This is a genomic window from Streptomyces sp. NPDC087422, from assembly GCF_044744145.1.
Classification (GTDB): Bacteria; Actinomycetota; Actinomycetes; order Streptomycetales; family Streptomycetaceae; genus Actinacidiphila.
On sequence record NZ_JBIUXT010000011.1, the window covers coordinates 57672 to 113819 of the forward strand.

The following is a 56148-nucleotide window of genomic DNA, read 5'->3' on the forward strand; positions in this document are numbered from 1 at the left end:
GACCGGCGGTGTTCGCCGGGCGGGGCGTTACGTCAGCAGTCCCTGAACTCCGGTGACTGGTTGAGCACTTGGGACCTGACGGAAGTGAACTTGCCGTAGCTCTCGGCGATCCCGGGGTCCACCGTGTCCAGTGGGAAGACCGCCACGCGGTGGCAGTTCTGGAAGGCGAGCCGCACCCCGAAGTGCCGCTGTAGGGCCCCTCGTATCGCGTCGCTGGCCAGTGCACGGAGCAACTGGCCGCGTTCCTTCTCGCTCGGCGGCGGCACCTGGTTGTCGGCGAAGGCTCCGCCGTCGACCTTGAGCTGTGCCACCAACGAGCTGATCATCTCCCACGCGTAAGGGAGGGACGTCCTGACGCAGTCGACGAATTCCTGTTCGTCGACCTCGCCTCGCTCGGCCTGTTCGAGGAGGGCCGGTGAGACGTCGAGCGACATGGGTACTCCTCTCGTGACCCCGTGATCACACGGAGCCAGACGGACGGGTTGCCAGCGGCCGGACCAGCGTTCCCGCACGTCCGGCCTCCGCTTCAACCGTAGGGTCGTTGGTCCGACCGCACCAGGAGGTAGCACACTTAACCGGCCAAGTTTCCGCAGTCGTCCGGAGTCGTACGCACAGGGGCGGACGGGACGTGCGGGGGCGAAAGGTGCGGCGGTGAATCACACGGGGCCGAATCGCGTACGGGGCGGCGCGTCCAGTAGCGTTGCGCACCATGCGTCTCGTCATCGCCCGCTGCTCCGTCGACTACGCGGGCCGGCTCTCCGCCCACCTGCCCTCCGCCACCCGGCTGCTGCTCATCAAGGCGGACGGCAGTCTGTCGGTGCACGCCGACGACCGGGCCTACAAGCCGCTCAACTGGATGTCCCCGCCCTGCACGCTCAAAGAGGGCGACGACGGCGTCTGGACGGTCGTCAACAAGGCCGGTGAGCAGCTCATCATCACCATCGAGGAGGTCCTGCACGACTCCTCGCACGAACTCGGTGTCGACCCCGGCCTGATCAAGGACGGTGTCGAGGCGCACCTCCAGGAGCTGCTGGCCGACCGGATGGAAGTCCTCGGCGAGGGCTGGACCCTGATCCGCCGCGAATACCCCACCGCCATCGGCCCGGTGGACATCCTGTGCCGCGACGCCTCGGGCGCCACCGTCGCCGTCGAGCTGAAGCGGCGCGGCGACATCGACGGTGTCGAGCAGCTCACCCGCTACCTCGAACTCCTCAACCGCGACCCCCATCTCGCCCCGGTCCGCGGGGTGTTCGCCGCCCAGGAGATCAAGCCTCAGGCCCGGGTGCTGGCCACGGACCGCGGCATCGGCTGTGTCGTCCTGGACTACGACGGCATGCGCGGCATCTCCGACGACAAGCTGCGGCTGTTCTAGCCCGCCCCTTTGCCTCACCGCTTTGGCCCGCGGCGCTGGTCCGCGGCTTCGAGGGAGTCGAGCCGGCGCGGGAGGCGGGCGCCGGCCCGGGCGGGGGTCAGTCGAGGCAGAATTCGTTGCCCTCCGGGTCGGTCATCACGATGTGGCCCGGACTGAGGAGGGCGGGCTCGTGGCGGGCGAGGCGGGTGGCGCCGAGGGCGACGAGGCGGTCGGCCTCCTTCTCGTGGGCCGCCATCCGCTCGTCGCCCTCCAGGCCGGGGGCGGCGCGGACGTCGAGGTGGACGCGGTTCTTGGCCTGCTTCCCCTCGGGGACGCGCTGGAAGAAGAGCCGGGGCCTGACGCCCGAGGGGTCGACGGCGGCGGAGCGTTCGTTGCGCAGCTCGGGCGGTACACCCATCGACTCCAGGGCCTCGTCCCAGGACGAGAAGCCCTCGGGCGGGTCCTGGAGCCGGTAGCCGAGGGCCTCGGCCCAGAAGACGGCCAGCGCGTTCGGGTCGGCGCAGTCGAAGGTGATCTGGATGTCGCGGACTTCCTGGTGCTCGTTCATGATCCCAGCGTGGCGCATATAGCGGACAGATACGTTCCGTGATGGCCGGGCGGTGTGGAACGATCACCCGATGACCGTAGAAGCGACGACCGAACGGGTGCTGCGGCTGCTGTCGCTCCTCCAGCACCGCTCGTCCTGGACGGCCGGTGAACTCGCCGCCGAGCTGGGCGTCACCGACCGCTCGGTGCGCCGCGACGTGGAGCGGCTGCGCGCGGTCGGCTACCCCGTGCACGCGGTCCCGGGCGTCGGCGGCGGCTACCGGCTCGGCGCGGGCACCCGGCTGCCGCCGCTGCTGCTGGACGACGACGAGGCCATCGCGACGGCGGTCTCGCTGCGGCTGGCGTCGGGCGGCACGGTCGCGGGCGCGAGCGAGGCGGCGCTGCGGGCCCTCGCCAAGCTCGACCAGGTGATGCCGCCCCGGCTGCGCGCCGAGGTGCGGGCCGTCCAGGGCGCCACCGACACCCTGGTGGGCCCCACCGACGAAGTCGACCCGGACCTGCTGATGACCTTCGCGCGGGCCTGCCGGGACACCGTACGCGTACGGTTCGCGTACAGCGGCCGGGACGGCGGCACGGCGCGCGAGCGTACGGTCGAGCCGGTGCGGATGGTCACCACGGGACGCCGCTGGTACCTGATGGCCTGGGACGTGGACCGCGACGACTGGCGCACCTTCCGGCTCGACCGGATGCGCGACGCGCAGACGACCACCTGGCGCTTCCGGCCCCGCGAGCACCCCGACCCGGTCGCCTACGTGCGGCGCTCCGTGACCGAGTCCCCGTACGCGCACCTGGCCCGCGTCCGGCTGCGCGCCCGGACGGAGCTCGTGAGCGACATGGTGCCGCCGCAGGTCGGACGCGTCGAGGACGACGAGCGCGACGGCTGGTGCGTCCTCGTCATCGGCGCGGATTCCCTGGAGGTGACCGCCGCCCGCGTGGCCGCGCTGGGCTTCGAGGCCGAGGTGCTCGAACCGCCGGAACTGCGCGAGGCCGCCGCCCGCCTGGCCCGCCGCCTCGCCGCCATGGCCGAGGGCGGCTGACCTCAGCCGGTCGGCGCGACGGTGTCCGTGGGTGCGGGGCCGGTGGTTCCGGGGCCGGTGGCTCCGGCTTCCGTCGTCGGCGGAGTGAAGGTGCCGGTCCTGGTGGGGGCGGCGCCGGATGGGGTGAGGTTCGGCGGAGAGGAGACGTCGGCCGAGGTGGGGTCGATGGGCGGAGTCGTCGTGTCCGTCGGCGCTGGAGTCGTCGTAGGCGGCGGCGTCGTCGGAGTTGTCGGCGGCGTCGAGGGTGTCGTCGGCTTTGTCGTACGCGTCGGCGGCCTCGACGTCTGCGTGGTGCGCGGCGGCGTCGGCGTATCGCCCGGTGCCGACGTCAGACCGCCGTCAGGGGGCGTGAACGGGGCTCCGGGGGCCGTTGTCGGGCCGCCCGTCGTCCCGGCCGGTGTCGACGGCGTCGGGGACGTGGCGGAGGCGGACGGCGAGGCGGCCGTGGGGCCGTCCGTCGAGGGATCGTCCGTCGGGGCGTCGGTCGAGGGGTCGTCCTGCTGGGCGGACTCGACCGGCTGGACCTGGTTGGGCTTGGGGCCGTCGCCCGAGGTGGCGCCCATGGTGACGATGGTGGCGAGAGCCGCCGCGAGCGCGACGCCGGTGCCGACCACCACCAGATTGCGGCGTCGGCGGTGCGTGGCGGGGCGCCCGGCCTCGCCCTGCGGTGCCGGGGCGCCGCTCTTGTTGATCACCGTCAGCGGCGTCGTGGCCGCCGTGATCGCGAGCGGCGCCGTACCGCCGGAGCCGCCCGGCGGGAGTTCGAGCAGCGCGGGCAGGTTCGGGAGGCCGCCGCCGTCACGGTCGTTGACCAGCGCGAGCGTACGGCGGCCGACGACGGTGCCCTGCCGGTCGGCGAGGGCCCCGCGCAGGGCGATGGACGCCTCCAGTTCGGCGCGGGCGCGGTCGGTGTTGCCGGTGCACAGCGCGAGGACGCCCAGCTCGTGGTGGAAGTACGCCTCTTCGGCGACCTCGCCCGACAGCCGTGCGGCCTCCTGGCCGATCCGCAGTGCCCGCTCCCAGGCGCCCCAGTGCAGCGCGGCGGCGAAGGCGGGCGCGACGGTGCGGGCGAGCAGGACGGCCGCGCTGGGGTTGCCGCCGTCGCGGCAGGCGGACATCGCGGCGAGGATCGCCTCGGACTCGGCGGCGGCGCGCTCGGGGCCGACCGAGGGGTGCCCGGTCCACCAGGCGTAGTGCAGGGCCGCGGTGTGCGACTGGACCGCGCTCAGCTCGCCGTCGGCGGTGAGCCGCGGCGCGAGCTGCTGGACGACTCCGGCGGCGAGGCGGAAGTGCGCGGAGACCGGTACGGCCAGGCCGACCGCGGTGAGTTCGCCGAGGGCCGCGTCCCCGTGGGTGTCACCGACGAGGGCGGGCAGGTGCGAGGGGTGCGGGCACTCGCCGTCGAGTGCCACGGCGAAGGCGAGGGCTTCGCTGGCCGATTCGCTCAGCCTGCTGGCGAGCAGTTCTGCGGGTGCCGCGCTCTCGGCGAGCGACGGCAGCGGCAGGTCGACGGGCGGGCCGGTGTATCCGGCGGGGCCGGGCTTGGCGGCGGACCCCGGTATCTCCGGTGTCGCGGGAGTCGCCGCGGTGTCCGGGCCGGTGGAAAGCGCGTCCTCGGGGTCCTCGGCGCCGTGCCCGGTGGGTGCGTCGGGACCCTGGAGTATGTCGAAGCCGGTGAGGTCGGGTATCGGCGGCGTTCCAGCGCCCTGCGGGCCGGTCGGCGAGCCGTTCTCCCACACCGAGTCGTCCCAGTCGGGCTCGGGCGGCTGGCGCAGCGCGTCCCGCTGCCGCAGCAGCGCGCCTGCCTGCACGAAGCGCAGCGGCAGGCCCTCGGACTCGAACCACAGGTCGGCCGCCCACGCGGTCTCGTCCTCGCCGAGGGGCCGCCCGGTGACGAATTGCAGCAGGTCGACGCAGGCGACGCGGGTCAGGCCCGACAGGAAGACCTCTTCGATCATCGAGTCGGCGGACGGTGTGGTGACGTCGGGTGTCGCGGACATCAGGAAGGCGCACTCGGGGGCCGCGGAGAGCAGTTCCTCCAGCCCCGCGCCGCCGAATTCCAGGTCGTCGATGACGACGACGGCGCCGGTGTCGCGCAGCAGGCCCGGCAGGTCCGCGCGGTCGGGGCGGTGGCCGTCGGTGGCGTAGACGGTGGCGAAGAGTTCCTGGAGCACGTCGGCGGGGGTGCGGCGGTAGCCGGACAGCCAGAGCACGCCGTCGGGGGCGAGGTCGGCGCAGGCGTTGGCGACGGATTCCAGCAGCGCGGTGCGGCCCGCGCCGGACGGTCCGGTGACCCGTACGGAACGGCCTCTGGCCAGCAGCCGGATCAGCCGCTCGCGCTCCTCGTCGCGCTCCAGCAGCGGCAGTTCGGGGGCGGGCGGTCCCGGCGGCGGCGACGGGCGGCCCGCGGCCAGGTGCGCGACGCGCTCCTCGGGGGTGCGGCGCAGCGGCAGCGGGCGCTCGGCGGGCGGGCAGAGGGTGACCTCGGTGCCGTCGATCGGGTTGACGGTCAGCAGGTAGTCGGAGGTGGTGACGCGCAGCACGCGGGCGTTGCCGCCGCTGGAGGCGCCGCCGAGTTCCGGGGTGAGCGGGTCGCGGGAGGCGCGGGGGCCGCGCAGCGCCAGGGTGCTGTCCGTGAGGGCGGGCAGGGACCCGGTGGCGGGGCCATTGCCGTTGCCGTGGCCGTGGCCGTGGTCGGCGGGGGCATTGAAATCGGAGCCGGAGCCCGCGGCGAAGTCGGAGCCGAAGCCGGTTCCCGGGCCGGGCGTGGGGGCCGGGCCGAAGTCGGCGGCGAAGTCCGCGCCGTGCCCGAATTCGACGCCCTGGCCGAAGTCGGGGCCGGTGGCGGGGCGCGCGTCGGCGTCGGCGACCGTCAGGTCGTCGACGTCCGGTATCGGGCGTTCGCCCGACTCGCCGGTGCGGTGGTCCATCTCGTACGCCCCCCAGGTGCGTGACGTGCGGGGGCCCGATCGGGCCGCCCTGTGTCCGCTGCCGGACCCGGCCCGATTCCCCTTTTCTGGCGTACGGGGTGGCACGCCTGCTGGCAATCTGCGGCAAACTCTAAAGGCTGCCACAGTATTCATGAAGTGCCGGGGCCACGGTGCCGCCCTTACGTCACCTTTCGGCCTCGATCGCGAGGATTCGGTGCAGCCGGGTGGCGACCAGCAGGCGCTGCATTCGCGGCGGGACCCCGCGCAGCACGAGCCTCCGGTTGGCGCGGCCCGCTCTGCGGTGGGCGCCCATGATCACGCCGAGACCGGTGGCGTCCCACGAGTCCAGCTCCGTGAGATCGAGCACCAGGTCCCCGCGGCCGGAGTCGACGGCGGTGTGCAGGGCCGAACGGGCGTCCGCCGCGCTCCGGACGTCGAGGCGGCCCCCGACGACCAGCTCGGCGTGGTCGCCCTTGATGTGCATAGTCGCTCCCCGAGGAGTGCCGGCTCGTGGGCCCGGCTCATGGCATGGCCGCCGCGGGACGGCGACGGCACGGATCATCCGTATGTCTTCACACAACTGACGGTCCGTCGTATGGAGAAGTTGCCGTCTGTGAGCGAACCGATACCGAATTCACTCCTGGGGGTGACGTTGTTTAGTACGCGTGCCCAGGATGCGCGTTCCGTACGGTGCCCCGGTGCGGGTGGAAACTCAGTACGAGTAGAAGCCCTTGCCGCTCTTGCGGCCGAGGTCGCCCGCGTCGACCATGCGGCGCATGATCTCCGGCGGCGCGAACTTCTCGTCCTGCGACTCGGTGTAGATGTTGTCCGCGGCGTGCAGCAGGATGTCCACGCCGGTGAGGTCGGCGGTGGTGAGCGGGCCCATCGCGTGGCCGAAGCCGAGCTTGCAGGCGATGTCGATGTCCTCGGCGGAGGCGACGCCCGACTCGTAGAGCTTGACGGCCTCGACGACCAGGGCCGAGATCAGCCGGGTGGTGACGAAGCCCGCCACGTCGCGGTTGACGACGACGCAGGTCTTGCCGATCTCCTCGGCGAAGGCGCGGGCGCGCTCCAGCGTGGCGTCGCTGGTCTTGTAGCCGCGGACAAGCTCGCAGAGCTGCATCAGCGGGACCGGCGAGAAGAAGTGGGTGCCGACGACGCGTTCGGGGTTGCGGGTGACGGCGGCGATCTTGGTGATCGGGATCGCGGAGGTGTTGGAGGCGAGGACCGCGTCGTCGCGCACGATCGTGTCGAGGGCGCGGAAGATCTCCTGCTTGACCTCGATCCGCTCGAAGACGGCCTCCACGACGATGTCCGCGTCCGCGGCGGCGTCGAGGTCGGTGGTCGCGGTGATCCTGGCCAGCGCCGCCTCGGCGTCCGCCGCGTCCAGCTTGCCCTTGGAGACGAACTTCTCGTACGAGGCGCGGATGCCGTCGGTGCCGCGCTTGAGCGCCGCGTCGGTGACGTCCCGCAGGACCACGTCGTACCCCGCCTGGGCCGACACCTGCGCGATACCGGAGCCCATCAGTCCCGCTCCGACGACGGCGAGCTTCTTCGCCACGGCACACACCTCTCCATTGGGGCCGAGCCATTGCGGCCGACTGGCCGAATTCGCTGATCTCGCCGGACCTTAACGCCCGTTCACCTCCGCGCGCAGCAGGAAGTAAGCGGTGTCACCGTGTGTCCTTCGTCGCACTGGGCGTCAACCGGCCGTCGGACGGGGGCGGGAGACGGCCCGTCGGGCGGGCACGCTCTACGCTCGACCGTATGGTCAACCTCACCCGCATCTACACCCGTACCGGCGACGACGGCACCACGGCGCTCGGCGACATGAGCCGGACCGCGAAGACCGACAGCCGGATCGCCGCCTACGCCGACGCCAACGAGGCCAACGCCGCGCTCGGTGTGGCGCTCGCGCTCGGCGCGCTGCCCGAGGAGGTCGCCACCGTCCTGGTGCGCGTGCAGAACGACCTCTTCGACGTCGGCGCCGACCTCGCCACTCCGGTGGTCCCCGACCCGGAGTACCCGCCGCTGCGGGTCGAGCAGACCTATGTCGACCGGCTGGAGGAGGAGTGCGACCGCTTCCTCGCCGATCTGGAGAAGCTCCGCAGCTTCATCCTCCCCGGCGGCACGCCCGGCGCCGCCCTGCTCCACCAGGCGTGCACCATCGTCCGCCGCGCCGAACGCTCCACCTGGGCCGCTCTGGAGGACCACGCGGACACGATGAACCCGCTCACCGCGACCTACCTGAACCGGCTCTCCGACCTGCTGTTCATCCTCGCCCGCACCGCCAACAAGTCCCGCGGGGACGTCCTGTGGATCCCCGGCGAGAACCGCTGACACCAGGGGCCCGACATGGTCCAGACCTCTTGACCGGTGGTCCAGACCTTTCTAGGCTCCGGCTGACCCATACGGCCGGGGGTCGACACCGCCGCCCGTCGGCCTCCGGTCCTCACCGGGCGCGCCCGGGAATCCGCCCGCGAATCCGCCCGGCCGAAACCCGCGCCGAGCGACGCACCGGCCCCTGAAACGCGCGAAGCCGCGCCTCCCAGAGGCACGGCAAGGAACAGGTGCTACGCCACGTTGACCCGCTGGCCGGGCGGCGCCGCTTCGAGCCAGGCGAGGAAACCCGTCAGGGCGTCGTCGCTCATCGCCAGCTCCAGCCGCGTGCCCTGATGCTCGCAGGAGAGCACCACCGCGTCCGACAGCAGGGCCAGCTCCTCCGAGCCCTGCGGGTCCCGGCGCCCCAGTACCTCGATCGCCGGACGCAGCAGCACCCGCCGCGGGCGGGGAGCGTACGAGAAGACCCGGAACCACTCCACCCGGTCACCGCTGTAGCGCGCGACTCCGTACACCCAGCCCTTGCCGCCACCGCCGGCCGGCTCCGCGTCCTGCTCGGGAGCGGGGCGCAGGCTGCAGTCGAAAGTGCCGCCTGGCCGTTGGATCAGCCGGCGGCGCAGTCCGAAGACGAAGAGTCCGAGCAGCGCGGCGGCGATCACCGCGCCACCCACCTCAAAGGAGAGGATCACGTCCACCGACCTCCTCGCCTAGAAATGGGTTACTGCCCTTGCTGTACCGGAGCCGCGGACCGCCCCAGGAGGGCAGTCCGCGGCACCGTGGTCGTTCGGTCACGCCTGGTACGTCTGCTGATGCGGTTGTGGTGGTGCGGTTGCCCCGGTCAGCCGGTCGCGCCGACCCGCGGACCGTCCTGCGGACCGGTCAGTGCGCTCCCGCGGCGGCGGCCAGCCGGACCTCGGCACGGCGCTCGGCCGCGGCGTCGGTCTCCGACTTCGACCGCTCAAGAGCACGCTCGGCGCGCGCCACATCGATCTCGTCCGCCAGCTCCGCGATCTCCGCGAGAATCGAGAGCTTGTCGTCGGAGAAGGAGATGAAGCCACCGTGCACGGCGGCCACGACAGTGCCGCCGTCAGAGGTGCGCACCGTCACCGGGCCGGACTGGAGCACCCCGAGGAGCGGCTCGTGTCCCGGCATGATGCCGATGTCACCCGACGTGGTACGGGCGATGACCATGGTGGCCTCGCCGGACCAGACACTACGGTCCGCGGCGACCAGCTCGACGTGAAGATCGGCCAAGACGGCTCCTCGGGTTGGCACCCACCGTCCTCAGTGGATGCGTAAGACACAGAATAAGGGGTGCGAGAGGGGGCGGGCGCCCCGGGGCTTCGCCACGGGACTCGCCGCCCCCCTTTTACGCTGTCGCGCGCGCTCCTACCGACGCGGACGCGCGGCCTGCGCGAGGCTCCCGCGTCAGTTGACGCCGAGCTTCGCCGCGTTGGCCTTGAGGTCGTCCAGGCCACCGCACATGAAGAACGCCTGCTCCGGGAAGTGGTCGTACTCACCGTCGGCGATGGCGTTGAACGCGGAGATCGACTCGTCCAGCGACACGTCGGAGCCGTCGACACCGGTGAACTGCTTCGCCGCGTGGGTGTTCTGCGACAGGAAGCGCTCGATCCGGCGGGCGCGGAAGACGGTGAGCTTGTCCTCTTCGCCCAGCTCGTCGATGCCGAGGATGGAGATGATGTCCTGGAGGTCCTTGTACTTCTGCAGGATTCCCTTGACGCGCATGGCGCAGTCGTAGTGGTCCTGCGCGATGTAGCGCGGGTCCAGGATGCGGGACGTGGAGTCCAGCGGGTCCACCGCGGGGTAGATGCCCTTCTCCGAGATCGGCCGCGAAAGCACGGTCGTCGCGTCGAGGTGGGCGAAGGTGGTCGCCGGGGCCGGGTCGGTCAGGTCGTCCGCGGGGACGTAGATCGCCTGCATCGAGGTGATCGAGTGACCACGCGTCGAGGTGATCCGCTCCTGGAGCTGACCCATCTCGTCGGCCAGGTTCGGCTGGTAACCCACCGCGGACGGCATACGGCCGAGCAGCGTGGAGACCTCGGAACCGGCCTGCGTGAAGCGGAAGATGTTGTCGATGAAGAACAGCACGTCCTGCTTGGCCACGTCACGGAAGTACTCCGCCATGGTCAGACCGGCCAGCGCCACGCGCAGACGGGTGCCCGGGGGCTCGTCCATCTGACCGAAGACCAGCGCGGTCTGCGGCAGCACGCCCGACTCGGCCATTTCCGCGATGAGGTCGTTGCCCTCACGGGTGCGCTCGCCGACACCGGCGAACACCGAGACGCCCTCGTGCAGCTTGGCCACACGCATGATCATTTCCTGGATGAGCACGGTCTTGCCGACACCGGCGCCGCCGAACAGACCGATCTTGCCGCCCTTGACGTACGGGGTCAGCAGGTCGACGACCTTCAGGCCGGTCTCGAACATCTCGGTCTTCGACTCGAGGTCGTCGAACTTCGGCGCCTTGCGGTGGATCGCCCAGCGGTCGGTGACCTCGGACTCGGCCTCCGGCTCGTTCAGGATCTGGCCCAGGGTGTTGAACACCCGGCCCTTGGTGACGTCGCCGACGGGCACCGTGATGCCGTCGCCGGTGTCGGTCACCGGGGCCTGGCGGACCAGGCCGTCGGTGGGCTGCATCGAGATGGCGCGGACCAGGCCGTCGCCGAGGTGCTGCGCCACCTCCAGCGTCAGCGTCTTCGTGCCGGACTCGGCGCCCGTGTCGGCCACGTCGACGTGCAGCGCGTTGTAGATCTCCGGCATCGCGTCGACGGGGAACTCCACGTCGACGACCGGGCCGATGACCCGCGCGACGCGGCCGGTGGCCGTAGCGGTTTCAACAGTGGTGGTCATAGTGGTTAGTCACTCCCCGCGTTCGCGTCGGCCAGCGCACTGGAGCCGCCGACGATCTCGCTGATTTCCTGGGTGATGTCGGCCTGTCGGGCCGCATTGGCAAGCCGCGTGAGCGACTTGATGAGGTCTTCCGCGTTGTCGGTCGCGGACTTCATCGCACGGCGGCGGGCCGCGTGCTCCGAAGCCGCCGCCTGGAGCAGCGCGTTGAAGATGCGGCTCTCGACGTAGCGAGGCAGCAGCGCGTCCAGCACACCCTCGGCGGAAGGCTCGAACTCGTAGAGCGGCAGGATCTCGCCCTTGGCGGCCCGCTCCTCGGCACCGGCGGCGGCCGTCTCGTCCAGCGAGAGCGGCAGCAGCCTGGCGTCGACCGGGGACTGCGTCATCATCGACACGAACTCCGTGAAGACGATGTGCAGTTCGTCCACGCCACCGTCGGCCGTGTCCTTGAGCACCGACTCGATCAGCGGCGCCGCGACCTTCTTGGCGTCGCCGTAGCCGGGGCTGTCGGAGAAGCCGGTCCAGGACTCGGCGACCGTCCGCTCGCGGAAGCTGTAGTACGCCACGGCCTTGCGGCCGATGAGGTACGAGTCGACTTCCTTGCCCTCCGCGCGCAGCCGCTCGATCAGCCGGTCGGCCGCCTTGATCGCGTTGGACGAGTAACCGCCCGCCAGACCGCGGTCGCTCGTGACGAGCAGGACCGCGGCGCGGGTCGGGTTCTCGGCCTCGGTGGTCAGCGGGTGCTTGGTGTTGGAGCCGGTCGCCACCGCCGTGACCGCACGGGTCAGTTCATCGGCGTACGGGGACGAGGCCGCCACCTGGCGCTGCGCCTTGACGATGCGCGAGGCGGCGATCATCTCCATCGCCTTGGTGATCTTCTTCGTGGCGGTGACGGACTTGATCCGGCGCTTGTAAACCCGAATCTGTGCGCCCATGCGATCAGCCCTCGACCAGCAGCGCGCCCGAGGACGTCTCGAACTGCTTCTTGAAGGCGGCGACCGCGTCGGTGAGCACCTCGACGGTCTCGTCCGGCAGCTTGCCGGTCTCGACGATCGCGGTGAGCAGCGACTTGTGCTCGCGGTGCAGGTAGTCGAGCAGCTCGCGCTCGAAGCGGCGGACGTCCTCGACCGGTACGTCGTCCAGCTTGCCGGTGGTGCCGGCCCAGATGGAGACGACCTGGTCCTCGATCGCGTACGGCGCGTACTGGCCCTGCTTGAGCAGCTCGACCATCCGCTGGCCGCGCTCGAGCTGGGCCTTGGACGCCGCGTCCAGGTCGGAACCGAAGGCGGCGAACGCCTCCAGCTCGCGGAACTGGGCCAGGTCCACGCGCAGCCGTCCGGCCACGCCCTTCATGGCCTTGATCTGCGCGGAGCCGCCGACGCGGGAGACCGAGATACCGACGTTCAGCGCGGGGCGCTGACCGGCGTTGAACAGGTCCGACTCCAGGAAGCACTGGCCGTCGGTGATGGAGATGACGTTGGTCGGGATGAACGCCGACACGTCGTTCGCCTTGGTCTCGACGATCGGCAGACCGGTCATCGAACCGGCGCCCAGGTCGTCGGAGAGCTTGGCGCAGCGCTCCAGCAGGCGGGAGTGCAGGTAGAAGACGTCGCCCGGGTAGGCCTCGCGGCCCGGCGGACGGCGCAGCAGCAGGGAGACCGCGCGGTAGGCGTCGGCCTGCTTGCTCAGGTCGTCGAAGACGATCAGTACGTGCTTGCCCTGGTACATCCAGTGCTGGCCGATGGCAGAACCGGTGTACGGGGCGAGGTACTTGAAGCCGGCCGGGTCGGACGCCGGGGCGGCGACGATCGTCGTGTACTCCAGGGCGCCGGCCTCCTCCAGCGAGGCGCGCACGCCCGCGATGGTGGAGCCCTTCTGGCCGATGGCGACGTAGATGCAGCGGACCTGCTTCTTCGGGTCGCCGGAACGCCAGTTGTCGCGCTGGTTGATGATCGTGTCGATCGCCAGGGCGGTCTTGCCGGTCTGCCGGTCGCCGATGATGAGCTGGCGCTGGCCGCGGCCGATCGGGGTCATCGCGTCCACGGCCTTGAGGCCGGTCTGCATCGGCTCGTGCACCGACTTGCGCTGCATGACCGTGGGGGCCTGCAGTTCAAGGGCGCGGCGGCCGTCGGTCTCGATCTCGCCGAGGCCGTCGATCGGGGTGCCGAGCGGGTCCACGACCCGGCCCAGGTAGCCCTCGCCGACCGCGACGGAGAGCACCTCGCCGGTGCGCTGCACCGGCTGGCCCTCCTCGATTCCGTTGAACTCGCCGAGGACGATCGCGCCGATCTCGCGCTCTTCCAGGTTGAGGGCGAGACCGAGGGTGCCGTCCTCGAACTTCAGCAGCTCGTTCGCCATGGCCGAGGGCAGACCCTCGACCTTCGCGATGCCGTCTCCGGCAACGCTGACCGTGCCGACCTCCTCGCGCGAGGCGGCGTCCGGCTTGTACGACTGGACAAAGGTCTCCAGCGCGTCCCGGATCTCCTCCGGCCGGATCGTGAGCTCCGCCATCTGGGTTCCCTGCTCTCCTTGTTGGGCCCGAAAGTCTTCTTGGGGGTTTCTGGGGTCAACCCCCAGAAAGGCTCTGTTAGGCTCCGTCGGCCCAACTCGGGCCGCTCGTACTGCGTCGTCGTGCTTCGTACTGCGTTCTGCGTGGCTGGCGCCGCGCGGTCCTGGTGGAGCGACCGGCTGTCAGCCCGCCATCCGCCGGGCCGCCTCGTCGAGACGGTCGGAGATGGCTCCGTTGATGACCTCGTCACCGACCTGCACCCGGACTCCGCCGAGGACCGTGGGGTCCACGTCCAGGTTCAGATGCACCTGGCGGCCGTAGATCCGGGCCAGCGCGGCGCCGAGGCGCTGCTTCTGCTGGTCACTGAGCGGAGTCGCCGACACCACTTCCGCGACCATCCGGTCACGGCGGGCCGCGGCCAGCTTGGACAGGGATTCGATCCCCGACTCCAGGCTACGTCCCCGCGGCGTGGTGACCAGCCGGACGACCAGCCGTTCGGTGACCGGATTGGCCCGCCCGCCGAGCAGCGTGTGCAGCAGTGCGGCCTTGGCCGGAGCGCCGACGACGCGGTCGGTGAGAGCGGAGCGCAGTTCGGTGCTGCCGGAGACGATCCGGCCGAAGCGGAACAGCTCGTCCTCGACGTCGTCGAGGTGACCGGCCCGCTGGGCGGTGGCGAGGTCGGCGCTCGACGCCAGCTCCTCGACCGAGTCGACCAGGTCGCGCGAGCGCGACCAGCGGGACCTGACCATGCCGGTGAGCAGGTCGAGGCTTTCGCCGCCGATCTGGCCGCCGAGGAGCTGCCGCGCCAGCGACGCCTTGGCCTCGCCGGACTTCGCCGGGTCGGTCAGGGCGCGACGGAGCGTGCCCTCGCGGTCCAGCAGCCCGGTGACGGCGGCCAGGTCCTCGGCGAGCTTGGCCACGTCGACGGACTGGACGTCCGTCAGCGCGTCGAGCCGTTCGCGGGCCGCGCCCAGCGCGTCGCGGCTCGCGCCGTTCATCGCGCCGCCTCGGCCGTCGCGGAACCGGCGGCGGGAGCCGCGTTGTCCAGGCCGTCGAGGAAGCGGTCGATGGTGCGGCTCTGCCGGGCGGAGTCCTCCAGGGACTCACCGACGAGCTTGCCCGCCAGTTCGGTGGCGAGCTTGCCGACGTCCTGGCGCAGCGCGGCGGCGGCGGCCTTGCGGTCGGCCTCGATCTGCGCGTGACCCGCGGCCACGATCTCCTCGCGCTGGCGCTGGCCTTCGGCCCGCATCTCCGCGATCAGCGCGGCGCCCTGCTCCTGCGCCTCCTGGCGCAGTCGCGCGGCCTCGTGCCGGGCCTCGGAGAGCTGCTCGCGGTACTGCTCCAGCGTCTGCTGGGCCTCGGCCTGGGTGGCCTCGGCCTTCTCCATGCCACCTTCGATGGCCTCACGGCGCTCGTCCAGAACCTTGTTGATGTTCGGGAGGAGCTTCTTGGCGAGGAAGAAGAAGACGATGGCGAAGGCGATCAGGCCGATGATGAGCTCGGGGATCGGCGGGATGAGCGGGTTCTCCGCTGTCGCCAGCGGTACCTGGGCGATCACATCAGTGCCTTCCGTCTAGGTTTCTGTTCGTCGGCCGGGATCAGGTGGCCGGGTAGACGAACGGCATGACCAGACCGATGAGGGCGAGCGCCTCACAGAAGGCGAAGCCGAGGATCTGGTTGGCGCGGATCAGACCGGCCGCCTCGGGCTGGCGGGCGAGGGCCTGGGTGCCGTTACCGAAGATGATGCCGATGCCGACGCCGGGGCCGATGGCCGCGAGGCCGTAACCGATCGAGCCGAGGTTGCCCTTGATCTGGGTGGCGGCGAGCGTCGCGTGCGCGAGAGCGGACATGCCGGTTCTTCCTTATCTTTCTCGGACCGGTGGGGGTTGGCCACCGGACATCTATCGGGTCGTGGGGGCGGTGCTCAGTGGTGCTCGGCGAGCGCGCCCTGGACGTAGCTACAGGCCAGGAGCACGAACACGTACGCCTGAACGGCCTGGATGAACAGCTCGAAGGCGGTCATCACGATGGTCATCACGAACGAGACGCCCGCGTAGGCGATGCCGATGCCGTTGAGCATGTACCAGCTCGCGATGGTGAACAGCAGCAGCAGCGTGTGACCGGCGAACATGTTGGCGAAGAGCCGGACCGCGTGGGTGAAGGGCCGCACCAGGACGTTCGAGAAGAACTCGATGGTCATGGAGAGCGGCAGCACGGCGCCGAGTGTCTTGTCGTAGCCGGTGATGTTCTTCAGGCCGCCGACGAAGCCGTGCTTCTTGAACGTCAGGTACATCCACGTGACGTAGACGATCGCGGCCAGCCCGACGGGGAAGGCGATGATCGACGTCACGGGGAACTGGGCGACCGGGATGACCGACCAGATGTTCATGATCCAGACGAAGAAGAACAGCGAGACCATCAGCGGGACGTACTTCTCGCCGACCTTCTTGCCGAGCGTCTCGTAGACGATGCCGCGGCGGACGAAGTCGTAGCCCGCCTCGCCCACCATCTGGACCTTGCCCGGGACCACCTTGGGCTTGTTGAACGCGGCCCAGAAGAATCCGACGACCACGATCGTGCTCAACAGCGCCAGCAGCATCGGCTTGTTGAAGTGGAAGCTGCCGATCGAGAAGATCGGCTCGAAGACGAACGAGTGCAGTCCGGGGGCCGGGAAGCCGCACCCGTCGAAGAGGTGGCAGTTCGTCTCGAAGGCGAGAACCTGGTCAGCACTCACCGCGAGCTCCTTCAGCGTGGCGCATGGGTACGGCAACCTCGATGTGTCGGCGGGCCTGACGGCCACGGAACGGCACTGGACTGGTGGGTCGGATGTGTACGCGGCGAGTCGGCGCTGAACCGAGCGGCAGGGCAGGCTTGAGCGCCGCTCGCGGCAGCTCCGCCGCAGTTGAGTCCGGACGATAGCAAACGAGCGGCAGGGTCTTTACACCGGCCCTACCGAACCCGCGGCTCACGACGGTGTTCCCGCCGACTCGGGCTCGACGTAAAGGATCTTGGTCTTCATGTGCGCGCGTGCCTGCGCGGCGATCCAGACGAGCGCCGCGGCCAGCAGCGAGAAGGCGAACGCGCGGGTGTTGAAGAGCGAGGTGTGCTTGAACACCGCGAGCACGATCGCCAGCAGCAGGATCTGCACGGTGTAGAGCACGAGGCCCATCATCTGGAACAGCGACGGGTACGCCTTGGCGGTGCGCTGGAGCACCACCATCCCGATCGCCATGAAGGCGATCACGACCAACGTGCCGGCGGCGGCGCCGATCGCTCCCTTGCCACCGGCCACCGCTCCGCTCACAGCGGTGGCGATGACACCGGCCGCGGCAGTGGGGACGGTGCAGTTGAGGAGAGTTCGGACGTCGTTGGACTGCATGGTGGCAGCTCCTCCGGCGGGAGTTGGGGAAAGCGGGTGTCGTCGGAGACGAGCGTAATCCGGGTTTGGGGACGTGCCTCACGCCGGAAGACCATCTCACTACGGTCTTTCGGCTTGTTTCCCGGGTTTCGTGAACGGTATCACAAAGTATTTAGCCAGGGCTTTACCATGGAGATGTGCTCACTGTCACACGGGAGAGGTATCGACACGCCGTTCAACTGACGTCCTATTTGCCCACTTCGGGGAAATTGCCGGATATGCCGGACTTAAAGGACTTTATCGATGACGGTCAACTACCGGCCGCCGACGCCGCTCAGAGCCTGCCCGACACCTACCGGCGGCTCTCGACGGGACGCCGGTCCGGCAGCCGCGAACGGTCGCCGATCGCGGTCGATCCGTGCAGCGGCGGACGGTCCTCGGAGCGCATCTCCCGCTCGGCCGCGGCAGCGGCGGCGGCCAGCCGGCGGCGTCGGCGCCGGTAGCGCGGCGGTACGAACGCCTCGGCCCAGCGCGGCGCGCGCGGCCGGAACCGCGGCAGCAGCAGGACCAGCAGACCCAGCGCGCTCAGGCCGACGATCACCATGACGATGCCGAGGCTGGAGGAGTTCACCGAGAACGCCACCGCGGAGAAGGCGAACAGCGCCGACCAGAAGTACATGATCAGCACGGCCCGGCTGTGCGAGTGCCCGATCTCCAGCAGCCGGTGGTGCAGGTGGCCGCGGTCGGCGGCGAACGGCGACTGCCCCTTCCACGTCCTGCGGACCACGGCCAGCACCAGGTCGGCGGCCGGGATCGCGATCATCGTCAGCGGCAGCAGCAGCGGCATGTAGACCGGCACCATGAAGTGCACGGTGCTGCGGCTGGAGCCGGTGAAGTCGGTGATGGCGTCCGGGTCGACCTGCCCGGTGATGGAGATCGCGGACGAGGCGAGCACCAGGCCGATCAGCATCGACCCCGAGTCGCCCATGAAGATCCGCGCCGGGTGGATGTTGTGCGGCAGGAAGCCCACGCACATGCCGATCAGGATCGCGCTGAACAGCGTGGCGGGCGCGGCGGCCTCGACGCCGTAGCCGTACCACATGCGGTACGCGTACATGAAGAACGCGATGGCGGCGATGCAGACGACGCCCGCGGCCAGACCGTCGAGGCCGTCCACGAAGTTGACCGCGTTGATGGTGATGACCACCAGCGCGACCGTCAGCAGCGTCGACTGGATCGGGGTGAGCGCGACCGGGCCGACACCGGGCACCGGCAGCCACAGAATGGTCAGGCCCTGGAAGACCATCAGACCCGCGGCGATCATCTGCACGCCGAGCTTGACCAGCGCGTCGACGCCCCACTTGTCGTCCAGCACACCGAGCAGCCAGATCAGCCCGGCGCCGGACAGCAGCGCGCGCGGCTCGTTGGACTGCGAGAACACGTCCCCGATGTTGCTCAGGTGCGCGGCGACCAGCAGACCGGCGCACAGACCGCCGAACATCGCGATGCCGCCCAGCCGGGGCGTGGGCTCGCGGTGCACGTCACGCGCGCGGATCGGCGGCATGGCGCCCGCCGCGATGGCGAACTTCCGTACCGGGCCGGTCAGCAGATACGTGACGGCGGCGGCGACGCACAGGGTCAGCAGATACTCGCGCACGAGCAGCCTCCGACGACTTCGGGGGCGTAGCAGCGCTGCGCACACGTCCGGGGGATCCTCACAGCGTCACACCCTAGTGGTGGCCGGGCCGAGACGGCGAACATCAATCAAGACTCACAGGGAGGGCTCACGGTTGCACACCGGCTGTACGGGGAATGTGAAGGGGTTGTCCCGGGCGTGCCGTCGCGGGCTCAGACGGCCGCGGGGATGCCCGTCAGGGCGGTGACGACGGGGTCGAGCGCGGTGTGGATCTCGTCGCCGATGCTGCGGAAGTACGAGATGGGAGCGCCGTACGGGTCGTGGACCTCGTCGGCGTCGGGGCTGGGCGCGAGCAGCCAGCCGCGCAGCGCGGCGGCGGCGCCGACCAGGGCGCGGGCGCGGTCGGTGACACTGCCCTCGGGCAGCGTGGTGGGGTCTATGGCCCGCACCAGGCGGGTGAACTCCTTGAGCGTGAAGGTACGCAGACCCGCCGCGTGTCCCATCGAGATCACCTGGGAACGGTGGTCGCGGGTCGCGGTCAGGACGAGGTCGGCGTCGATCACGTGGTCGTCGAGCAGCTCCCGGCCGGTGAAACCGGTCGGGTCGGCGCCGTACTCGGCGAGTACGGCGGCGGCGTGCGCCTCCATCGGCGCGCCTTCGTGGCCCCAGGTGCCCGCGGACTCCACGACGATGCCGGTGGCGCCGTCGCCGAGGCGGCGCGCCAGCCCATGCCGCGTCAGCCGCTCGGCCATCGGCGAGCGGCAGACGTTGCCGGTGCAGACGTGGAGGATGCGGAAGGCGTCACCGCCCTGTCCGGGGAGGGTCCCCGCGCGGGCGGCGAGGCCCGGTATGCCACGCCCGTCGGGCGCAGTCAACTGCGCTCCTCCAGGTCGGGGACCACCTTGCGCAGCTCCTCCGCACTGATCGCCCCGGCCCGCAGCAGTACCGGGACCTTCCCCGTCACGTCCACGATCGAGGAGGCGACGGCGGACGGGGTGGGGCCGCCGTCGAGGTAGACCGCCACGGAGTCGCCGAGCATGCCCTGGGCGGCGTCGCAGTCCTGCGGCGAGGGGTGTCCCGTGAGGTTGGCGCTGGAGACGGCCATCGGCCCGGTGGCGGTCAGCAGCTCGATCGCGACCGGGTGCAGCGGCATCCGGACGGCGACGGTGCCGCGGGCGTCGCCGAGGTCCCAGTTGAGCGACGGCTGGTGCTTGGTGACCAGGGTGAGCGCGCCGGGCCAGAAGGCGTCGACGAGCTCCCACGCCTGCTCGGAGAAGTCGGTGACGATGCCGTGCAGGGTGTTCGGGGAGCCGACCAGGACGGGCGAGGGCATGTTGCGCCCGCGGCCCTTGGCCTCCAGCAGGTCGCCGACCGCCTCGGCGTCGAAGGCGTCCGCGCCGATGCCGTACACGGTGTCGGTGGGCAGGACGACGAGTTCACCGCGCTTGACGGCCGAGGTGGCCTCGCGCAGGCCGGTGGCCCGGTCGGTCGCATCCGAGCAGTCGTATCGCCGTGCCATTAGCTGACCTCCAGAAGATGCTGTGTCCCCGTCATGGTGTCGCCTTACGGGCCGTGGTGAAACGGGGGCGGTTGTTGAGATCGGGGTGGTCGGCCGCGTCCGCCCAGCCCGCGTCCTCCTTGAAGATCCACGGCACTTGGCCGCCCTGGGAGTCGGCGTGCTCGATGACGACGACGCCGCCGGGCCGCAGCAGCCGGTGCGCGGTGCGCTCGATGCCGCGGATGGTGTCCAGGCCGTCCTCGCCGGAGAACAGGGCGAGTTCGGGGTCGTGGTCGCGGGCCTCGGGCGCCACGTACTCCCACTCGGTGAGCGGGATGTAGGGCGGGTTGGAGATCACCAGATCGACGTGGCCGTTGAGTTCGGGGAACGCGGTCAGCGCGTTGCCCTGCCGCAGGTCGACCTTGCTGCCCTCGACGTTCTTGCGGGCCCACTCCAGGGCGTCCTCGGACAGCTCCACGGCGTGCACCCGCGAGCGCGGCACCTCCTGGGCCAGCGCCAGCGCGATGGCGCCGGAGCCGGTGCACAGGTCCACGATCAGCGGTTCCGCGACGTCCATGGCGCGTACGGCGTCTATCGCCCAGCCGACCACCGACTCGGTCTCCGGGCGGGGCACGAACACCCCTGGCCCCACCTGGAGTTCGAGGTAGCGGAAGAAGGCCCGGCCGGTGATGTGCTGGAGCGGTTCGCGTGCCTCGCGGCGCGCCACGGCCTCCCAGTACCGGGCGTCGAACTCGGTGTCGGCGACGCCGTGCAGTTCGCCGCGCTTGACCCCGTGGACGTACGCGGCGAGTTCCTCGGCGTCGAAGCGTGGCGACGGCACGCCCGCGTCGGCCAGTCGCTGGGCGGCCTGCGCCACCTCGGCGAGCAGCAGGTTCACTCTGCCTTCCCCCCTTAGCTGCCGTCGCCAGCGGCGGCCAGTTTGGCCGCCGAATCGGCGTCCACGCAGGCCTGGATCATCGCGTCCAGGTCCCCGTCGAGCACCTGGTCCAAGTTGTACGCCTTGAAGCCGACCCGGTGGTCCGAGATGCGGTTCTCGGGGAAGTTGTACGTACGGATGCGCTCGGAGCGGTCGACGGTACGGACCTGGCTGCGGCGGGCGTCGGAGGCTTCCTTCTCGGCCTCCTCCTGCGCGGCGGCCAGCAGCCGGGAGCGCAGGATGCGCATCGCCGACTCCTTGTTCTGGAGCTGGCTCTTCTCGTTCTGGCAGGAGACGACCAGGCCGCTGGGGAGGTGTGTGATGCGGACCGCGGAGTCGGTGGTGTTGACGGACTGGCCGCCGGGGCCCGACGAGCGGTAGACGTCGATCCGCAGGTCGTTGGGGCCGATCTCGACCTCGACCTCCTCGGCCTCCGGGGTGACCAGCACACCGGCCGCGGAGGTGTGGATACGGCCCTGCGACTCGGTGGCGGGCACCCGCTGGACGCGGTGCACGCCGCCCTCGTACTTCATACGGGCCCAGACGCCCTGGCCGGGCTCGTGGTTGCTCTTGGCCTTGACCACGACCTGGACGTCCTTGTAGCCGCCGAGGTCGGACTCGTTGGCGTCGAGGATCTCGGTCTTCCAGCCGACGCGCTCGGCGTAGCGCAGGTACATCCGCAGCAGGTCGCCGGCGAACAGCGCGGACTCCTCGCCGCCCTCCCCCGCCTTGACCTCCAGGATGACGTCCTTGTCGTCGCTGGGGTCGCGGGGCACCAGCAGCAGCCGCAGCCGCTCGGTCACCTCGTCGCGCTGCTTCTCCAGGTCCTTCACCTCGGCGGCGAAGTCCGGGTCGTCGGCGCCGAGTTCGCGGGCGGTACCGATGTCGTCGCCGAGCTGCCGCCAGGAGCGGTACGTGCTGATGATGGGGGTCAGCTCGGCGTAACGCTTGTTCAGCTTGCGGGCGTTGGCCTGGTCCGCGTGGACCGCGGGGTCGGCAAGCTGCTTTTCGAGGTCGGCGTGCTCGCCGATCAGTTCCTCGACCGCCTCGAACATCTTCGGTTCCCTAGCTGGATGAAGTGGCTGCCTGGCCTGGCTGGCCCGGGACGACAAAGCGCCGGTCCGGTCACCCATGACTGGGCGACCGGGAACCGGCGCTTGCGGGTCGCTACTTCTTGGCGGACCCGGCGGCCTTGCCGAAGCGGGCCTCGAAGCGGGCCACACGGCCGCCGGTGTCGAGGATCTTCTGCTTGCCCGTGTAGAACGGGTGGCACTCGGAGCACACGTCGGCGCGGATCTGGCCGCTCTTCTCGGTGCTGTGAGTGGTGAACGAGGCGCCACAGGTGCAGGTGACCTGGGTCTCGAAGTACTCGGGGTGGATGCCTTGCTTCAAGGGATGCTCCTAGGTTCGGGAGGGCGCCGGGTCGTACCGCGGGTTTGCGTGCACGTGAACCGGAGCCAGCGGTCCAGTCTGCCAGGACTGGCCGTATCTCCCAAAACGAGGGGTGGGCCCGGATAATTCCCAGGCCGAAAGCGCAGGTCGGAGCGGGTGCGGGGCGCGGGCCCCGGAGCGGGCCCGGCTCGGGTCCGGGGCGGGTCCGACCAGGTCAGGGCGTGGTGCTCGGGCTGAGGCCCGGGCTCGGCGAGGTGCCCGGGTCCGCGGTGGCACCGGCCCCGACCACCTTCTTGGCGTTGACCTCGTCGGCGGCCGAGCCCTTGGTGGCGGCGGCCGGGATCGGCCGGTCGGCCCGCAGCGCGGCCCACACCATCGCGGCCTGCGCGGGCATCGGCTCCACCCGGTTGGGATCGCTGACCGCGTACTGGACCGGCAGTGTCACCATGTGGACATTCGTGGAGTCCAGGCCGCGCACGCTCTCCGCGAAACCCATCAGGGAGCCGACCGAGGCGAGGTCGGAGTCGGTGGTGATGGCGCTGGTGGCGGTGTCGGCGACGTCGATCAGCTTGGTGGGGCTGGTCAGCAGGCCGAGCCCGCTCACCCGGTTCATCAGCGCCTTCATGAACGCCTGCTGGAGCTGGATCCGGCCCAGGTCGCTGCCGTCGGCCACGCCGTGCCGGGTGCGGACCAGGCCGAGCGCCTGCTCGCCGTTGAGGGTGTGGGTGCCCGCGGCCAGGTCCAGGTGGCTCTTGGTGTCGTGTATGGCCTCGGTGGTGGTGAGCGGGACGCCGCCCAGCGCGTTGATGAGGTTCTTGAAGCCGGTGAAGTCCACCTCGATGTAGTGGTCCATCCGCAGGCCCGTCATGGCCTCGACGGTCTTGACCGCGCAGGCCGGGCCGCCGACCTCGTAGGCGCTGTTGAACATGACGCTCGGCACGGCCGGTGCGGTGCCCCCGCCGGGCTTGGCGCACACGGGCCGGGGGACGAGGGTGTCGCGCGGGATGCTGACCACGCTGGCGGCCTTGTGGCCCTTGTTCAGGTGCACGATCATCGCGGTGTCCGAGCGGGCGCCGCCGCCCGCGTGGCCGTACTCGCTGTTGGCGCCGGACCGGGAGTCCGAGCCGAGCACGAGGATGTCCATCGCGCCGTTGTCCAGGGCCGCGGGGCGGTCGGTGCCGAGCGCGGAGTCGATGTCGACGCTCTTGATGTTGCCGTTGAGCCGGAAGTAGAGATAGCCCGCGCCCGCGCCGCCGAGCAGCACCAGGCCCGCGGTGCCCCAGGCGACCACGCGCAGCACCCGGCGGCGCCGGGTGCGCTGGTGCCGCCTGCTGCCCTTGCCGTCGCTGACGGCAGTGGCCCCGGTCGGCAGCTGGTCCTCGGACATGGCTCCCTCCGTTTCCTGGGCGTCGTGGGCGTGCACGGTCTTCGTGGGCTTCGCCGGCGTCACGGTCTCCGTGGGCTTCGCGGGCATTCGTCCCGAAGTGTCAGACGCTCCATCCTCCGCCGAGGTTCCCCTTCCCGGCATCCGGGGAGACTGGGAGAAGACGTGCGAGCGCCCGCGTACCCCCAGGTCAGGGGGTGCGCGGGCGCTCTTTTGATCACCCTGCGTGAAACTCAGCCGAACAGGTTGTACGCGTTCCAGCCGGTCCCGATCTTGACCTTGGCCGCGTAGGGGCCGGACGCGGAGCCCGTGCCCTTGTACAGCCACAGCGTGCCCGAGGCGTCCCGGGCGATCAGGTCGGCCTTGCCGTCGCCGGTGATGTCACCGACGGCCGCGAAGGCGTTGTACGCGTTCCAGCCGGTCCCGATCTTCGTACGGGCCGCCCAGGGCCCGGACGCGAGGCCCGTGCCCTTGTAGAGCCACAGGGCGCCCGCGCTGTCCCGCGCGATGATGTCGGGACGGCCGTCGCCGGTCAGATCGCCCTTGCCGTAGATCTGGCCGTTGAAGATGTCCCAGCCGCCGCCGATCTTGGCGCGGGCGCCGAGGGCGCCCTTGCCGTTGCCGGGGTAGAGCCACGAGTTCCCGCTGGTGTCGGTGGCGACCACGTCCGGCAGACCGTCGCCGTTGACGTCACCCGGCGTGATGATCGACTTCATGACGTTCCAGCCCGGACCGATCAGCACATTGTTACCGCTGTATCCGTCCAGCCAGAACAGCCGGCCGTCCGTGGTGCGGACGACCAGGTCCTGGTAGTCGTTCCGGTCCAGGTCGCTCTGACGGACCAGGTTCAGTCCGCTGAAGTCGCCCATCGACGCCTTCGGGGCGAAGGCGCCGCCGGTCGACACGTACTCGTACGCCGATCCGGCCGGTGTCACGGCGACCAGGTCGGCCTTGTCGTCCAGGCTGAGATTCGCGTCGTCGATCCGGGGGTTGACGGCGCCGACGTAGGCGCTGACCCGGCTGAAGACGCTGTACGTGCCCTGCGCGACACAGTCCTTGGTGCCCCACGAGACGACGCCGACCAGCTTCCCGGCGACCACGAGCGGACCGCCCGAGTCACCGTTGCAGGTCGCGGTGGTCCCGGCGTCCGCGCCGGAAGCGGGCGCTCCCGCGCAGACCATGTGGCCCGCGACGAATCTCGACCCGTACACCGTTGTGCACGCGGTGTTCGCGGCGACCGGCAGGGTCGCCTTCCGCAGCGTCTGCGAGGGGTCCGGGCTGCCGGAGCTGGTGCGCCCCCAGCCGTAGACGGTTCCCTGGGTGCCGGTGACGTACGAGGCGCTGTCGGTCGCCGTGGTGATCGGCAGCGGCTTGGCCGTCGTGGGGACGTCGAGCGTCAGTACGGCCACGTCGTTGTCGTACTCGGGGTTGTCGTACGTCGGGTTGCTCCACTGCCGCCACACGCCGGTGGCGGTACCGCCGTGCAGATCCGTGGTGGTGCCGTCGGCGCTGTCGGTGGGGAGCTGGTCGGTGCCGCCGATGACGACACCGTGCAGATTCCAGTTGAGGCCCGCGACGCAGTGGGCGGCGGTCAGGATCTTCGACGGGGACACCACGGTGCCGCCGCAGAAGAAGCTGTCGTCGTCCTTCGTCGAGTCGGTGCCCTTGTCGTCGAAGTACCAGAGCTGGACCATCCACGGCGCGCTGGAGATCGTCGTGGTGGTGCCGCCGATGATCTTCGGGTCGACCGTGTGCGGGCCGGCGGAGAGCTTGGTGCGGGACGGGCCGTCGTCCGCCGCCACCGCGCCCGCGACGCGGGCGCGCAGTTCCGCCTGGGACGGCGCACTGGGGTGCCCGGCCGGGTGGAGAACGGGCGGCTGCGGGTCGCCGGCCTGGGCCGGCGTCGCCAGGAACAGACTCACGGCGCCCGCGGCGACCGTGGCTGCGAGGACCGCTGTACGGCTGCGCCGCCAGCGCCCCCGGCCCTCATGGGCAGAGAACACTCAGAACTCCTGTCGTAGAAATGCGCGACGGCCGCCAACGGGCGGTGGCCGCACGGGAGATGTGCACAGGAGCGAGTAGCTGACCGGACGTCGGCGAAAAGGGGCGCGGGCAGGCTGAAGCACAGCCCTGCGGCCGGGTCGGACGTCCGAAGATGGTTCCCCCCACCTGCGACTGGCAGATCATATGACTGCCAGCTTGGCCCGGACCACCCTCACCGGTAGCCGGGAACACATGTTTGAGCAAAGAAACAGCTCGGCCCGCCGGGAAACCGGCGGGCCGAGCTGTTTTTCGTCTGTCCTGACCGGAAGGTCAGTCGTTGTTGCCCGGCGTCGTCTTCGCGATCTGCATCAGGAACTCCGCGTTGGACTTCGTCTGCTTCATCTTGTCCAGCAGCAGCTCGATCGCCTGCTGGGAGTCGAGAGCGTGCAGAACGCGGCGGAGCTTCCAGACGATCGCCAACTCGTCCCGGTCCAGCAGGATCTCTTCCTTACGGGTACCGGACGGGTCGACGTCCACCGCGGGGAAGATCCGCTTGTCCGCGAGCTTGCGGTCGAGCTTGAGCTCCATGTTGCCGGTGCCCTTGAACTCCTCGAAGATCACCTCGTCCATCCGCGAGCCGGTCTCGACCAGCGCGGTGGCCAGGATGGTCAGCGAGCCGCCGTCCTCGATGTTGCGCGCCGCGCCGAAGAACCGCTTCGGCGGGTAGAGCGCGGTCGAGTCGACACCACCGGACAGGATGCGGCCGGAAGCGGGCGCCGCCAGGTTGTACGCGCGGCCCAGACGGGTGATGGAGTCGAGCAGCACGACCACGTCGTGACCCAGCTCCACGAGCCGCTTGGCCCGCTCGATGGCCAGCTCGGCGACCGTGGTGTGGTCCTCGGCGGGGCGGTCGAAGGTCGAGGAGATGACCTCGCCCTTCACCGACCGCTGCATGTCGGTGACCTCTTCGGGACGCTCGTCGACCAGGACGACCATCAGGTGGCACTCGGGGTTGTTCGTGGTGATCGCGTTGGCGATGGCCTGCATGATCATGGTCTTGCCGGTCTTCGGCGGGGCCACGATCAGACCGCGCTGGCCCTTGCCGATCGGCGACACGAGGTCGATGATCCGGGTGGTCAGCACGCCCGGGTCGGTCTCCAGACGGAGCCGGTCCTGCGGGTACAGCGGCGTGAGCTTGTTGAACTCCGGACGGCCGCGGCCGGAGTCGGCGCCCATCCCGTTCGCGGAGTCCAGCCGGACCAGCGCGTTGAACTTCTCGCGGCGCTCACCGTCCTTGGGCTGCCGTACGGCCCCGGTGACGTGGTCGCCCTTGCGCAGGCCGTTCTTGCGGACCTGGGCGAGCGAGACGTACACGTCATTGGGACCCGGCAGGTAGCCGGAGGTCCGGATGAAGGCGTAGTTGTCGAGGATGTCCAGGATGCCCGCGACGGGGATCAGCACGTCGTCGTCGGAGACCTGGACCTCGCCGCCGCCGAACTCGTCGCGGCGGTTGCCCCGCCCGCGGCGGTCGCGGTAGCGCCCGCGCCGACGGCCGCGACCGTCGCCGAACTCGTCGTCGTCCTGCGCGTTGCCGCCGCCGCCCTGGCCGCCCTGCTGCTGGTTCTGGCCGCCCTGGCCGCCGCCCTGCTGCTGGTTGCCCCGGTCGCCGCGGTCGCGGTTCTGCCGGTTGCCGCCGTCGCGGTTGCCGCCCTCGGCGCCGTCCTCGCCGCGCCCGCGGCGGTCGCGCTGCCGCTCACGGCGGTCGCCGCGCTGGCCGCGCTGCCGGTCCTGGCGCTCGTCGCCGGACCCGGCGGCGCCGCCGCCGTTCTGCTGCTGCTTGCCGTCGCCCTTGGCGTCCTTGGCCTCGGTACGGCTGTCGGTCTTGCCCTCCGCGGTGTCGGCGGCGGCCTCGGCGGCGCGCTCGGCCTTCGCGGCCGACTTGGCCTGCTCACCGGCGGGCTGGCCGGGAATCTCGATCTGCTGGGGCTCCGCGGGCGCGGTGGCGGCGGCCTTGGCGGGGGCGGCCTTGGCCGCACCGTCCGCCTCGGCGGGCGCCTCGGCCAGCCGGGCCCGCGACGTCGCGCGGCGCTTGGGCTTCTCGGCCGCGGGGGCCTCTGCCGCGGGCGCGGCGGCCTGGGCCGTCGCGGCGCCGCCGCCCGCCTGCTTCTCCTTGATGGTCTCGATCAACTGGCTCTTGCGCATCCGCGCGGTGCCCTTGATCCCGAGACCGGAGGCGAGCTGCTGCAACTCGGCCAGGACCATGCCGTCAAGACCGGTCCCGGACCGGCGTCGCCGTGAGGCACTGGCCGTGGCAGCACCGGTAGCAGGCGCGTCGGCATCGGACGCGGCGACAGAGTTCTCTGCGCGCACGCCCATCAGATCGGTGGTGTCGCTCACGAAGGGTCCTTCCCTGGAGCGGACGTCGGCCTGTCTGGCTCGGCGACCGGTCGTGCTGTCCGGATCTGGGCGTTTCCGCTGCTCAGAGCCGGGGCGGTGGTCCGCCTGACGGCGGCAGAAATACATTCGGGGCTCGGCACGACAAGGGTTCTGGTGCCGACTCCGGAGCGTGCTCGACACTGCGCAGGACTGCTGCCTATGCGGTGTGGGAGGCTCCCGGAAGATAAGCGGTCCCACGGAAGGGACACAGTGCATCGCGCCCATTGGGCGTCGAATGCAGGCTTGAGGTTAACACTACCGGATCCAACAAACATTCCCCCTCTCTACGACCGGCAATCGTGTCACTGCCCCCCTGCGAGCGGCAGGACACTGGCTCCGGCCGTGTCGAGCGCCAGACGGTTGGCCGCCCAGCCCTCGCCGGCGAGCCGGGTGACCTTGTCGGCGGCGCCCTCCTCGGTGAGCGCCAGCACCGTGGGTCCCGCACCGGAGATCACGGCCGGTACGCCGTCGGCGCGCAGCCGGTTCACCAGCGCCAGGCTCTCGGGCATGGCGGGCCCGCGGTAGTCCTGGTGCAGGCGGTCCTCGGTGGCGGGCAGCAGCAGCTCGGGGCGCCGGGTGAGCGCCTCCACCAGCAGCGCGGCCCGGCCCGCGTTGGCCGCGGCGTCCACATGCGGGACGGTACGCGGCAGCAGCCCGCGGGCGGTCTCGGTGAGCAGGGGGGTGGCGGGCACGAACACCACGGGGACCAGCGAGCGCGCCGGGTCCAGCCGGATCGCGCGGGCCGCGCCGCCCTCGGTCCACGCCAGGGTGAAGCCGCCCATCAGGCAGGCGGCGACGTTGTCGGGGTGGCCCTCGATCTCGGTGGCCAGCTCCAGCAGCGCGATGTCGTCGAGTACGGCGGGGCCGCCTATCGTCACCGCGCGGGCGGCGATGATGCCCGCGCAGATGGCGGCGGAGGACGAACCCAGGCCGCGGCCGTGCGGAATGCGGTTGGCGCACACCACCTCAAGGCCGCGCGGCTGACCGCCCAGCAGGTCGAAGGCGGTCCGCAACGACCGTACGACCAGGTGCTTCTCGTCCCTGGCCAGGGTGTCGGCGCCCTCGCCCGCGATGTCCACGTGCAGGCCGGAGTCGGCGACGCGGACCACGACGTCGTCGTACAGGCCGAGCGCCAGGCCGAAGGCGTCGAAACCGGGGCCCAGATTGGCGCTGGTCGCGGGGACGCGCACTCGTACTGCGGCGGCGCGGAACGCGGGACCGGCCATCGTTCGACGAATCTCCTCGTGCGGTTCGCCCTGCGGGCGCGGCGTCATCGCCGGGCGGCGGGGCGGGGGAGGCACTGCCCATTGGCAACTGCCGGAGTCGGGCACACTGCGGTGCCGCTGAGGTAAGCCTATCGAAGGAAGGTTCTCCTGCGACATAGGGCGCACGAAGAGCGCGTGATGCGTGTCGCCCCTCCCCTGTGCGCCCCGTGCCTGCGGCACGCTTCCCCATGACGGCGAGCCGATCTTTTCCGGGGCGCCGCACCGCCGAGGACGGCGAGCCGATCTTTTCAGGGGCGCGGGGAACTGCGCGACAAGCCCCCACCGGGCTGTCAGCCCGGAAACAGCCGCAACTGCCCCGCTGGGGCCGGTTGTTAGGCCGCGCCACCGTCGGTGGCTGAGCGCGCAGTTCCTCCCCCAGCCTTCGGCCGGGAGGTACCCCCAGCGCCCCTGAAAACCTGGCCCTGCGTCAGCGCGACACCGCGCACCGGCGCCCCGGAAAAGATCGGCTCACCGCCCGGGGACGGCCCGGCTCAGACCAGCCCGAGCCGCTGCGCAGCAGCATCGGCATCGACCGGCACGATCACCGGCTGCGGAGCACCCTCCACGGCCCACCCGGGGTCCTTGAGCCCGTTCCCGGTGACCGTGCAGACGATCCGCTGACCGGGATCCACCTTGCCCTCCTCGCGGGCCTTGAGCAGCCCGGCGACCGAGGCGGCGGAGGCGGGCTCGACGAAGACGCCCTCCTTCGCGGCCAGCAGCCGGTAGGCGGCCAGGATCTGACGGTCGGTCACGGCCTCGATGAGGCCGCCGGACTCGTCGCGGGCCTGCTCGGCCTGCTGCCAGGACGCGGGGTTGCCGATCCGGATCGCGGTGGCGATCGTCTGCGGCTGACGTACCGGCGCGCCGTTGACGATCGGCGCGGCGCCGTGCGCCTGGAAGCCCCACATCCGCGGCCGCGAGGCGGACACACCGTCCGCCGCGTATTCGCTGTAGCCCTTCCAGTACGCGGTGATGTTGCCCGCGTTGCCGACCGGGAGGAGGTGGATGTCGGGGGCGACACCGAGCGCGTCGACGATCTCGAAGGCGGCGGTCTTCTGCCCCTCGATACGGGCCGGGTTGACCGAATTGACCAGCGCCACCGGGTACTTCTCGCTCAGCCCGCGCGCCAGGTCGAGGCAGTCGTCGAAATTGCCGTCGACCTGGAGGATGCGGCTGCCGTGCACCAGCGCCTGGCCCATCTTGCCGAGCGCGATCTTGCCCTGCGGCACCAGCACCGCGCAGACCATGCCCGCGCGCACCGCGTAGGCGGCGGCCGATGCCGAGGTGTTGCCGGTCGAGGCGCAGATGACGGCCTGCGCGCCCTCTTCCTTGGCCTTGGAGATGGCCATGGTCATGCCCCGGTCCTTGAAGGAGCCGGTGGGGTTGGCGCCCTCGACCTTCAGGAAGACGTCACAGCCGGTCAGCTCGGACAGGAGCTGGGCGGGGACCAGCGGGGTGCCACCCTCCAGCAGCGTGACCACCGGGGCGCCCGGGGCGACCGGCAGCCGGTCCCGGTACTCCTCGATGATGCCGCGCCACTGGTGGGTGCCCGACATTCGGGGCCGGTCGACGGTTCCGTTGTTCATGGTGCTGTTCATAGCGGGCCCTACTCCCCTTCCACACGCATGATGCTGGCGACGCCGCGTACGGTGTCGAGTTTCCGCAGGCTGGCGACCGTCGCCGAGAGGGCGGAGTCGAGCGCGCGGTGAGTGACGACGACGAGGGAGGCCTCGCCGTCCTTACCCTGCTGCCGCACCGTGTCGATGGACACGTCGTGCTCGGCGAAGACCGTCGCGACCTGAGCCAGGACGCCCGGTTTGTCCGCCACGTCGAGGCTGATGTGGTAGCGGGTGACCACATCGCCCATCGGGCTCACCGGCAGTTGCGTGTACGCGGACTCGCCGGCGCCGGTGGTCTCCGCCAGCTTGTTGCGGCAGGCGGCCACCAGGTCGCCGAGGACGGCGGAGGCGGTGGGTGCACCGCCCGCACCAGGACCGTAGAACATCAGCCGCCCGGCCGCCTCCGCCTCGACGAAGACCGCGTTGTACGCCTCGCGCACCGAGGCCAGCGGGTGGCTGAGCGGGATCATCGCGGGGTGGACGCGCGCGGTCACCGAGCGCCCGTCGGGGCGGCGCTCGCAGATGGCGAGCATCTTCACCGTGCAGCCCATCTTCCGCGCGGACGCGATGTCGGCGGCGGTGACCTCGGTGAGGCCCTCGCGGTGCACGTCGTCGATGGTCACGCGGGTGTGGAAGGCGATTCCGGCGAGGATCGCGGCCTTCGCGGCGGCGTCGAAGCCCTCGACGTCGGCGGTCGGGTCGGCCTCGGCGTATCCGAGCGCGGTCGCCTCGTCCAGCGCCTCGCTGTACCCGGCGCCGGTGGAGTCCATCTTGTCGAGGATGAAGTTCGTCGTGCCGTTGACGATGCCCAGCACCCTGTTGACCTTGTCACCCGCGAGCGACTCGCGCAGCGGCCTGATCAGCGGGATCGCCCCGGCGACGGCGGCCTCGTAGTACAGGTCGACACCGTGCTCGGCGGCCTTGGCGTGCAGCTTCGCGCCGTCGGCGGCGAGCAGCGCCTTGTTCGCGGAGACCACGGACGCGCCGTGCTCGAAGGCGGTGGTGATCAGCGTGCGGACCGGCTCGATGCCGCCGATGACCTCGACGACCACGTCGATGTCGCCCCGTTTGACCAGGGCGGTCGCGTCCGTGGTGAGGAGTTCGGCGGGGACGCCCTCGCGGACCCGGTTGGGGCGGCGTACCGCGATCCCGGCCAGTTCGATGGGGGCACCGATCCGCGCGGCGAGGTCGGCGCCCTGCGTCGTGAGGATGCGCGTGACCTCTGAGCCGACCACTCCACAGCCCAGCAGCGCCACCTTCAGCGGACGCGTACGCATCATCCGACCTCGTCTCTCGTACAGCTCCGTGCGGACCCGGGGTCCGTACAGCTCGTGGATGGGAACCAGTCTCACTCACCGGACGGGAGATGCCACGCCCTGTCCGGTGAGTGAGACCGGCCGTTCACCCGGCGATATTTCACGTCACCGAGCGCGTTCGGCCCGTGAGATTACGCGTCAGCGGGCCCTCGTACTGCCGAATCGCCTCAACGTGCTTGCGGGGACGGTGAATTCTTCACCATCGCGGGCGCTTCGCGCTGCCGTCGTCCCGGCGGCGTCTGGCGGCATTTCGGCGGCTCTTCTGCGGCTTTTCCGCGGCCTTTTCGGCACCTTCGGGGTCAGCCGACGTCCAGCCGCAGCAGGTCGTCCTCCGTCTCGCGGCGGACGATCACCCGCGCCCGGCCGTCGGTGACCGCGACCACCGGGGGCCGCAGCGCGTGGTTGTAGTTGCTGGCCATGGCCCGGCAGTACGCGCCGGTGGCCGGTACGGCGAGCAGGTCGCCGGGCGCGAGGTCGGCGGGGAGGAAGGCGTCCTTGACGACGATGTCGCCGCTCTCGCAGTGCTTGCCGACGACCCGGCTGAGCATCGGCTCGGCGTCACTCGTACGGGACACCAGCGAGACGCTGTACTCGGCGTCGTAGAGCGCGGTGCGGATGTTGTCGGACATGCCGCCGTCGACGCTGACGTACGTGCGCAGGCCGTCCAGCGGCTTGATCGTGCCGACCTCGTACAGCGTGAAGGCGGTCGGTCCGACGATCGCGCGGCCCGGCTCGACCGAGAGCCGGGGCACCGCGAGCCGGGCCGCCTCGCACTCGCGGGTGACGATCTCGCCGAGCGCCTTGGCGATCTCCTGCGGCTCGCGCGGGTCGTCGTCGGTGGTGTACGCGATGCCGAGGCCGCCGCCGAGGTCGATCTCGGGCAGCTCGACGCCGTGCTCGTCGCGTACCTCCGCCAGCAGCGACACGACACGGCGGGCGGCCACCTCGAAGCCGGCCATGTCGAAGATCTGCGAGCCGATGTGGCTGTGGATGCCGACCAGTTCGAGGCTCTCCAGCTTCAGCACCCGGCGGACCGCCTCCGCGGCCTGCCCGCCCGCCAGCGCGAGACCGAACTTCTGGTCCTCGTGCGCGGTCGCGATGAACTCGTGGGTGTGCGCCTCGACGCCGACCGTCACCCGGATCTGCACGCGCTGCCGCTTGCCCTGCCGGTCCGCCTCCGCGGCGACCCTGACGATCTCCTGGAACGAGTCCAGCACGATCCGGCCGACGCCGGTCTCCACCGCGCGCTCGATCTCCGCGGTGGACTTGTTGTTGCCGTGCAGCGCGATCCGCTCGGCGGGCATCCCCGCCTCCAGCGCCACCGCCAGCTCCGTACCGGAGCAGACGTCCAGATTCAGCCCCTCCTCGTGCAGCCACTTCACGACCGCGCGGGACAGGAACGCCTTGCCCGCGTAGAAGACGTCCGCGTCGTGCCCGAAGGCCGCCCGCCACGCGCGGCAGCGGGCCCTGAAGTCCGCCTCGTCGAGGATGTACGCGGGCGTGCCGTATTCCTCGGCGAGCGCGCGCACGTCCAGGCCGCCGACTTCGGCGGCGCCGTCGGCGTTACGGGTGACGGTGCGGGACCAGACGCGGGTGTCGAGGGTGTTGAGGTCGGCGGGCGGGGCGGCGTAGTGGCCCTCGGGCAGCACATCGGCGTGGCGGGGCCCGGCGGGGTGTGCGGAACGGCTCACGGTGTCGTCTTTCTTCGCAGATCGGGGGTTGTTTTATGGGGTGCTGGGTTGTGGACCGGCCTCGTCGTCGGCCCGCTGTCGTTCGCCGGGCTTCCGGCCGTCAGACGCGGTCGGGAGCGCTGATGCCGAGGAGGTGGAGGCCGTTGGCGAGCACGATGCCGGTGGCGTCGGCGAGCCGGATCCGGGCGGCGTGGACGGCCGAGGGTTTCTCGTCGCCCTTCGGCAGCGCGGGGCACTCGTCGTGGAAGCGGAGGAAGGCGTCGGACAGCCGTTCCAGATGGCGGGCGAGCCGGTCGGGCGCGCGGCGCCGTGCGGCGGTCTCGATGACGCGGGGGAAGTCGGCGATCAGGCCGAGCAGTTCGGTCTCCGCGGGGTGGTGGTACGGGTCGTCCACCGTGCTCTCGATCTCCACGCCCAGGTCATGGGCGTTACGGAGCAGCGCGCGGGTGCGGGCGTGGGCGTAGCGGATACGGAAGAGCGGGTTGCTCTCGCGCTGCGCGAGGAACGTGTCGTCCGTACGGGGCGGGTCCTCGGCGGGCGGCCGGAGCAGCGACCAGCGGGCGGCGTCGGGGCCGAGGCGGGCGACGGGGTCGTCCTGGGGTTCGGCCGCCGTCACGCGTTCCTCGGCGGCTGCGGGTGCGGCGCCCGCGGCGCGCAGCAGCCGGTTCACGGCCTCGGCGACGGCCTGGGCCCGTACGGCCCCTTCGTCCGCGGCCACGCCGCCGGCCTCACCGGCCAGGCCGTCCCCGGTCCCGTACTCCGGGCCCTGGGCGCGCACCTGCCGGACGACGTCCGCGTACGCCCACGCGTTGAGGGTGATGTTGAGGAAGCCGGGGCCCGCGATCTCGACCAGCGCGATGCCGGGCTCGGCGCTGAGCCGCCTGCTGAGGATCTCCGCGACCTGTCGCGGCGGGCGCCCCGCGGCGCCCGCGAGCTGCAACGCCACGTTCGTCGCGTAGTCCCCGCATCCCGGCCGTGGGGGCCTCTGCACCACGACCCGCTCCGGCACCTCCACCCCCAGCTCCCCCGCCGCGACGGCACGGCGCACCGTACTCAGCACGGTGCGGGACAGCTCAGCGGGGGTCACGCGGCAAAGCCTAGGCGAGGGGGTGGGCCCGGGGGCGACCGGGTTTTCCCAGGGGGGTCGCGGCCGCGGCTTTGCGGGGGGGGGCGGGGGGTCTTTCGACGCGGGGGGGGCGGGGCGGGGGCCGCACGGGCCGGTGCGGGGTGCGGCGCTAGCTCTCCGCGGGGGCAGGCGCCACCGCCCGCAGCGGCGTTACGGGGGCGGGGCGGGCGCGGCACTCTCGCCCTACGGAACGGGCCCCTGCCGAACGGGCTCGGGTACGGTCCCCCGGCCCTGCCCAGGCGCCGGGCTTACGCGGAACCGGGTGCGGAAGCCGTCTGCCCGCGGGGCTCGGGCGGCACGGGGCCGCGCCGGACCAGCCCACGTACGGTCTCCACGAGGTCGGCGGGCTCGAAGGGCTTCGCGACATAGGCGTCCACCCCGCCCGTCCCCTCCGGCAGGGACCCGGCGCTCACCATGACGATGCCCACGCGCCGCGTCTCCGGATCCGGGTCCGCCCGCAGCCGCGCCGCCGTCCGTACCCCGTCCAGCCGCGGCATGACCACATCCAGCGTCACCACATCCGGCCGCACACTGTGCACGATCTCCAGGCACTCGGCACCATCAGCCGCGGTCACGACCTCGAAGCCCTCCAGCTCCAGGTTGACCCTGATCAGTTGCCGGATCACCTTGTTGTCATCCACAACAAGCACCCGGCCGGACGCACCCGCCACACCTCGAAGAGTAGGCGTGCCCCTCTCGATGCGTCCGCGTTTTGCCCATTTCTTCCCCGCCACGGGTGAACCCCCCTCCCCCCAGCACCCCCCCACCTCCCCTCCCCCACCCAAACCCTGTCCAGCCCACCTCCCCCAACCTGCTAATGTTCTTCCCGTCGCCCCCGTAGCTCAGGGGATAGAGCAACGGCCTCCGGAGCCGTGTGCGCAGGTTCGAATCCTGCCGGGGGCACTCGCCTTCTGCCAGCGAAATCAGCTCGCTGACCAGGGCGGATGCCATGTAGAGCGGGCGGGAGTCAGTCTCACTGACTCCCGCCCGTTCTCGTTGTCACCCACTGTTCGCGACACACCTCCGACACAGTGAACGAAGTTAGAACCTTGCCTCGGCCTTGTTTTATCGGCCCGGGGGCATCGCCCAGGCAGACGTGGCCGTTGGCCCCCTAGCAGCCCTCCTATGCGACTCGCCCACCTGGACTGATGCGGGGTCGGACGATGCCCGCTTGGCGTAGCGGGTACATAGCCCTTAGCGTCGATGTCAGAGGTAGCTGCTTCACTCTTCCTCTGACCACCACGAGGGAGCACCCAATGACAACCATGATCCGCACGACAGCCGCGGAACTCGAAACTCAACGGGAACAACTGCTCGCAGAGGTGCACATGACCTTCGAGGAGCTACGCCAGCGCGCAGAGAGCTACAGCCTGAGCAGCAACGAACTCGACGTGTGGCACACCATCGAGGGCATCGACTACCTTCTCAACGGTGAGTGCTGAAGACGCTACGCTGGATGAGAAGGCGGCAGAGTTCGCCGACACGCTGACACACCTAACGCGGGGAGTCCTAGGCCAGGACTCCCCGCGTTTTTCCGCCCTCAACGTCGGCAACCGCATCAGGGTCGCTCCGCTGGCTGCGGACAACCGAAGCATGCGCATCCCGATCAAGATCGATGGTGAGAAGTGGCTCAGTCTCCATGTGCAACACTTTTGCTGCTGGGACGGGCAAAGCAAATATCTCGCGGCTGATCGAGCTGATGTCCACGTATTTTTCGAAGGTGTACAAGACCCACTGCTTCGCTATGAGTACCTCCGCCATTCGCAGAATCCACCTGGCGCTCACTTGCAGGTACACGCCCATCGGGACGAAATGGCCTACCTGCTTCGCCTAGCGGAGAAGAAGAAGGGCCGACCGGCAGCGATGATGCGGAAGGGCAAGCTACCTCGCCTGTCTGAGATGCATCTGCCGGTGGGTGGACACAGATTGAGGCCAGCACTAGAAGATGTGTTGCTACTCCTAGTTCGCGAATTTGCGATTGATGTCACGGACGGGTGGGAGGCCGTTCTCCAGGGTCATTTGCGGACGTGGCGGATCCTGCAACTCAAGTCCGCTGTTCGCGACGCTCACGAGTCGGCGGCCGAGACTCTGCGGGATATGGGCTACACCGTTGAGCCCCCGGAGGGTATGTCTTCCCAGCGAGATGATTCCCGCCTCTACTGGCCATGACCCTTAGCGTAACCGGACTCACATGATTTCCCCTTCTTCTTCAAGAGCCTTCGCGATCTTGGCGTTGGCGACCTCTTCGTGACCGTCGATGCAACCGTGATACCGACGATGGATGACCTCCGGCGAGTTCCCCACCCGCCGGGCGACTTCGGCGATCGGCACGCCTGCGTTGAGCCACCGCGTAATGCACGCGTGCCGCAGGTCGTACGGTCGGCCGGCCAACGGCGAGTCCACTCGATCGGGCGGAAGTGCGTACGGGCGCGCGTCTTCCCACACGCGCCAGTAGGTTGAGCTGCCCACCACGTCACCGCGCTCGTTGCCGAACACCCGGCCGTCTTTGGCCGTGCCGAACTCGGCAAGATGGGCTCGGAGAATGGCCACCAGCACGGGAGGGATCGGCACCGGCCTGTCTGTGGCTGCCTCACGGGCTTTGAGGCCACGCCGGTCGTGACGCTCGCCGGAGTCGGTCCACTGTTTTCCCGAGACCGGCCGGGTCTCCCGGAGCGTCAGTGTGCCCCACTTCGGTTCCGGCTGCCGGAAGCCCTTGACGAGGCTCACGACGTACGCGGGCGCCTCGGGGAGATAGCAGTCGGACAGCCGTAGGCCGGCCGCTTCGGCGGGCCGGAGAGCGGCGTACAGCAGGACTGCGTAGAAGGCCACCAGCCGCCGGCCGCGATTCCGGTGCCACGATCCGACGTAGGACACCGCGGCGAGCAACTGCCGTCCCTGTACCGCGTTCACCAGCACTCGCCGGTCTACGGCATCGTTGGAGCCGAGCCGCTTCCCCTTGGTGCGCTGAAGTGGATTCTCGGTGAGGATTCCGGCGTCTATCGCGTACTCCAGTGCGGTGTTCAGCGCACGCCTTCTACGGCGCATAGTGTCCCCCGCAGCCGCTTTGCCGTCGAGGCGGTAGCCGAGCCGGTACATGACCTCTCGGAAGACCTTCGGGTCGCCAAGGTCCACTACCGGACGGCTTGACGTGCTCAACCACTCGTAAGCGGGCTTCAGTTCGGCCGGCGGTCTCTCATCGCGGTGGGCGGGCACCATGGCCCATCGGACCGCGAGACGTAGTTCTTTGTCCGACGGCATTCCCTCGCCTTGCCGCACCATGGCGAGCGATACGGCGGCGAGGCTGTCAGCGAGGCTCTCCCGAGTCTTCGCTGCGCTCGTACGCCAGCGAGCCTCTGCGTATTCGCGGCAGAACTCGAACCACAGAACCGGATCCGGCTCGGCGTCTTCCGCCGCTGCCGCTTCGGCAGCTCGCACCTCCGATTCCGGCAGGCCGGATTCGATGTGGAATGCCTCGCCGCGCCGCATCGCGTGCCACAGCTCGTTACGACGGCTTTCGGCGAGCGCGGATGTGGCGAAGGTGTCACCGGCCACTCGGCTGGCAACGACCCACCGCAGACGGTACGGGCGAGCTTTGCGGCCGGTCTTGGTCACCTTCCATAGCCGGACATCGAGGGAGTACCCCTCCCGGGCCGACCCCCGCGGTCGTCGGCTCGGGATCTCTTCAGGCGTGCTCACGCAGCTTCCTCCAGTGCGGCAATCCAGCGCTCGTACTCGGAGCGGCGGACGCGTACGGCGCCGTTCGGGAGCTTGATGGCGCGCGGCCCCTTACCGGTCGCCCTCCACCGGTGGAAGGTCGACGGAGGAACCCCGAGGTCTTCGATGATTTGGGCGATGGTGAGTTTTTCGTCCTGTGCCACGGTCAGTGCCTCCCGTTCTCCGACGCGGCCGGGATGTCGGACAGGTGGGACAGTGCCTCTTGGGGGTGTCCAGCTAGTTCTTGCTGCTCAGGTGGGTCAACCGGACAGTCGGACAGTTGGGACAGCTCAGGGGTGGTGGCTGTCCGGGTGCTGGTGTCCGGGTAGTACCGGCCGCTGCCGTCTTTGGTGAGCTGGCCGGCGTCGGCCATACGGGAGCAGGTGCGGCGTACGGTGTCGGCGTCGATGTCCGGCAGCGCGTCGGCGATCTCCTTGGGCTTCGCTCCCGGGTGGGCGCGGACGTGCCGCAGAATCGCGGCGCGAGTGTCGCCCACGGTGTGATCGGATGCGGGTCCATCCAGCAAGTGCCAGGCTCCGGAGGCCTGTTGGAAGGACAGCGCGTATTCGGCTTCTTCCACATCGCGGCCGGTGACGTGCAGAACGCCGTCTGCCTGACCGCGACCGCGCTTGAGTACAAGGGTGGCGTCTGCGGCTCCCGCGATCCCGTTCGTTCCGGAGACTTCGGTCAGGAAATCGTCCGAACCTGCCTTGCGGACGTGATGAACCAACACCACGGCCACGCCGTAGAAGTCGGCGAGACGCTTGGCGTAGCCGACAGAGACGTAATCGGCGTCGTAGGCGGAGACGCCCTGCGGTGCCTGTCCGCGCATCTTGGCGAACACGTCGATGACGACCATACGGGCATCCGGATTGCGGTCCAGCCATCCCGAAATCGCCTCGCTACCACCTTGCGGAAAGGGCGGGCATTCGGTGACCAGCGTCAGACCGGCGGGCGCGTCCTGTCCTCCCAAGAGCTTGCCCATACGGGTCTGAAGACGCCGCGGGGTGTCCTCAAGAGCGAGGTACAGAACGGGTCCGCCGGCCACCGGCACGCTGTCGAATGCCTGGCCACCCGCGGCCACGGCCAGACCGAGGCCCAGTGAGAGCCAGGACTTTCCGACTTTGGGTGGTCCGGCAAGAAGGCTGACGCCTTCGGCGAGGATGCCGGGCACGGCCCATTTGGGCTCGGGGAAGTGCGCGGACATGAGCTGGTCGGCCGTCCAGGCCGTGCGCGGTCGCTCCCGCTTCGGCAGGGGAACCGCGGGCGTTTGCGGGTCGCTCGGGACGGAGTACAGGTGCAGCGGGGGAATCGGCTTGGCGGTCATGCCGCGACCTGCCTCGGACGCCGCGCTCCGGTGCGCAGGCCGGATGCGATGGTGCGTTGCGCCTCGCCCTCGCCCTGCCCGACCTGCCGGGCCGCGTCGGCGAGCCAGCCGGTCACATCCGGTTCGGTCAGCTCTCCCCCGGCAACGAGCTGGCCCAGCGCGACCGAGGCGATGTAGAGGGCGTTGTTCCGCCCGCCGGGCGCGGCGGTGGTCACGCGCGCCAACTCGCCTTCCACTGCGGCGTGTAGCCACTTGCCGTGCCGGTCGGCGGCGTCCAGAGCCACCGCTACGGGCCGCTGAGGAGGCAGCGGCGGCGGCGTGAGGAGGTCGGCGAGCCAGACGGGCAGCGGCGCCGCCACGGACCCATAAACGGCCGTGTAGGGGCGGGAGTTGACGACGCTGCCCCCGCCGACCACGTACCCGCCGGACGCGCGGGTATCGACCTTCCATCCCAGCCCGCGCGCGCTGTCGCCTGCGGTGTTGCGGAACGTGGCGTCATCCGGGGCGGTGAAGTACAAGTGCGTACCGCCGCGGCCAGTGCACACGGTGTACGTGTCGGCCGGGTACGGCTTGCCGTGCCGCTCGCACAGCACGGCGAGCACATCGGCGCCTTCGGTCACGCCGCGCTCGGCCCATCCGGCAGGCGGGGCGTCGTCGGCGTCCTTGGGGGTGTCGAGGTCGACCACGAGCAGGCCGGCCGGGCCGGTGGCTACGCCGATGTTGTACGGGGCGTGCTTCCAGCACCGCTCGATACGGCCCGGTTCGGTGGTTGCGCGCTGTTCCCATGCGGTGATGGCCGGGCGCTTGTCCCCGGGGTGCAGGGGGAAGACGGGCCAGCCGCGTGCGGCGGTGGCCAGTGCCGCGGACAGCAGCGCGGACGGTTCGGAGTAGGGCATCCTGGTTTTCTCCTGTTCGTCTTCGGACGTGCGGGGAGAGCCGCGGCGGCGGGGAGACCTTGCTCGGGAGTCCCGCCGCCGCGGCGTTGTCAGGTGTCGGTACGCGGCGCGTCTCGCTCGGCACGGCGCTGATCCATCAGCGCGGCCATGAACCGGTAGTCGACCTCTCGCGCTCCAAGCCCAACGGCGCGGGCGCGCTTCGGTGGGGTGATGTCGTAGTGCCAGCCGACGCGGCCACCGTCCTGCGGCTGGAACCAGGAGCGGCGCAGACCGAGCCGGGCCGCGAACGCGTGCAGCTCCGCTTCGGTGTCCGCAGTCAGATGGCACCAATGCGTGTGCCGCAGACCGCGCTGCCGTGCGATCAGCGTCCAGTCACGGACCTCATCGACGTAGACGCTCACGCCGCATCACCCTTGACGGTGGGCAGTTCGGGCAGACCGGCCGCTGTGAGTGCGGTGGGGTCGTAGCCCGGCAGGGCGGCGCGGGCGGTCAGTGCCGCGGCGAGCGCGGTCGCGTACTCGCCCCCGGCGCGGGCGGTATCCACGGCGGCGCAGGCACGGATGATCTCGACGGTTTCGACGTGGCGCTGTGTCTCGCGCCGGTCGGCGGTGGCCCGCTCGTACGCGACCGTTTCGCGGCGGTCGGTGCGCCAGTGCCGGTGCGCGAGCACGTAGGCCAGCACGGTGGCCACCGACCACAGCAGCAATGGCAACGGCAGGCCGTCGGTGTAGGCGGCGACCCCGGCGAGGGCGAAGGTGCCGGCGGCGGTGAAGCCGACCGCGGCGGCGACCGGTTCGCCGCTGTATCCGCGGGCGAGGGCGTTCCCGGCGAAGGCGGCGCCGATGGCCAGCGTGCCCATGACGGAGGCGTCGCCGATGCTGTGCTGGGCGCCGTTGGCGTTCCAGATCCGCGCGAGGATGAGCACGGTCGATGTGGCCAGGGCGGGCACGGCCTTGGGGGCGAGGTCGGCGGCCCAGTGCCGGTGGGTGATCGGTTCGTTCATCACACGGTCTCCGATCGGTGTCAGGTGCGCATCTGCGCGAGGGTGTGGGCGGCGCTGGTCATGAGGTCGTTGATGGGTCCGGCCATGCCGGTGGCGGCGGCGTAGAAGCCGAACAGGAACACCACGGCGGCGGCGCCGAGGTTGGTGGCGCGGGAGCGGATGGCGAAGAGAGAGGCGACGCCGAAGAGCAGCACCGCGGAGATGGACAGGATCACGAGCGGCCTCCCTGGTTCGGAGTGAACGGCCGGGCGGGCGTGGCCGGTTGGTCGGCGGCGGTGCCGCGGTCGTAGGTGCGGCGCCAGAGGTTGTGGAGGTGCCGGCCGCGGCGTATGCGGATGCCGTGTCCGTGGCAGCGGCGGCATTCCTTGCCGCGCTTGGGCCGGCCCTTGCGGTCGGTGGTGGTGGCGAAACCGAAACCGTGGCAGCGGCGGCAGGTCCCGAACGGCGACACCGCACACAACCCGGCGTAACCGAGGGTGATGGTGAGGATGAGGAAGCTAGCGGCGAGGATGAGGGTCATCAGGTGCCCTTCCGGGGCGCTGGGGGTGTTTTCGCAGGTGGGCCGCTAGAGGATAGGTTCCTGCTCAGCGGCCGGATGGGGGTCTAGAAGTGCCGCTAGACCTAGCGGGGTGTGCCGCTAGGTCTAGCGGCGGAACCGGCTAGCCCGCGTCCCGGTTTCCGTCACGCTCCGCAATGACGGTGAGGATGCGGGAGCGTTCGACGCCCTTGCGGTTGGCGCCCTTACCGGCCTCGGTCTTGCCCCACACCTGCACGGTGGCGATGCCGAACGGCTTGAGCGCGGAGGCCAGTTGTTCGGCGTCCCAGCCGCCGTAGACCTCCGGGCGCAGGTCGGCGAGGCGTGCGGTGATGGTCTCGGACCACACCTTGGGCTCTTCGGCCGGCACCACGGCGAGGATGTCGCGCAGCAGGTCATAACCCGTACCGGCGTCGGCGGCGTCGAAGGCTTCGCCGAGCGCGTGCCCGGACAGCGTCTTGGCCGCTTCGCGGAGCCGCCGGGCGCGCATGCCGATCGCGTCGGCGGTCGGGGCATCGACGTAGACGGAGGAGACGATGCGGGCGTCGGAGCCTTCACCCACGAAGTAGTGGATGCCCTTGTCCTTCCAGGAGAACATCGTCGCCCGGATGCCCCGCTTGTACGACGAGGTGCCGAGCACCATGTCGTTCTCCAACTGGCCCATGACCTTGAGGCAGAACCGCGCGGAGGCGTTCGCGGAAATGCCGGTCGGGAGCGCCTTGGCGTCGGGGCGCTGCGTGGCCAGCAGCAGCACGATCCCGGTCGCCGGGCCGCGCTTGACCAGGTCGGTGCAGATCTCCTCGAACTCCGCGCCGTGCTTGGGGTGCTCGAACCACACCTGGCATTCGTCCACTCCGATCACGATGGGGTGCAGACCCAGGGACGGCCGGTTGGCCAGGTCGGAGGTGACTTTGGATTCGGGGCAGATGTCCCGCGGCAGCGACCGGATCATCTTCGCCCGCCGCCGCAGCTCGGTCCGCACTTCCCGCAGGTCGGCCAGGGCGTATTCGATGTCCTCGTCGTCGTCACCGGCACGGTGCCGGTGGCTGACGCGCTCGCCGACCGGGTCGAGGTCGCCGGTGCCCTTCAGGTCGTAGGTGTGCAGCTCGGCCCGCACGTCCAGTGCGGCGATGAGCAGCAACAGCCGGAGCAGGAACGTCTTGCCCATGCGCGGGATCGCCCCGATGACGGCAGCGATGTACATCAAGGTGATCTCCACCCAGCGCCCGCGCTGGTCCGTCCCGAACGCGACGGGCTTGAACAGGTCCACCGAACCGGCCTTGAGCAGCGGCCATGCCGGTTTGCGGGCGGTGGACATGTCCTGATCACCCACCCACATCACCAACCGGCCGGTGTGCTCATCGGGCACCGCTTCGGGCCACACGCAGCCCAGCGGGCGGCGGAGCCCGGAGGCGAGCCGGTCGCGGCGCTCGATCACATCGGTGACCGTGACGCCGAACGGCAGGTCGCCCTCGGCGCGCCAGCCGGGACCGTCGCGGGTGATCGGCGCGGTGAAGGTGAACCCGTCGCGGCCCTTGCCCTGCGCCTGATTGATCGCCGGAATCCCCAGCGCCCCCAGCGCGCGCAGCACGATGTCGGAGGTGAGCTTGGTGGTCTTGGGCAGATCCACCGCCCGGCTGACGACCGGCGCATCCGCCGGCGTCCCCAGCGCACCCAACGCGAGCACAACCGCACTGGTGGACACGGCCAGCAGCCAATCGGGGGCCAGCACATACATCGCCAGAGCCGACCCCAGACCGATGAACGCACCCAGCGCCGCCACCAGAGTCCGCAGCCGCACCCGGCCGTCGCGCTGACGCGACAGCTTCAGGTACTCGCCCGCGTCCTCACGGCGGACCGCGGCGAGTCGGACCGGCTCGCCCTCACGGTCGGCCACCCACCGCAGCGTGCTGCCGACGAACTTCGCCCCACCGCGGGGCGCCTGCACCGCGAGCCGGGCGGCGTAGTACGGGCAGCGGATTCCGTGGAACGCCACCAGATGCGCGTAGTGCCCCGCAGCCCAGCGGACTGCGGTGCGGAATTCGGCGGCCGACCGCAGCCACACCGGAAGCGTGTCCCGCCGCTTCGCGCCCATCAACCGGCCCAGATACCCCGGACCGGCCACCGCCGGACCATCGACCATCACGGCGGCCGACGGGTCGCCCGACGCGTCGGGAACTGAATCGGGTGCCGCGTCGGCCGACTCACGGGCGGTACGGGCTTTATCGAGGTCGACCACGTCACTGCCGAAGTCGGCCGACAGGTCGGCCTCTAAGCGCGCGAACAGATCGCGCTCGTTGTCATCACTCTCAGGGTGCTTCACTGGGGTTCCTTCCAGAAATGGCAGGGGAAGCAGGTCCGGCCGACGCTGTAGGAGGTGAGCGGCCGGACCTGTCTGCGGACTGACGCGAGGCTAAGTTCGTCTTCGCGAAATCAGGTGCACTGGCAGTGCACGTGCACTGCCAGTGCACCTACGCAAGAACACGAATCTCAGGCGGCGCGCTGTTCGTCGGGGTAGGCGCAGGACACGCAGCAGCCGAGCGATCCGGGGATGACGTATCCGGCGTCAGTTCGGCACTGCGGGCAAGTTCGTCGGGCGGTCATGGCGGCGGCGTGTGCGGACCATTTGGCCGGCGTCATCGCACGCACCGGCAGGGCGAGGTCGAGGCGGTAGAGGTAGGCGACCGCGTATCCGGTCTTGCGTCGGCGGGATCGGCGCATGATCTGTGCCGCGACCGGCTGACCGCCGGGCCGCAGTCCCTTCGCCCGGAGTTGGCGGCGGGTGGCCATGCCTTCCGGGGCGAGCCGCCACGGGAACGTGGGGATGCCCCAGGTGGCGCCTGTCGGGTCGTAGCACTGGCCGAACGTCGGGGACATCACGCCACCTCCTTCAGTCTGGGCAGCGTGTCGGTGCGGGCGGTGAGGAACGCTTCGCCGATCCATTGCCCGTAGGCGGGCGGGATGGCCTCGGTGAGTTCCTCGCGCACGTCGGTCCAGTCGATGCCCATCGCGCGCTGAAGTTCCGGCACGGTCGGCTTGCCGCCCCCGGAGCCGTACGCGGCGACGTACGGGCCGTCGTACTTCTTGCCGTGCCGATAGCCCGACACCCGCCCGCGGTGCGGCAGGTGTACCGGCCGTGCCGCGGTCCAACCGCCCATCTCGAAGTTGCGGTGCCGGATCACGGCGAGGCCGAACATCTCCCCGCACAAGGTCAGATCCTTGCGGATCCTGGCGCGGCCGTTGGGTTGCTCGATCACGTACGGCAGACCGGCCCGCTCCAGCAGCACGCGGGTGGGCGCCACCAGATCGGTGTGGGTGCCGCCCCAACCGCGGGACCGGTTGGTGCCCACCGTCAGCGTGCACTTGTCCTGGCAGGGCGGGGATGCGTGCACCATCGCGTAACGGTGGATCTCGCCCGACATGATCAGGTGGGCGAGGTGGTCGAGCGCGTCGCCGCGGTGGATCGGGAACGGGTAGTTCGGCCGGTCGGCGATGTCCACCCCGTGCACGTCGAACCCCGCACGGAAGTAGCCCGTGCCGGCGCCGCCGGCGCAGCAGAACAGATCCAACAGCAGCGGACGCCTCATGCCGCCACCGCCTCGGACTCCGCAGGAACGGCGGGCAGTTCCAGGGCTTCCGGGGTGGTGGTGCGCTCCGCGCGCAGCACGTCGCGGACGGTCCGCGCGTGCCCGGCACCGCACTTGACCGCGGTCCGGATGCGGTCCGCGGTCAGTTCGGTCACCGGCCAGTCGGCGGTGGTGGTGCGGGCGTCGGCGAGTACATCGTCAACGCTGCGCCGCCCCGTCGTCTTGGGCGCGGGCTTGGCCGGACGCCGCGGTGCCGTTTTCGGCTTCGCCTCGGGCGCGGGGTCCGTGGCCGGTGCGACCGCGGTGGGCGGCCCGGCCACGGGTGCAGCGGTGGGGGCGAGTTCCCCGAGCTTGAGCAGTACCCGGGTGCGGCGCTCGGTCTTGGACCGCCACCGCCGGCCGTGCTCGGTGCGCAGGTCGGCGCGGGTAAGTTGCCGGTCACGCTCGCGGGCGAGCGCGTCGCGGTAGGAGGTGACCTCCCATAGCGTCATCCGCCGCCACAGCGCGAACGTGCTGACCGGTGCCAGCAGCCACCGGGAGCGGCGGATCTTCTCCATCCGGCGGCCGGTCACCGCACCGATCCGAGCGGCGTAGACATGTGCGGCGACCTCGGACAGGGCCACCCACAGCAGCGGCATCGTGCCGTGCGCGAGCTTCGCGGACAGCGACCTGCCGGCGGCGATGTTGAGCCAGCACGTCACCCCGGTCAGGGCCCAGGGCACGAACCGCACCCACGACAGCGCCATGTCCATCCGGACCAACAGCAGGTTCACGATCGTGAAGACCGGAATCGCCAGGTCGATAGCCAGCGGAAGCATCTGCGGAGTGCTGAACCCCCACGCGGCGCCCGCGGCCGACACCGTGTCAAAGCTCAGCGCCAGACCCACACCACCGACACCCACGCCGAACAGCACGGCGAAGCCGAGCAGGAAACGCTCCGGGCGGGTCAGCGGCGGTAACCCCGCCCGCACATTGTTGGTTGTCGGGGTACTCATGCCGCACCGCCGATCATGACCACCACGGCGAGAACCAGCAGCACACCGGCCACCGCAGTCATGTCCACCGCACGCCGCAGATGCGTGTACTTCCGCACTGCGATCCGCGACAGCGCCGCCACATGCTCCGCCCGGTCATCCCCGCGCAGACAGGTCCGGATCTCCTCACCGGTCAGACTCGCCCACAACGGGAAACCCACCGGCCGCGTACCACCGAGGTTCGGGCGGACCGCCCACAGCAGCAGACCCGCCACCACCAGCAGCGTGGACGTCCCCAGCAGACCCAGCGCCACCGTTGCGGCGGGAAGGTGACGGCTCGTTCCGACCGTCCACACACCCGCCAGCAGCGCGCCGACGAACGCCAGCATCAGCGACACCTTGCTGTCCGTCCGCGCGATCTCCGCCTTCACATCGGCGTGCGCGGCGTCCAGATTCGCATCCACCCGAGCTGTGCCCGCGATGGTTGTTTCGTTCGGGGTCGTCATGCCGCCACCCCCGGCCGGCGCGACGGACGACGCCCCTTCGGCAGAGGCACGATGTTGAACAGCTCCGGCGCGTACGCCTCGATCGCCTCGGCGGCGATCTGGCTCACGCGGTCCGGCAGCGTCGGGTCGTCGGCGAGGATGTCGGCCGCCGCAGCGAGCCGCGCGGCGCGCTCTTCCTCGGTCTCGCCCTCGACGCCGAGCCACAGCTCAACCGGGGTGCCGAGCGCGAGTTCCACGAAATCGGTGTCGGTGACCGCCTGATGGCGGCCGATGTACGAACGCATAGCGCTCTCCAGAGTCGAACGGACAGGGAGAGCCGCGGCAGCGGAGAGACCTTGCTCGGGAGTCCCGCCACCGCGGCGAAGTACGCGATTGGGCAAGTCGCTGACGTCCGGAGATCCGGGCGGCGACGGCCGTACGGCCATGACGAGTGGCCATGACCACCGCCGCCGCTCGAAAGCGGCGGCGGGACCAAAACCACTGGAACATGCACGGTCTTGCTTGCCAGGCGCCGTGCGATTCAGTTCTCAAGGAACGAGCGCTTCCTTTGACCCCGTCTCACGGAGACCTCCAGGCGCCACATCTATGATCCAGATTGACCTAGGTCCATCCGCTCACGACCGAGACATTACCTAGGTCGATCCGGACCGTCAAGGGGAGTGACGATGGAGATTGACCTAGGCCGGTTACGCTCGACCCCATGGAGAAGAGCCCCGGCACACCCCGCCCTACTGCCAAGGACATCGCTGCGGATATCCGGCAAGACGTAGTGCGCGGCACCCTCGCCCCCGGTGACCAACTGCCAGCAGCCCGCGAGCTGGCCAAGCGGTACGGGGTGACGATCGTCAAGGTCCAGAACGCATACCGAGAACTCAGCGAGGAAGGACTCGTGTACTCCCAGGTGGGACGCGGGACCTTCGTGGTCGACCCCTCGCAGCCACTTGCCGATGGCGAGCGCGCGGAGTCGGCGTTCGTCACCCTCGCCACGGAAATTAACGCGATTCACGAGGCGATCCGGCTGCTCGGGGACCGGCTTGAGCGTCTGGAAGAGGCTGTGAAGCCGGGCCGCTCAAAATCAGCTCAGTGACGTATTCGGCTCGCTGGAGCAGCCGTTCAGTCTCCAGCCGCAACGCACGGAGACTTGCTCCGATCAAAGCGCACTGAGCGGGAGTGAGCCCCGCTCCCCTGCCCGGTCGTTCGATCGTCTCTGCCATGTAAAGCAGGTTCGGGCGCAGAACGATGATGGGCCCGGACAGAGTGTCCGGGCCCATCATCGTTGCAGGTCATGGGCGTTGACGAATCGTCACTCAGTGACCTTGTCAATCGCACCGAGCACGGCGTCCCACGGAAGCTCTCTGCCGGTAGGCGCGTCCCTCGGCTCATACAGCGGCCAGACCTCTGGGCCATAGACGAGGCGGACCTCCGCCCGTCGCAACGCCTCGACGTGCCCCGCCCACGCCGGGTGTCGCACATGAGCCGCGTTAACCCGCGGGAAGACCACGACAGGCAGACCGATCGTGCCAATCGCCTCGCCAACTTGCGTGAGCGCTTGGTTATCCCCGAGGCCCAGCGCAAGCTTCGCGACCGTGTTTGCACTCGCCGGAGCAACCGCGAAGCAGTCGACAGGCGGGTGCGGGCGAACATCGCCGGGGAAGCGCGGCGCGTCCCGAACGGGCAGGCCCGTCAACTTCTCCAGCCGCTCAACTTCGCCGATGGCCCGCAGCCACGCACCTGCAGTTGGGGTCAGCGTTACCGCAACCCGCCAGCCCCGTTCCATCGCAGGTTCGACCAGCCCAACCCGGAGTTCTTGCACCCCGCCGGCTCCCGAGCCCACAACTCCCAGCACGCCGCGCTTCCCCGTACTCACTGCACCGCCCTGCACCGCTGAGCCATCACGAATACCTCCGACGAACGAGAGCCTGCGGTCACGGGCGCCTGCTTGGTCAGGTCCCGCAATGTCTCACGCACCCTCGGATTGTTCCGCACGAGCTGCGGCGAGGTGCGTTCCGCCTTGCGCAGTTCCTCGAAGGCATCGTCACCGCGACCTGCGAGCGACAAAGCGCGGGCAAAGTCGATCCGGTGCGAGACGCTGCGTTCCTGCGGCATGTGGTCCACATTGATCGCGCCGTGTTCCACCACGTACGAGACGTTGTCGAGGTCCAGCTCAATCGACAGCCGGTGAAGGATCACGTTCGTCGGACCGAATCCGGTCTGCCAGTAGTTCTCATCCGAGCCGAGGTCATCCGCCAGTTCCCCCGCGCGGTCCAGTAGACGAGCAGCAGTCGGCCGGTCCTGATGCCGGGCCGCGGCGACAGCAGCGCGCAGGTGAATCATCCCCAGCAAGCTCAGCGCTGCCGGGTCGCTCTCCCCCACTCTGGGGGCCAACCAATTAGCGGTGGTGTCTCCCAGCGACATGGCAGCCTCGTACCGGCCATTGGCCAGCAGAGCATGCGTTCCGGACCGAGCTGCGGACGCCAGTACCAACGGGTCCTCAGAGGCGTCGGCGGCTTGCATGGCACGCTCGGCCGCCAGCCAGGAGATATCCGACTCCCCGATCTTCGCGAGCGTCGTCGCAGCGAGGTGGTGTGTACGAGCGGAGACAGCCCAACAATCGTGACGGTCCTCCTCCCGACGGGCCGCACGGTCCTCAAGTTCTTGGGCCGTCTGAAGAAGTACGGGAAGGGCGGCAATAACGCCGCCGAGCCGGCCACCCTGATAATCGTTCCACGCGTGCTCAACCCGCACAGCGGCGGGGGCAGGCGTTGGAAGTTGTGCGTCCGTCTCCGGACCAAACAAGAGCCGAGACAGCCGACGCGGACTCATCAGCGCGTCCCGTACGGCCGGCACGTCGTCCTGATGCTTCTCGGTCTCCACGAGTACGGGTTGCCCGAGCAGATCCCCGAGCGGCACGCGCAGGATGCGCGCAAGCTCCGCGAGCATGTCCACCCGCGGCGGTTGACGGCGCCCGGACTCCGCCTTCGCCAGCCAGTCCGTACTACGGCCTACGAGCCCGGCCAGCACCTCTTGCGTGTATCCACGGCGCTTCCGGTAGAACGCGATTCGCTCGCCGATGCTGAGGTGATCTCCAAGACCACGCATGAGGTGACGCCTCCCGTTGCCGAGTAGGGGCACCTCTCACGGTACCCAAACAGTAGACGAGCAACTGGTTCGCAGCTCGTCATCAGGACAACAGTGAGCCTTATGAACGCCTGGACCCCTGACACTCTGTCCGGGTTCCGTTCTCAAGTGCAGCGTCACACCCGCCCCGAGGAACGGAAATATACGCGCCAGCGGCAGGCCCCTACTTATTTCGTGATCTGTTGAGTCGCAACAGAATACGCTCCTCATCGGAATCAATTTGCGCCTGAACTTCATCGAATTTAATCACGCACGCATCACGCAGTTCAATGAGCGCTTTGACGGAGATAATGGTCTCCATTTCCGCATTGCCAAGATATTCGCATAGAACAAAAGAACTTGTTACTTGCAGGAGAGAACTGAGTGCCATCTGGGCAGGGTCAGCCAAGCCCACATTGGTTTTCCCTGAGTCCCTGAGCAACATACCGCGATACTCAGAAAAACCCTGAGCCAGCCCACGGGCTCCGCAGTGGACTTCACTGCTTGCCCACTGGTAATGAGGACGGACGTAGCTGAGTGAAGCTTTGTCTTCCAGGGCTCTCAGGTGACCTGCGGGCACGAGTCGCTTGGCCCACCCGTAGTCGCTATCGACGAATCCGGATCCGTAGATACGAGCTACTTCCCTGTACCGATCTTCAAGCTGGTCAAGAAATTCCTGTTCAAGTGGCTCTTCTCCCAGAAGTACATGGTCTGCCTGAAACTGTCGCGCATCGCGCCTCAAGGTCACAATTTCATGATCCAAAAATCGCTCAGCCAAGTCACAATGATCGGGGTCATTAGAGAATTCCGCAATAACGCATGCAATAACAGCCGTCTCATGCAGCGTTCGGCATCGCGCCAATGCTCCCTTGGGGTGACCATGCGCGAGGAGCGTGTACACTTCGCCCGCAACCCGACAGGCACTGGCATGGAGGCGAGTCAATGCTTCGAGCGTATACTCCTGTGAATCAGTGATCGGCGACCTTTCCTCTCGGGCCGCCGCCTCTCCTACTTCGTGGGAGACCGAGAGGATCAAAAAGTAGAGGTCGAGAGCGGGGCACCACCTCTTCTGAAGGCGCCTATGGAATTTCTCATCCGCTTTCTTAGCTTTGCGCAGCGCTTTCTTATTCGCAATCATCTGCGAAGCCAAAAATGGTCCGAATTCCTCGATGAGATCCGGGACGACTTTCCCAATCTTTTCCTCTACGCGTTCAGGGTCGGCACCCTTCGCTACGGCTGCCATCGCCGTATCAAGGATAAATTGAGTCAGAGGACCCTCATTTTTAGCTGCTGAGCGACGGCGACGCATGTGCACGGCTTCTCCTCTGTCCAATTGAAACTCTAGCGCCACAGGCGCACTGCGGCACCACGATTTTTCTATGGATTTTGCACACCCGCAGAGGGCACCTTGATGCCACCCTGTCTCGCGTGAGCAGGTAGGGCGTCAACACGAGGATTGAGATCGGCCCCCAATCTGTCCGACTGTCCGGTTAGGTCTCTAACCTGCAAAAATAACCCGGACAGCCCCGAGAGCGGGTGTCCCACCTGTCCGGCTGTTCGCCCGGGGTCAGGGCGGCTGAAACACTCCGGGTGTTGCAGCCGTCGGCGAAGCCGACCTCTGGTGAGTCGTGGGCGCCGCCGGCGCCTTCGTCTGGCGCGGTTTCAGGGACCTCGCGACACACCTCCGACACAGTTGATGCGGTTCGAGACCGCCACAGTGCGTCGCAGCAGGTCAGCGGCGGCTGCCCTCCACATTGCTCAATGCTCTCCGGAGCCGTGTGCGCAGGTTCGAATCCTGCCGGGGGCACTTCGCAGTAGGTGCCTAAAGACCCCGCCACCAGCGTCAACGCTGAGGTCGGGGTCTTTGCCTATGCGCAGCCGGAGGCGGCTTGCGGCAGCCGTTTGCCAGTGATCACGTTGTAATGACGTGTTGATCTTGGGGCCCCAGGGCGGCCGCGAATGCCTCATCCTCTGCCTCCCGCCCCGCGAGGCCACCTCGATTCCTGTGGCAACTGTCCACGTTCGTTCCCTACAGTCGCCGCATGGCCACCGAGGACGAGCACCCATGGCAACCCAACATCACCGCGATGCTCACCGACCAGACGAGCGCGTGCAAGCCAGCACGCGAAGCCATCGCAGCCGGCGCCGAGGTAAAGGTCTGGGACGACGAGGTGCCCCAGTGGATGGTCGCCGGTATCGCCGCAACGAGGTTGAGGCGAACGTTGGCCCGCGGCCTGCAAGAGGTAATCGGCCTTGACGAGACTGTTGCGATCCTTGCACGGCACCGCGGTGAGCAACTGCGTACCGGGATTATCGACGCAGCAGACCAGCTTTGGTTCTTCACCCTGTACTTCGACGCCACCGGGACCGAACTGTTGGCGTGCAGCGGTGTCAAACGCTCTAGGCAGCCCAGCACGAAGGACTCATTCACGCCCTGAGCAGATCCGCATTAGGTCGACCAGCGCCGACAGGAGTCGGACGGCTTGGGCCCGGCCGGTCGCCAGCGCCGACAACCGGGCCTCGTAGAACGACAGTCCACTGCCTCTCGGTCTCCAAAACTCCGACCGCGACCCGAAGCAGCCGGCCACTCCCCCACTGCTGCGGTACGCGCGGTGCCGTGAGCGGATCTTGCGACGAGGCGTCGATCCGTACATGCCCGGGTCGCAATGGCGTGGCCCGTACTCCGTGCACCTGCCACGCCTCCGCCAGCGCGGGCGCCGCCTTGGCGAAGTCGGCCGGCACCTGGCCCGGCAACAGCCTTACGACGAACCAGAATCCGCCGCGCTTCAGCCGCACCTGCACGGGCATCCCGAGCTGCACGCCGCTGGGCTCGCCCGGACCGGCCCACGAGGAGCCCCTCGCCACGCGAACCGATGCAACCCTGGCCCTCGTCGACCTCCTGCGTATCCCACTGGGCGAACCGCCCTACACATACCACGCGCTGGAGATCGCAACCGGGCCTGCGCCAGCTCTACCGCACCTACGTACCGTTCTCCGCCCTGGTCGGCACGAAGTACGAAACCGAGGTGCCCCCGCCACCGCCGAACCTCTACGCAGCGCTCGCCAACCTCGGCCACGAACTCCACTTCACCGAATACCTCCGCCCCCAGATGTCTCTCCCCGACCAGGCCCAAGCCCGCCGCCTCCCCGAAGGCGTCCCCCTCCTGACCATCCTCCACGTCACCCACACCCCAGAGTTCAAGCCCCTCGCCATCGAAGCGTTCCACCGCGCCGGCGACGACCTCGAACTCTCCTACGGCCGCTGACCAACCGCCAGGTCCAAACTTCCTCTACTCCATCAAGGCGGCTCGCTCGCGCTCGCCGCGCGGCCCCGGCTCACCGCAAGGGACGCCGCTCCTGTCTCCGCCCCGCTTCGTCTCCGGCTCCGCCGGTCGCACGCCAGCAGCCAGCCACACGACCAAACTCAGACGGGGCCGGAGGACGCTTGAGGGGTCGGCTCCGCAGCTTTACGAGTTGGTGCGTGATAGCGGGTGAGGCGTGTTTGGCCTGTTCATGGCCCGATCTCAAGCAGTGATGTTGCGGTCGGAGACCATGCCTGCGATGGCTCGGTAGGTGTCGGGGAGGCGGTCACAGCGCTGGGTCCAGCGCTGGAGCTGCTTCCAGCGTTTGTGGTCGGCGAGGGCGTGTGCGACGGTGATTCGGACGTACGGGTGGCGGTGGCGGTCTCGTTCCCACTGGTCCGCGCTGCCGGGCAGTGCCCCCGGGCAGGGTTTTCTCGGAGGGGTGATCGCTTGCCCACGGTGGTCGCGGCTCAGGCCCGGGTAACCGTCGTCCAGGAGGACCTCGATGTCGGGGAAGTGCCGGAAGCAGACAGCGACACCCTCGTGCGGGCCGCCGTGACGTCGTGCATACGGCCAGGTCGCAGGGCATCGGTCCACAACGTGCGGCCCCGCCGGTGGGCGATTGCGGTGGCCTTCATTGTGTTCTGCTTCTTCTTGCCCGAGACGAACGCGCGTCGTCCGCCGCGGCCGGCCAGGTGGCCGGCGGACCTGAACCTCGGTGGCGTCCAAACGCAGCTCGACGCCTTCGGCCCGGGCGTAGGCGAACACATCCGTCAGCGTCCGAAGCCGCAGGCCGGGGCGGTCGGGAACTGCGCACCCCCGCTCCGCCAGGAGCGTGCGCATCTCTCCGATCGCCCGGGCAACGGCGGACCGGTCGACGCCGAACAGCAGCTCCAGCACCGAGTGCGGCAGGTCGTGCCGCAGATGGATCAGCGTCGCCACCCGCCGGTCGACGAACACCAGCTGCTGGCGGCCGCCAGCACCCGCGGCCCGCTTCCGGACCCCGCCTCGTGCAGCATGGCGACGACCCTCGACCACGGCCTGCCACGGCACCGCCAACTCCACGGCCAGGTACGCAAGATGATGCCGCGAGAGCCCCGTGAATAGCCTAAGCGCCAGCACCGCCCGATTGACCGTGATCGCCACAGCGGGATCATGTCATTCACCTGGCACGACACCTCACCCGCTATCACGCACCAACTCGTAAGACAGCCCCCATGGGGCGATCCTCGAAGAACGGGGCCAACATCGGGCCATAGCGGGCAGGACCAGAGCCTGCCCGAGTCGCGGCAAGCTTACGGGCCCCATCTCTCGCCCCATGCCAACTCCCACCCAAACCCGCTCCTCCGACCTTATAAGCCATCTACACACCCGGAATGGTCGGCGCACTCAGTCCTTGAGAGCGCGCATAGTGAACTAGCCAACCCTTCGACGTAATTTCGATTGAACGCCGTCGCTGGTCATCATCATCTTTGCTGCTGGTAACCAAACCGTACCGTTCAAGCTCCACCACGTTTTTGCGCATATGCGCACGATCATTGAAACCGAATTGGTCATGATCGCTAGGGGAGCATGTCCCCCCGAACACAGCTAGGTCTTCAAGCAGCTTTCGCGGTCGTGGTTGTAGTCTCGCGCTAGCCTCATGCTTAATCGCCAGACTCTCAATCCACCCTGTAAACGCCTCAGCAATCTCAAGCTCAGATTTCGACAGAAAGAACCCTGACTCATAATCTTGAGAGAAGCTTTGGGCGTGCCGGAGAGAATCACGCAGATTCTTATGGGTGACTTCGTACACATGCCCAAAAGATGCCGCCGAAACCGGGGCCTTGCTGCCACCCTTGACCGAGTAATGACTTAGTCGCGTTTCAATCAAGGCCGGCATGTACTCGTCTGCGACAGGTGTGATCTCGATGGGCTCAGAGAGCACTCCATTTAGTCGCGGCG

56 protein-coding genes, 1 tRNA gene and 1 pseudogene (1 of these 58 cut by a window edge) are annotated in these 56148 nt (G+C 69.5%); 9 read left to right on the forward strand and 49 right to left on the reverse strand.

The window, feature by feature from the left end:
• Positions 1-32 precede the first annotated feature (32 nt).
• On the reverse strand, positions 33-434 hold the full coding sequence (locus ACIO6U_RS28975) for an SCO5389 family protein (RefSeq protein WP_188281928.1): 402 nt from the start codon (positions 432-434) through the stop codon (positions 33-35).
• A gap of 275 nt (positions 435-709) precedes the next feature.
• Here ACIO6U_RS28975 and nucS point away from each other — a divergent pair, with 275 nt between their 5' ends.
• Entirely contained in the window at positions 710-1372 is a 663-nt protein-coding gene (gene nucS, locus ACIO6U_RS28980; RefSeq protein ID WP_355344154.1) for an endonuclease NucS, read from the forward strand.
• A gap of 97 nt (positions 1373-1469) precedes the next feature.
• Here nucS and ACIO6U_RS28985 read toward each other — a convergent pair whose 3' ends face one another.
• Complete coding sequence (locus ACIO6U_RS28985; RefSeq protein ID WP_355344157.1) at positions 1470-1919, reverse strand: VOC family protein; 450 nt, start codon at positions 1917-1919, stop codon at positions 1470-1472.
• A gap of 70 nt (positions 1920-1989) precedes the next feature.
• Here ACIO6U_RS28985 and ACIO6U_RS28990 point away from each other — a divergent pair, with 70 nt between their 5' ends.
• Positions 1990-2955, forward strand: coding sequence for a YafY family protein (locus ACIO6U_RS28990; RefSeq protein WP_355344160.1), 966 nt, complete (start codon positions 1990-1992; stop codon positions 2953-2955).
• A gap of 2 nt (positions 2956-2957) precedes the next feature.
• On the opposite strand, the gene ACIO6U_RS28995 is transcribed toward ACIO6U_RS28990, so the two are convergent.
• The 3 genes from ACIO6U_RS28995 to ACIO6U_RS29005 form a co-directional block, all read right to left on the reverse strand.
• Positions 2958-5885, reverse strand: a complete 2928-nt coding sequence (locus ACIO6U_RS28995; protein ID WP_401723552.1) for an ATP-binding protein — start codon at positions 5883-5885, stop codon at positions 2958-2960.
• Positions 5886-6069: 184 nt separating this feature from the next.
• The gene (locus tag ACIO6U_RS29000; RefSeq protein ID WP_188281939.1) at positions 6070-6369 is read right to left on the reverse strand and encodes an STAS domain-containing protein; all 300 of its coding nucleotides are present in this window, start codon (positions 6367-6369) and stop codon (positions 6070-6072) included.
• A gap of 228 nt (positions 6370-6597) precedes the next feature.
• Complete coding sequence (locus ACIO6U_RS29005; protein ID WP_401723555.1) at positions 6598-7446, reverse strand: 3-hydroxyacyl-CoA dehydrogenase family protein; 849 nt, start codon at positions 7444-7446, stop codon at positions 6598-6600.
• A gap of 206 nt (positions 7447-7652) precedes the next feature.
• Between ACIO6U_RS29005 and ACIO6U_RS29010 the strand changes: the two genes are divergently transcribed.
• Positions 7653-8225 carry a cob(I)yrinic acid a,c-diamide adenosyltransferase gene (locus ACIO6U_RS29010; RefSeq protein ID WP_355344170.1) on the forward strand — a complete coding sequence of 191 codons (573 nt, stop codon included), beginning with the start codon at positions 7653-7655 and terminating at the stop codon, positions 8223-8225.
• Between the two features lie 233 nt (positions 8226-8458).
• Here the strand turns inward: ACIO6U_RS29010 and ACIO6U_RS29015 are convergent, their stop codons facing one another.
• From ACIO6U_RS29015 to ACIO6U_RS29135, 25 genes are all read right to left on the reverse strand, one after another.
• Complete coding sequence (locus tag ACIO6U_RS29015; RefSeq protein ID WP_391044592.1) at positions 8459-8914, reverse strand: DUF2550 family protein; 456 nt, start codon at positions 8912-8914, stop codon at positions 8459-8461.
• A 190-nt stretch (positions 8915-9104) separates the two neighbouring features.
• A complete protein-coding gene (locus ACIO6U_RS29020) occupies positions 9105-9479 on the reverse strand; it encodes a F0F1 ATP synthase subunit epsilon (RefSeq protein ID WP_355344176.1) in 375 nt (124 codons plus the stop codon).
• 174 nt (positions 9480-9653) lie between these two features.
• Complete coding sequence (gene atpD, locus ACIO6U_RS29025; RefSeq protein WP_355344179.1) at positions 9654-11096, reverse strand: F0F1 ATP synthase subunit beta; 1443 nt, start codon at positions 11094-11096, stop codon at positions 9654-9656.
• Between the two features lie 5 nt (positions 11097-11101).
• Positions 11102-12028: a F0F1 ATP synthase subunit gamma gene (locus ACIO6U_RS29030; protein ID WP_355344182.1), complete on the reverse strand. Its 927-nt coding sequence runs from the start codon at positions 12026-12028 to the stop codon at positions 11102-11104.
• Between the two features lie 4 nt (positions 12029-12032).
• Entirely contained in the window at positions 12033-13604 is a 1572-nt protein-coding gene (atpA, locus tag ACIO6U_RS29035; RefSeq protein ID WP_355344185.1) for a F0F1 ATP synthase subunit alpha, read from the reverse strand.
• Positions 13605-13784: 180 nt separating this feature from the next.
• On the reverse strand, positions 13785-14600 hold the full coding sequence (locus ACIO6U_RS29040; protein ID WP_355344188.1) for a F0F1 ATP synthase subunit delta: 816 nt from the start codon (positions 14598-14600) through the stop codon (positions 13785-13787).
• Positions 14597-15160: a F0F1 ATP synthase subunit B gene (locus ACIO6U_RS29045; RefSeq protein WP_188281951.1), complete on the reverse strand. Its 564-nt coding sequence runs from the start codon at positions 15158-15160 to the stop codon at positions 14597-14599. The genes ACIO6U_RS29040 and ACIO6U_RS29045 overlap by 4 nt, the downstream gene beginning before the upstream one ends.
• Positions 15161-15200: 40 nt before the next feature.
• Positions 15201-15452: an ATP synthase F0 subunit C gene (gene atpE, locus ACIO6U_RS29050; protein ID WP_188281952.1), complete on the reverse strand. Its 252-nt coding sequence runs from the start codon at positions 15450-15452 to the stop codon at positions 15201-15203.
• Positions 15453-15526: 74 nt separating this feature from the next.
• Entirely contained in the window at positions 15527-16351 is an 825-nt protein-coding gene (atpB, locus tag ACIO6U_RS29055) for a F0F1 ATP synthase subunit A (RefSeq protein WP_391044822.1), read from the reverse strand.
• Between the two features lie 216 nt (positions 16352-16567).
• Positions 16568-16981: a hypothetical protein gene (locus ACIO6U_RS29060; protein ID WP_188281953.1), complete on the reverse strand. Its 414-nt coding sequence runs from the start codon at positions 16979-16981 to the stop codon at positions 16568-16570.
• Positions 16982-17312: 331 nt separating this feature from the next.
• Positions 17313-18617, reverse strand: coding sequence for an MraY family glycosyltransferase (locus ACIO6U_RS29065; protein ID WP_391161540.1), 1305 nt, complete (start codon positions 18615-18617; stop codon positions 17313-17315).
• 191 nt (positions 18618-18808) lie between these two features.
• On the reverse strand, positions 18809-19471 hold the full coding sequence (locus ACIO6U_RS29070; protein ID WP_188281955.1) for a protein-tyrosine-phosphatase: 663 nt from the start codon (positions 19469-19471) through the stop codon (positions 18809-18811).
• The gene (locus tag ACIO6U_RS29075; protein WP_188281956.1) at positions 19468-20115 is read right to left on the reverse strand and encodes an L-threonylcarbamoyladenylate synthase; all 648 of its coding nucleotides are present in this window, start codon (positions 20113-20115) and stop codon (positions 19468-19470) included. Before ACIO6U_RS29075 ends, ACIO6U_RS29070 begins: the two co-directional genes overlap by 4 nt.
• A gap of 31 nt (positions 20116-20146) precedes the next feature.
• A complete protein-coding gene (prmC, locus tag ACIO6U_RS29080) occupies positions 20147-20992 on the reverse strand; it encodes a peptide chain release factor N(5)-glutamine methyltransferase (RefSeq protein WP_188281957.1) in 846 nt (281 codons plus the stop codon).
• Positions 20993-21006: 14 nt separating this feature from the next.
• On the reverse strand, positions 21007-22086 hold the full coding sequence (gene prfA, locus ACIO6U_RS29085; RefSeq protein WP_355344200.1) for a peptide chain release factor 1: 1080 nt from the start codon (positions 22084-22086) through the stop codon (positions 21007-21009).
• Positions 22087-22198: 112 nt separating this feature from the next.
• Positions 22199-22423, reverse strand: coding sequence for a 50S ribosomal protein L31 (gene rpmE, locus ACIO6U_RS29090; protein WP_188281959.1), 225 nt, complete (start codon positions 22421-22423; stop codon positions 22199-22201).
• A 214-nt stretch (positions 22424-22637) separates the two neighbouring features.
• On the reverse strand, positions 22638-23810 hold the full coding sequence (locus ACIO6U_RS29095; RefSeq protein ID WP_401723566.1) for an LCP family protein: 1173 nt from the start codon (positions 23808-23810) through the stop codon (positions 22638-22640).
• Between the two features lie 230 nt (positions 23811-24040).
• Positions 24041-25810 (reverse strand): trypsin-like serine protease, encoded by a 1770-nt coding sequence (locus tag ACIO6U_RS29100; RefSeq protein ID WP_391161545.1) that lies wholly within the window; start codon positions 25808-25810, stop codon positions 24041-24043.
• 310 nt (positions 25811-26120) lie between these two features.
• Positions 26121-28187, reverse strand: coding sequence for a transcription termination factor Rho (gene rho / locus ACIO6U_RS29105; protein ID WP_355344209.1), 2067 nt, complete (start codon positions 28185-28187; stop codon positions 26121-26123).
• A gap of 341 nt (positions 28188-28528) precedes the next feature.
• On the reverse strand, positions 28529-29452 hold the full coding sequence (thrB, locus tag ACIO6U_RS29110; RefSeq protein WP_355344212.1) for a homoserine kinase: 924 nt from the start codon (positions 29450-29452) through the stop codon (positions 28529-28531).
• A 530-nt stretch (positions 29453-29982) separates the two neighbouring features.
• Positions 29983-31047 carry a threonine synthase gene (thrC, locus tag ACIO6U_RS29115; protein WP_391044820.1) on the reverse strand — a complete coding sequence of 355 codons (1065 nt, stop codon included), beginning with the start codon at positions 31045-31047 and terminating at the stop codon, positions 29983-29985.
• Positions 31048-31097: 50 nt separating this feature from the next.
• Positions 31098-32390, reverse strand: coding sequence for a homoserine dehydrogenase (locus ACIO6U_RS29120; protein WP_355344218.1), 1293 nt, complete (start codon positions 32388-32390; stop codon positions 31098-31100).
• Positions 32391-32725: 335 nt separating this feature from the next.
• Positions 32726-34117 carry a diaminopimelate decarboxylase gene (gene lysA / locus ACIO6U_RS29125; RefSeq protein ID WP_401723571.1) on the reverse strand — a complete coding sequence of 464 codons (1392 nt, stop codon included), beginning with the start codon at positions 34115-34117 and terminating at the stop codon, positions 32726-32728.
• Positions 34118-34217: 100 nt separating this feature from the next.
• Positions 34218-35204: an ArgS-related anticodon-binding protein NrtL gene (nrtL, locus tag ACIO6U_RS29130; RefSeq protein ID WP_401723574.1), complete on the reverse strand. Its 987-nt coding sequence runs from the start codon at positions 35202-35204 to the stop codon at positions 34218-34220.
• Positions 35205-35491: 287 nt separating this feature from the next.
• Positions 35492-35884 (reverse strand): response regulator, encoded by a 393-nt coding sequence (locus tag ACIO6U_RS29135; RefSeq protein ID WP_391122650.1) that lies wholly within the window; start codon positions 35882-35884, stop codon positions 35492-35494.
• Between the two features lie 190 nt (positions 35885-36074).
• On the opposite strand from ACIO6U_RS29135, the gene ACIO6U_RS29140 reads away from it, so the two are divergent.
• The 3 genes from ACIO6U_RS29140 to ACIO6U_RS29150 all read left to right on the forward strand — a co-directional run bounded on the left by ACIO6U_RS29140 (position 36075) and on the right by ACIO6U_RS29150 (position 37412).
• A tRNA-Arg gene (locus ACIO6U_RS29140) sits at positions 36075-36146 on the forward strand.
• Between the two features lie 353 nt (positions 36147-36499).
• Positions 36500-36685 carry a hypothetical protein gene (locus ACIO6U_RS29145; protein ID WP_401723577.1) on the forward strand — a complete coding sequence of 62 codons (186 nt, stop codon included), beginning with the start codon at positions 36500-36502 and terminating at the stop codon, positions 36683-36685.
• The gene (locus ACIO6U_RS29150) at positions 36675-37412 is read left to right on the forward strand and encodes a hypothetical protein (protein WP_401723580.1); all 738 of its coding nucleotides are present in this window, start codon (positions 36675-36677) and stop codon (positions 37410-37412) included. The genes ACIO6U_RS29145 and ACIO6U_RS29150 overlap by 11 nt, the downstream gene beginning before the upstream one ends.
• Positions 37413-37430: 18 nt before the next feature.
• Here the strand turns inward: ACIO6U_RS29150 and ACIO6U_RS29155 are convergent, their stop codons facing one another.
• The 14 genes from ACIO6U_RS29155 to ACIO6U_RS29220 all read right to left on the reverse strand — a co-directional run bounded on the left by ACIO6U_RS29155 (position 37431) and on the right by ACIO6U_RS29220 (position 48069).
• The gene (locus ACIO6U_RS29155) at positions 37431-38855 is read right to left on the reverse strand and encodes a tyrosine-type recombinase/integrase (protein ID WP_401723582.1); all 1425 of its coding nucleotides are present in this window, start codon (positions 38853-38855) and stop codon (positions 37431-37433) included.
• An 80-nt stretch (positions 38856-38935) separates the two neighbouring features.
• On the reverse strand, positions 38936-39121 hold the full coding sequence (locus tag ACIO6U_RS29160) for a helix-turn-helix transcriptional regulator (RefSeq protein WP_401723585.1): 186 nt from the start codon (positions 39119-39121) through the stop codon (positions 38936-38938).
• Positions 39122-39123: 2 nt separating this feature from the next.
• On the reverse strand, positions 39124-40284 hold the full coding sequence (locus ACIO6U_RS29165; RefSeq protein WP_401723587.1) for an AAA family ATPase: 1161 nt from the start codon (positions 40282-40284) through the stop codon (positions 39124-39126).
• Positions 40281-41180 (reverse strand): bifunctional DNA primase/polymerase, encoded by a 900-nt coding sequence (locus tag ACIO6U_RS29170; protein WP_401723590.1) that lies wholly within the window; start codon positions 41178-41180, stop codon positions 40281-40283. The genes ACIO6U_RS29165 and ACIO6U_RS29170 overlap by 4 nt, the downstream gene beginning before the upstream one ends.
• A gap of 89 nt (positions 41181-41269) precedes the next feature.
• On the reverse strand, positions 41270-41581 hold the full coding sequence (locus ACIO6U_RS29175) for a DUF4031 domain-containing protein (RefSeq protein WP_401723592.1): 312 nt from the start codon (positions 41579-41581) through the stop codon (positions 41270-41272).
• A complete protein-coding gene (locus tag ACIO6U_RS29180) occupies positions 41578-42183 on the reverse strand; it encodes a hypothetical protein (protein WP_401723594.1) in 606 nt (201 codons plus the stop codon). Before ACIO6U_RS29180 ends, ACIO6U_RS29175 begins: the two co-directional genes overlap by 4 nt.
• Positions 42184-42203: 20 nt before the next feature.
• On the reverse strand, positions 42204-42398 hold the full coding sequence (locus tag ACIO6U_RS29185; RefSeq protein WP_401723597.1) for a hypothetical protein: 195 nt from the start codon (positions 42396-42398) through the stop codon (positions 42204-42206).
• Positions 42395-42703, reverse strand: coding sequence for a hypothetical protein (locus ACIO6U_RS29190; protein WP_401723600.1), 309 nt, complete (start codon positions 42701-42703; stop codon positions 42395-42397). The genes ACIO6U_RS29185 and ACIO6U_RS29190 overlap by 4 nt, the downstream gene beginning before the upstream one ends.
• Before the next feature lie 139 nt (positions 42704-42842).
• Complete coding sequence (locus ACIO6U_RS29195) at positions 42843-45041, reverse strand: cell division protein FtsK (protein ID WP_401723602.1); 2199 nt, start codon at positions 45039-45041, stop codon at positions 42843-42845.
• A 167-nt stretch (positions 45042-45208) separates the two neighbouring features.
• Positions 45209-45595: an RRQRL motif-containing zinc-binding protein gene (locus ACIO6U_RS29200; protein ID WP_401723604.1), complete on the reverse strand. Its 387-nt coding sequence runs from the start codon at positions 45593-45595 to the stop codon at positions 45209-45211.
• The gene (locus tag ACIO6U_RS29205) at positions 45595-46305 is read right to left on the reverse strand and encodes a DNA methylase (RefSeq protein ID WP_401723607.1); all 711 of its coding nucleotides are present in this window, start codon (positions 46303-46305) and stop codon (positions 45595-45597) included. Before ACIO6U_RS29205 ends, ACIO6U_RS29200 begins: the two co-directional genes overlap by 1 nt.
• Positions 46302-47300 (reverse strand): DUF2637 domain-containing protein, encoded by a 999-nt coding sequence (locus ACIO6U_RS29210; protein ID WP_401723610.1) that lies wholly within the window; start codon positions 47298-47300, stop codon positions 46302-46304. The genes ACIO6U_RS29205 and ACIO6U_RS29210 overlap by 4 nt, the downstream gene beginning before the upstream one ends.
• Positions 47297-47785 (reverse strand): Pycsar system effector family protein, encoded by a 489-nt coding sequence (locus tag ACIO6U_RS29215; protein ID WP_401723613.1) that lies wholly within the window; start codon positions 47783-47785, stop codon positions 47297-47299. The genes ACIO6U_RS29210 and ACIO6U_RS29215 overlap by 4 nt, the downstream gene beginning before the upstream one ends.
• Positions 47782-48069: a hypothetical protein gene (locus ACIO6U_RS29220; protein ID WP_401723616.1), complete on the reverse strand. Its 288-nt coding sequence runs from the start codon at positions 48067-48069 to the stop codon at positions 47782-47784. Before ACIO6U_RS29220 ends, ACIO6U_RS29215 begins: the two co-directional genes overlap by 4 nt.
• Positions 48070-48485: 416 nt before the next feature.
• On the opposite strand from ACIO6U_RS29220, the gene ACIO6U_RS29225 reads away from it, so the two are divergent.
• Positions 48486-48872: a GntR family transcriptional regulator gene (locus ACIO6U_RS29225; protein WP_401723619.1), complete on the forward strand. Its 387-nt coding sequence runs from the start codon at positions 48486-48488 to the stop codon at positions 48870-48872.
• A gap of 216 nt (positions 48873-49088) precedes the next feature.
• Here the strand turns inward: ACIO6U_RS29225 and ACIO6U_RS29230 are convergent, their stop codons facing one another.
• The 3 genes from ACIO6U_RS29230 to ACIO6U_RS29240 all read right to left on the reverse strand — a co-directional run bounded on the left by ACIO6U_RS29230 (position 49089) and on the right by ACIO6U_RS29240 (position 52211).
• On the reverse strand, positions 49089-49667 hold the full coding sequence (locus ACIO6U_RS29230; protein WP_401723622.1) for a flavoprotein: 579 nt from the start codon (positions 49665-49667) through the stop codon (positions 49089-49091).
• Entirely contained in the window at positions 49649-50884 is a 1236-nt protein-coding gene (locus tag ACIO6U_RS29235; RefSeq protein ID WP_401723625.1) for a helix-turn-helix domain-containing protein, read from the reverse strand. Before ACIO6U_RS29235 ends, ACIO6U_RS29230 begins: the two co-directional genes overlap by 19 nt.
• Positions 50885-51086: 202 nt before the next feature.
• Complete coding sequence (locus ACIO6U_RS29240; RefSeq protein ID WP_401723782.1) at positions 51087-52211, reverse strand: DUF5677 domain-containing protein; 1125 nt, start codon at positions 52209-52211, stop codon at positions 51087-51089.
• Between the two features lie 733 nt (positions 52212-52944).
• On the opposite strand from ACIO6U_RS29240, the gene ACIO6U_RS29245 reads away from it, so the two are divergent.
• Together ACIO6U_RS29245 and ACIO6U_RS29250 are read left to right on the forward strand one after the other, a co-directional pair.
• The gene (locus ACIO6U_RS29245; RefSeq protein ID WP_401723628.1) at positions 52945-53340 is read left to right on the forward strand and encodes a hypothetical protein; all 396 of its coding nucleotides are present in this window, start codon (positions 52945-52947) and stop codon (positions 53338-53340) included.
• Between the two features lie 588 nt (positions 53341-53928).
• Complete coding sequence (locus ACIO6U_RS29250) at positions 53929-54168, forward strand: hypothetical protein (protein ID WP_401723632.1); 240 nt, start codon at positions 53929-53931, stop codon at positions 54166-54168.
• Positions 54169-54426: 258 nt separating this feature from the next.
• On the opposite strand, the pseudogene ACIO6U_RS29255 reads toward ACIO6U_RS29250, so the two are convergent.
• Both ACIO6U_RS29255 and ACIO6U_RS29260 read right to left on the reverse strand, forming a co-directional pair.
• A pseudogene (locus ACIO6U_RS29255) lies at positions 54427-55350 on the reverse strand (transposase family protein).
• Between the two features lie 217 nt (positions 55351-55567).
• Positions 55568-56148: the end of a hypothetical protein gene (locus tag ACIO6U_RS29260; RefSeq protein ID WP_401306330.1), read on the reverse strand. It continues 727 nt past the right edge of the window; 581 of the gene's 1308 nt are visible here — the last part of the coding sequence; its start codon lies beyond the right edge, outside the window; it ends in the stop codon at positions 55568-55570.

Excerpts from the sequence above, each read along its gene's own strand:
- ACIO6U_RS28975 (WP_188281928.1), bottom strand. The coding sequence starts at position 434 with ATGTCGCTCGACGTCTCACCGGCCCTCCTCGAACAGGCCGAGCGAGGC.
- nucS (WP_355344154.1), top strand. The coding sequence starts at position 710 with ATGCGTCTCGTCATCGCCCGCTGCTCCGTCGACTACGCGGGCCGGCTC.
- ACIO6U_RS28985 (WP_355344157.1), bottom strand. The coding sequence starts at position 1,919 with ATGAACGAGCACCAGGAAGTCCGCGACATCCAGATCACCTTCGACTGC.
- ACIO6U_RS28990 (WP_355344160.1), top strand. The coding sequence starts at position 1,990 with ATGACCGTAGAAGCGACGACCGAACGGGTGCTGCGGCTGCTGTCGCTC.
- ACIO6U_RS28995 (WP_401723552.1), bottom strand. The coding sequence starts at position 5,885 with ATGGACCACCGCACCGGCGAGTCGGGCGAACGCCCGATACCGGACGTC.
- ACIO6U_RS29000 (WP_188281939.1), bottom strand. The coding sequence starts at position 6,369 with ATGCACATCAAGGGCGACCACGCCGAGCTGGTCGTCGGGGGCCGCCTC.
- ACIO6U_RS29010 (WP_355344170.1), top strand. The coding sequence starts at position 7,653 with ATGGTCAACCTCACCCGCATCTACACCCGTACCGGCGACGACGGCACC.
- atpD (WP_355344179.1), bottom strand. The coding sequence starts at position 11,096 with ATGACCACCACTGTTGAAACCGCTACGGCCACCGGCCGCGTCGCGCGG.
- ACIO6U_RS29030 (WP_355344182.1), bottom strand. The coding sequence starts at position 12,028 with ATGGGCGCACAGATTCGGGTTTACAAGCGCCGGATCAAGTCCGTCACC.
- atpA (WP_355344185.1), bottom strand. The coding sequence starts at position 13,604 with ATGGCGGAGCTCACGATCCGGCCGGAGGAGATCCGGGACGCGCTGGAG.
- ACIO6U_RS29040 (WP_355344188.1), bottom strand. The coding sequence starts at position 14,600 with ATGAACGGCGCGAGCCGCGACGCGCTGGGCGCGGCCCGCGAACGGCTC.
- atpE (WP_188281952.1), bottom strand. The coding sequence starts at position 15,452 with ATGTCCGCTCTCGCGCACGCGACGCTCGCCGCCACCCAGATCAAGGGC.
- ACIO6U_RS29060 (WP_188281953.1), bottom strand. The coding sequence starts at position 16,981 with ATGCAGTCCAACGACGTCCGAACTCTCCTCAACTGCACCGTCCCCACT.
- ACIO6U_RS29075 (WP_188281956.1), bottom strand. The coding sequence starts at position 20,115 with ATGGCACGGCGATACGACTGCTCGGATGCGACCGACCGGGCCACCGGC.
- prfA (WP_355344200.1), bottom strand. The coding sequence starts at position 22,086 with ATGTTCGAGGCGGTCGAGGAACTGATCGGCGAGCACGCCGACCTCGAA.
- ACIO6U_RS29095 (WP_401723566.1), bottom strand. The coding sequence starts at position 23,810 with ATGTCCGAGGACCAGCTGCCGACCGGGGCCACTGCCGTCAGCGACGGC.
- thrB (WP_355344212.1), bottom strand. The coding sequence starts at position 29,452 with ATGGCCGGTCCCGCGTTCCGCGCCGCCGCAGTACGAGTGCGCGTCCCC.
- thrC (WP_391044820.1), bottom strand. The coding sequence starts at position 31,047 with ATGTCGGGCACCCACCAGTGGCGCGGCATCATCGAGGAGTACCGGGAC.
- ACIO6U_RS29120 (WP_355344218.1), bottom strand. The coding sequence starts at position 32,390 with ATGATGCGTACGCGTCCGCTGAAGGTGGCGCTGCTGGGCTGTGGAGTG.
- ACIO6U_RS29145 (WP_401723577.1), top strand. The coding sequence starts at position 36,500 with ATGACAACCATGATCCGCACGACAGCCGCGGAACTCGAAACTCAACGG.
- ACIO6U_RS29165 (WP_401723587.1), bottom strand. The coding sequence starts at position 40,284 with ATGACCGCCAAGCCGATTCCCCCGCTGCACCTGTACTCCGTCCCGAGC.
- ACIO6U_RS29170 (WP_401723590.1), bottom strand. The coding sequence starts at position 41,180 with ATGCCCTACTCCGAACCGTCCGCGCTGCTGTCCGCGGCACTGGCCACC.
- ACIO6U_RS29180 (WP_401723594.1), bottom strand. The coding sequence starts at position 42,183 with ATGAACGAACCGATCACCCACCGGCACTGGGCCGCCGACCTCGCCCCC.
- ACIO6U_RS29190 (WP_401723600.1), bottom strand. The coding sequence starts at position 42,703 with ATGACCCTCATCCTCGCCGCTAGCTTCCTCATCCTCACCATCACCCTC.
- ACIO6U_RS29200 (WP_401723604.1), bottom strand. The coding sequence starts at position 45,595 with ATGTCCCCGACGTTCGGCCAGTGCTACGACCCGACAGGCGCCACCTGG.
- ACIO6U_RS29205 (WP_401723607.1), bottom strand. The coding sequence starts at position 46,305 with ATGAGGCGTCCGCTGCTGTTGGATCTGTTCTGCTGCGCCGGCGGCGCC.
- ACIO6U_RS29210 (WP_401723610.1), bottom strand. The coding sequence starts at position 47,300 with ATGAGTACCCCGACAACCAACAATGTGCGGGCGGGGTTACCGCCGCTG.
- ACIO6U_RS29215 (WP_401723613.1), bottom strand. The coding sequence starts at position 47,785 with ATGACGACCCCGAACGAAACAACCATCGCGGGCACAGCTCGGGTGGAT.
- ACIO6U_RS29220 (WP_401723616.1), bottom strand. The coding sequence starts at position 48,069 with ATGCGTTCGTACATCGGCCGCCATCAGGCGGTCACCGACACCGATTTC.
- ACIO6U_RS29225 (WP_401723619.1), top strand. The coding sequence starts at position 48,486 with ATGGAGAAGAGCCCCGGCACACCCCGCCCTACTGCCAAGGACATCGCT.
- ACIO6U_RS29235 (WP_401723625.1), bottom strand. The coding sequence starts at position 50,884 with ATGCGTGGTCTTGGAGATCACCTCAGCATCGGCGAGCGAATCGCGTTC.
- ACIO6U_RS29240 (WP_401723782.1), bottom strand. The coding sequence starts at position 52,211 with ATGCGTCGCCGTCGCTCAGCAGCTAAAAATGAGGGTCCTCTGACTCAA.
- ACIO6U_RS29245 (WP_401723628.1), top strand. The coding sequence starts at position 52,945 with ATGGCCACCGAGGACGAGCACCCATGGCAACCCAACATCACCGCGATG.